Annotated in this window: 37 protein-coding genes; 13 read left to right on the top strand and 24 right to left on the bottom strand. The window is 37.6% G+C overall.

Annotated elements, in window-relative coordinates:
* From I7H67_RS18080 to I7H67_RS18060, 5 genes are all read right to left on the bottom strand, one after another.
* Window positions 1-658, bottom strand: a 658-nt coding sequence (locus I7H67_RS18080; protein WP_198308497.1) for a 3-oxoacid CoA-transferase subunit A, incomplete at its 3' end; no start/stop codon positions are given.
* Window positions 659-998: 340 nt separating this feature from the next.
* Window positions 999-1715, bottom strand: coding sequence for a 2-C-methyl-D-erythritol 4-phosphate cytidylyltransferase (gene ispD / locus I7H67_RS18075; RefSeq protein ID WP_198308496.1), 717 nt, complete (start codon window positions 1713-1715; stop codon window positions 999-1001).
* The gene (gene ftsB / locus I7H67_RS18070; protein WP_004643028.1) at window positions 1681-2070 is read right to left on the bottom strand and encodes a cell division protein FtsB; all 390 of its coding nucleotides are present in this window, start codon (window positions 2068-2070) and stop codon (window positions 1681-1683) included. Before ftsB ends, ispD begins: the two co-directional genes overlap by 35 nt.
* A 268-nt stretch (window positions 2071-2338) precedes the next feature.
* Window positions 2339-3292 carry a bifunctional helix-turn-helix transcriptional regulator/GNAT family N-acetyltransferase gene (locus I7H67_RS18065; RefSeq protein WP_198308500.1) on the bottom strand — a complete coding sequence of 318 codons (954 nt, stop codon included), beginning with the start codon at window positions 3290-3292 and terminating at the stop codon, window positions 2339-2341.
* Window positions 3293-3438: 146 nt separating this feature from the next.
* Window positions 3439-5616: a TonB-dependent siderophore receptor gene (locus tag I7H67_RS18060; RefSeq protein ID WP_413784435.1), complete on the bottom strand. Its 2178-nt coding sequence runs from the start codon at window positions 5614-5616 to the stop codon at window positions 3439-3441.
* Window positions 5617-6041: 425 nt separating this feature from the next.
* On the opposite strand from I7H67_RS18060, the gene I7H67_RS18055 reads away from it, so the two are divergent.
* The gene (locus I7H67_RS18055) at window positions 6042-6722 is read left to right on the top strand and encodes a hypothetical protein (protein ID WP_198308495.1); all 681 of its coding nucleotides are present in this window, start codon (window positions 6042-6044) and stop codon (window positions 6720-6722) included.
* Window positions 6723-6745: 23 nt separating this feature from the next.
* On the opposite strand, the gene I7H67_RS18050 is transcribed toward I7H67_RS18055, so the two are convergent.
* On the bottom strand, window positions 6746-7123 hold the full coding sequence (locus I7H67_RS18050) for a hypothetical protein (RefSeq protein ID WP_198308498.1): 378 nt from the start codon (window positions 7121-7123) through the stop codon (window positions 6746-6748).
* 336 nt (window positions 7124-7459) lie between these two features.
* Here I7H67_RS18050 and I7H67_RS18045 point away from each other — a divergent pair, with 336 nt between their 5' ends.
* A complete protein-coding gene (locus I7H67_RS18045) occupies window positions 7460-8137 on the top strand; it encodes a DUF421 domain-containing protein (protein ID WP_198308494.1) in 678 nt (225 codons plus the stop codon).
* Between the two features lie 83 nt (window positions 8138-8220).
* Here the strand turns inward: I7H67_RS18045 and eno are convergent, their stop codons facing one another.
* From eno to I7H67_RS18030, 3 genes are all read right to left on the bottom strand, one after another.
* Complete coding sequence (eno, locus tag I7H67_RS18040; protein ID WP_004792004.1) at window positions 8221-9510, bottom strand: phosphopyruvate hydratase; 1290 nt, start codon at window positions 9508-9510, stop codon at window positions 8221-8223.
* A gap of 61 nt (window positions 9511-9571) precedes the next feature.
* Window positions 9572-10429 (bottom strand): 3-deoxy-8-phosphooctulonate synthase, encoded by an 858-nt coding sequence (kdsA, locus tag I7H67_RS18035; RefSeq protein WP_003652054.1) that lies wholly within the window; start codon window positions 10427-10429, stop codon window positions 9572-9574.
* A gap of 30 nt (window positions 10430-10459) precedes the next feature.
* Entirely contained in the window at window positions 10460-12097 is a 1638-nt protein-coding gene (locus I7H67_RS18030; RefSeq protein ID WP_004792002.1) for a CTP synthase, read from the bottom strand.
* A 223-nt stretch (window positions 12098-12320) separates the two neighbouring features.
* On the opposite strand from I7H67_RS18030, the gene I7H67_RS18025 reads away from it, so the two are divergent.
* Together I7H67_RS18025 and I7H67_RS18020 are read left to right on the top strand one after the other, a co-directional pair.
* Window positions 12321-12794 carry a hypothetical protein gene (locus tag I7H67_RS18025; protein ID WP_013197658.1) on the top strand — a complete coding sequence of 158 codons (474 nt, stop codon included), beginning with the start codon at window positions 12321-12323 and terminating at the stop codon, window positions 12792-12794.
* 243 nt (window positions 12795-13037) lie between these two features.
* A complete protein-coding gene (locus tag I7H67_RS18020) occupies window positions 13038-13883 on the top strand; it encodes a metal-dependent hydrolase (protein WP_198308493.1) in 846 nt (281 codons plus the stop codon).
* 63 nt (window positions 13884-13946) lie between these two features.
* Here the strand turns inward: I7H67_RS18020 and I7H67_RS18015 are convergent, their stop codons facing one another.
* The 4 genes from I7H67_RS18015 to I7H67_RS18000 all read right to left on the bottom strand — a co-directional run bounded on the left by I7H67_RS18015 (window position 13947) and on the right by I7H67_RS18000 (window position 18318).
* Window positions 13947-15041 carry a YheT family hydrolase gene (locus I7H67_RS18015; protein WP_198308492.1) on the bottom strand — a complete coding sequence of 365 codons (1095 nt, stop codon included), beginning with the start codon at window positions 15039-15041 and terminating at the stop codon, window positions 13947-13949.
* A 19-nt stretch (window positions 15042-15060) separates the two neighbouring features.
* On the bottom strand, window positions 15061-15777 hold the full coding sequence (locus I7H67_RS18010; RefSeq protein ID WP_151821924.1) for an SGNH/GDSL hydrolase family protein: 717 nt from the start codon (window positions 15775-15777) through the stop codon (window positions 15061-15063).
* A gap of 38 nt (window positions 15778-15815) precedes the next feature.
* Complete coding sequence (locus I7H67_RS18005; protein ID WP_198308491.1) at window positions 15816-16223, bottom strand: nuclear transport factor 2 family protein; 408 nt, start codon at window positions 16221-16223, stop codon at window positions 15816-15818.
* A gap of 70 nt (window positions 16224-16293) precedes the next feature.
* A complete protein-coding gene (locus I7H67_RS18000; RefSeq protein WP_198308490.1) occupies window positions 16294-18318 on the bottom strand; it encodes an NADPH-dependent 2,4-dienoyl-CoA reductase in 2025 nt (674 codons plus the stop codon).
* A gap of 135 nt (window positions 18319-18453) precedes the next feature.
* Here I7H67_RS18000 and I7H67_RS17995 point away from each other — a divergent pair, with 135 nt between their 5' ends.
* A complete protein-coding gene (locus I7H67_RS17995; RefSeq protein ID WP_005306103.1) occupies window positions 18454-19014 on the top strand; it encodes a PadR family transcriptional regulator in 561 nt (186 codons plus the stop codon).
* 2 nt (window positions 19015-19016) lie between these two features.
* Window positions 19017-19934, top strand: coding sequence for an alpha/beta fold hydrolase (locus tag I7H67_RS17990; protein ID WP_111854097.1), 918 nt, complete (start codon window positions 19017-19019; stop codon window positions 19932-19934).
* 47 nt (window positions 19935-19981) lie between these two features.
* Here the strand turns inward: I7H67_RS17990 and I7H67_RS17985 are convergent, their stop codons facing one another.
* The 6 genes from I7H67_RS17985 to argC all read right to left on the bottom strand — a co-directional run bounded on the left by I7H67_RS17985 (window position 19982) and on the right by argC (window position 26428).
* The gene (locus tag I7H67_RS17985) at window positions 19982-21037 is read right to left on the bottom strand and encodes a 3-deoxy-7-phosphoheptulonate synthase (RefSeq protein ID WP_198308489.1); all 1056 of its coding nucleotides are present in this window, start codon (window positions 21035-21037) and stop codon (window positions 19982-19984) included.
* Between the two features lie 426 nt (window positions 21038-21463).
* Window positions 21464-21826: a YnfA family protein gene (locus I7H67_RS17980; protein WP_005306112.1), complete on the bottom strand. Its 363-nt coding sequence runs from the start codon at window positions 21824-21826 to the stop codon at window positions 21464-21466.
* Window positions 21827-21829: 3 nt separating this feature from the next.
* Entirely contained in the window at window positions 21830-24106 is a 2277-nt protein-coding gene (clpA, locus tag I7H67_RS17975; RefSeq protein ID WP_005306114.1) for an ATP-dependent Clp protease ATP-binding subunit ClpA, read from the bottom strand.
* Window positions 24107-24115: 9 nt separating this feature from the next.
* Entirely contained in the window at window positions 24116-24529 is a 414-nt protein-coding gene (gene clpS / locus I7H67_RS17970; protein WP_002121129.1) for an ATP-dependent Clp protease adapter ClpS, read from the bottom strand.
* A 9-nt stretch (window positions 24530-24538) separates the two neighbouring features.
* Complete coding sequence (locus I7H67_RS17965; RefSeq protein ID WP_128825192.1) at window positions 24539-25297, bottom strand: DUF6776 family protein; 759 nt, start codon at window positions 25295-25297, stop codon at window positions 24539-24541.
* Window positions 25298-25372: 75 nt separating this feature from the next.
* A complete protein-coding gene (gene argC / locus I7H67_RS17960; RefSeq protein WP_198308488.1) occupies window positions 25373-26428 on the bottom strand; it encodes an N-acetyl-gamma-glutamyl-phosphate reductase in 1056 nt (351 codons plus the stop codon).
* Window positions 26429-26612: 184 nt separating this feature from the next.
* Here argC and I7H67_RS17955 point away from each other — a divergent pair, with 184 nt between their 5' ends.
* Window positions 26613-28136 (top strand): hypothetical protein, encoded by a 1524-nt coding sequence (locus I7H67_RS17955; protein WP_198308487.1) that lies wholly within the window; start codon window positions 26613-26615, stop codon window positions 28134-28136.
* Here the strand turns inward: I7H67_RS17955 and I7H67_RS17950 are convergent.
* Complete coding sequence (locus I7H67_RS17950; RefSeq protein WP_198308486.1) at window positions 28133-28813, bottom strand: SprT family zinc-dependent metalloprotease; 681 nt, start codon at window positions 28811-28813, stop codon at window positions 28133-28135. The genes I7H67_RS17955 and I7H67_RS17950 overlap by 4 nt on opposite strands.
* Window positions 28813-29484, bottom strand: coding sequence for a ribose-5-phosphate isomerase RpiA (gene rpiA / locus I7H67_RS17945; protein ID WP_049836852.1), 672 nt, complete (start codon window positions 29482-29484; stop codon window positions 28813-28815). Before rpiA ends, I7H67_RS17950 begins: the two co-directional genes overlap by 1 nt.
* Window positions 29485-29585: 101 nt before the next feature.
* Between rpiA and ilvA the strand changes: the two genes are divergently transcribed.
* From ilvA to I7H67_RS17930, 3 genes are all read left to right on the top strand, one after another.
* Window positions 29586-31133 carry a threonine ammonia-lyase, biosynthetic gene (ilvA, locus tag I7H67_RS17940; RefSeq protein WP_171056849.1) on the top strand — a complete coding sequence of 516 codons (1548 nt, stop codon included), beginning with the start codon at window positions 29586-29588 and terminating at the stop codon, window positions 31131-31133.
* Window positions 31134-31278: 145 nt separating this feature from the next.
* The gene (locus tag I7H67_RS17935) at window positions 31279-31929 is read left to right on the top strand and encodes a potassium channel family protein (RefSeq protein ID WP_005306134.1); all 651 of its coding nucleotides are present in this window, start codon (window positions 31279-31281) and stop codon (window positions 31927-31929) included.
* A gap of 17 nt (window positions 31930-31946) precedes the next feature.
* Window positions 31947-33284: a TrkH family potassium uptake protein gene (locus tag I7H67_RS17930; RefSeq protein WP_192835695.1), complete on the top strand. Its 1338-nt coding sequence runs from the start codon at window positions 31947-31949 to the stop codon at window positions 33282-33284.
* Between the two features lie 42 nt (window positions 33285-33326).
* On the opposite strand, the gene I7H67_RS17925 is transcribed toward I7H67_RS17930, so the two are convergent.
* The 3 genes from I7H67_RS17925 to I7H67_RS17915 form a co-directional block, all read right to left on the bottom strand.
* Complete coding sequence (locus I7H67_RS17925; RefSeq protein ID WP_005306142.1) at window positions 33327-34478, bottom strand: phospholipase A; 1152 nt, start codon at window positions 34476-34478, stop codon at window positions 33327-33329.
* Between the two features lie 20 nt (window positions 34479-34498).
* Window positions 34499-37438 carry an insulinase family protein gene (locus I7H67_RS17920; protein WP_198308485.1) on the bottom strand — a complete coding sequence of 980 codons (2940 nt, stop codon included), beginning with the start codon at window positions 37436-37438 and terminating at the stop codon, window positions 34499-34501.
* Between the two features lie 251 nt (window positions 37439-37689).
* Window positions 37690-39795 (bottom strand): TonB-dependent receptor, encoded by a 2106-nt coding sequence (locus I7H67_RS17915; RefSeq protein WP_198308484.1) that lies wholly within the window; start codon window positions 39793-39795, stop codon window positions 37690-37692.
* 236 nt (window positions 39796-40031) lie between these two features.
* On the opposite strand from I7H67_RS17915, the gene I7H67_RS17910 reads away from it, so the two are divergent.
* Genes I7H67_RS17910 through I7H67_RS17900 form a run of 3 tightly spaced genes read left to right on the top strand, consistent with a single transcriptional unit; the run spans window position 40032 to window position 41995 of the window.
* Window positions 40032-41036, top strand: a complete 1005-nt coding sequence (locus tag I7H67_RS17910) for an adenosine kinase (RefSeq protein ID WP_198308483.1) — start codon at window positions 40032-40034, stop codon at window positions 41034-41036.
* Window positions 41037-41052: 16 nt separating this feature from the next.
* Complete coding sequence (locus I7H67_RS17905) at window positions 41053-41361, top strand: Rieske (2Fe-2S) protein (protein WP_003652095.1); 309 nt, start codon at window positions 41053-41055, stop codon at window positions 41359-41361.
* 25 nt (window positions 41362-41386) lie between these two features.
* Window positions 41387-41995, top strand: a complete 609-nt coding sequence (locus I7H67_RS17900) for an OB-fold-containig protein (RefSeq protein WP_005306154.1) — start codon at window positions 41387-41389, stop codon at window positions 41993-41995.
* The last annotated feature ends 159 nt before the right edge of the window (window positions 41996-42154 follow it).

Below are 42154 nucleotides of genomic sequence, written 5' to 3'. Positions count from 1 at the left end.
GTACTTGTACAACGTGCTGTACAAAGATACCTGGGGTGATGATGTGCTCTGGATCTAGGCCACCTAGCTCAACCACCTCAGAAACCTGAACAATGGTGACATCCGCAGCCATGGCCATAATTGGGCCAAAGTTACGTGCAGATTTACGGTAAACGAGATTGCCCCAGCGGTCGCCTTTGTAAGCTTTAATCAAGGCAAAGTCAGCTTTAATCGGATATTCAAGTACGTAATCTTTACCATCGATCTGGCGGGTTTCTTTGCCTTCAGCTAAAAGTGTTCCAAAGCCTGTAGGGGTAAACACAGCACCAAGTCCCATACCCGCTGCCTGAATACGACAAGCCAGATTACCTTGCGGAACAACTTCAAGCTCTACCTTTCCAGCACGGTAAAGTTCATCAAAAACATAAGAGTCTGACTGACGTGGGAAAGAACAGATTACTTTTTTAACCGAACCGGCTTTAAGCAGTTTAGCCAGGCCATAATCGCCATTACCGGCGTTATTACTCACAATAGTCAGGTCTTTAATACCCAGTTCAATTAGTCCGTCAATGAGTTCAGCGGGTTGTCCTGCGGTACCAAAACCACCAATCAGAATGGTCGCGCCATCTTTAATCTGCGATAGTACCTCGCTAAGAGAGGACTTACTTTTGTCAATCATTAGACAACTCCATTGTGCTCATTCAGGAAGGAATAGATAAGAGATTTAGGCACACAGAGGCAGAATGAACAGATAGATATTTCACTCAATCCCGAGTGTTTCCCTTAGATTTCCTTTTAAACATTCTTGATAATTTTTGTAATTTGATCTAGTTATCAAATCATGGTTTTGTTCGGTATAAATATTTTTTGTTCGATGATCGAACATTATCTGGTATAGTTGTACGATCTTGATAAATCCTAAAACTTATCAATGTAAAAGAATATGAGTGATTATAAATAGATATGTAGAAAACTTACTTAGATGGGCAAATTATCCAAGCAAGTTAAAAATAATAGAATTAAGACTGAGATTGCAGAATCAAACGTGCAAGTTCTAAATCATCGGGATAGGTAATTTTTATATTATCCGAACGACCCATTACGACCTGTACAGTTTCACCCATATACTCGAGTGCACTTGCCTCATCGGTAATAGTGACATCATTTTCTAAAGCATGTTCAATTGCTTTTTTTAGTTTACCGATTTTAGTAATTTGAGGCGTTTGAGCTTGCCATAATAAATCTCGGCTGACTGTTTTATCAATTTGATTGCCTGACTTAACCTGCTTTAAAGTATCACGAACAGGAATTGCTAAAATAGCACTCTCATTTGATTCAATTGCATTTGCCACAAGTGCATTTAAACAACCAATGGTTACACAAGGGCGAGCCGCATCATGCACAAGGACCCAATCATTTTCATCAGCAAAATTTAAAAGATGATTTAAAGCATTTAAAACTGAATGAACTCGCTCAGCTCCACCTATGCAAAAATGCGCCTTATCTATATTTTGAAATGCCAGAGTCTGGGCAAAGGTATCTTGTGTACCAATTGCCAAAACATAACCATTTAATGGAAGTTGGCTTATACGGCCAATCGTATGTTCTAAAACAGTCCTATTCTGAATATATTGATACTGCTTCAATTCAGTTTTAGAAAAACGACTTCCTGATCCTGCAGCTGGAATCACTGCCCACAATTTAGTCTGGGATATCTGGGGATGCAGGTGTCTCATTCGTTTCCAAATCAACTTTAGCGTTCGGGTCAATATAAATAGGTTTGTAATGCGTACTGATCGTACTCATTTGAACAAATGTCTCGTGAGGTTTAACCAAACCAAGATCAAGGCGGGCATGTTCTTCTATTGCTTCTGTACCATTTTTCAGGTCAAAAACCTCTGCTGCCAAAATACGGTTTCTTTCTTTAAGCTCTTCATTTACCTCAGCTTGTTGCTGAATTTGTTGCATGAGAGCTTGATGAGGGATATAGCCACCCTCACCTAACCAAAATTGATATTGCAGGATAGCTACTAAAACAATAACAAGTAGCAATATCAGTTTGCTTGAAGTGGATCGAAATACTTCTAACATATCATTAAGATTTTTAATTAAAAACTTTCGTTAAGAGTTTGTATTATATAGTAATTAACAAGTAGCATGCGCAATTCCTGCAAAAATTTAAGCAAAATTATTAATGGGCATATTACTTTAATTGACCATTGTGACATGTTTCATTTTGTCAAAAATGAATAGAATTTGAAAGGGAAATAATATTTATAAGTACAACTGTTTATAAATCACTCTACCCACAAAAAAATCATTCTAAGTATGAGAAATTTATGCTGAGAAAAGTTTATGGTTAATTTTCATTATTTACCCGTGTAAATTGTTGCTCTAACATGGTGTTGCCCCATTGGTCTCCTTCCCATTCATTAGTGAGTTTAAAACCAAAAATTTCATAAAGTTTTCTTGCTGCACTAAGGCCACTAAATGTCCATAATTGAACAGCAGAGAATTGCTTTTCATCACAAAAGTTTATTGCTTCTTTTAATAGTTTTTTGCCGATTCCCTGTCCTCGACAATCGTCACTTAAAATAAACCACCGAAGATGAGCCTCGTTATTCCCCAAATCTTCGCCATCAATCGCAACAGACCCCACAATTTTATTATTTTTTATTGCCAACCAAATATTATTAGAGTCTTTATAAAGACGGTTAGAGAACTCAGCTAAATTGGTAGCCACTTTTCCTTCAAAAAAAGGTCCAAAATTATAATTTTCATAATAATAAGTACCATGCATTTCTGCGATTCTGCCAATCATACCTGCGCGGTAGCCACTCACAATTTGAATAGTATTGTTATCTATAAGATCTTTATTATCTCGACAATTTACTAAAGATTCAGCATAGGCTGTCAAACCTTGAGCAATAACAAGTTGTTCAGAAGATTTTAATTTTTCAATGGCTTGAATAACTCGCATTTCTCCATAATTATTAATTTTTCTTAAAGTATCCACTCCTTTCGGAGTGAGTTTAATCACTTTTAATCTAGCATCATTCTTATCTTGCTCCTCTTTAATCTCACCCGCCTTAATGAGTTTAAGCAACATTCTACTCACACTTGATTTCTCTAGACCTAAAAGCCGTCCTAATTGTACAGCGGTTAGAGAACCTCTATTTTCAAGCTCAAGTAAAGAATGAACAGCTGACGGAGAATAATCAGTAGCAGCAAGAGTTGAACTCATAAAACCTAATTCACGAACCATGATTCGAGATGAACTACGGATTTCATCAATAATTTTTTGGTCAATCATCACTACACACTCAACATATAGTTGTACAATACAACCATATTTGTAAAAAAGAAGTCAAGATTTTCTTCTCTTTTAAAACCAGCTTAAAAAGAATAAAAGCCCTCTTTCGAGGACTTTTATAAATCGTTTTCTTATGTGAGTTTAAATCAGAAATTATAACGAACACTCAGCGTTGCATTTCGTGGTGTGCCCCAATTCATTGAGTTAGCACCAATACCTTCATAATATTTTTCATCAAAAATATTATCGATATTCAATTGAAGCTTGATATTTTTATCCACTTGATAGCCAAGCATCGCACTTGCTAAAACATATGCATCTTGCTCAATACGAGAGCTTCCACTACCCGTATAGTATTTACTCTTATAATTTAAACCAAGCCCTGCACTCCATTGATCAAGTTTGTACTTAACAAATAGATTCGAGGTTGTTCGAGAGTTTGTCGTATTAACCTTTGTGCCCTGTGCATCTTTTGCTTCAAAATTAGCAATACCAAAGTTAATACCCCAATTGTCGTTAATCTCACCATCAGCTTCAAACTCAAAACCTTTACTTTTAACCCCATCTACAGCGCGATAGGCCTGCTCTGTAGTTTGTGTACCATTACGGACAATAAATACTCCCGGTATCGATTCAGCAAAATTAGATTGTTCTATTCGGAATACTGACAATGCTGTATTTAAACGCCCTCCAAACCATTCACTCTTTAAACCAGCCTCATAACTCTTACCAGTAATCGGATCTATATATTGATCATTTATATCTTTACGTTCTTGAGGTTTAAAAATTTCTGTATAACTCGTATACACAGAATGATCTTGGGCAAAATCATAAATAGCGCCAACATATGGTGCTAATTCATTGTTAAATTCACGGTTACCTTTATCATTTTCAGACTTATATTCCCAGTTAGATAAACGTGCACCAGCAATAATTTTCAAAGGATCCAAAATCTGAAATTTTCCAGCAATATAAGCGGCAGTTTGTGTGGTTTCATTTAGCGCATTTTTACCGTTTAAAACAACAGGCTGAAGCAACTCTTGAGCCATATCATTATAATTAAGTGGTCCACCTAAATATTTCTCAATGTCTTGGTTTGTGTTAGATCCACCAAAAATATCTTTTGTCTTTTCATTTTTATTCCACGATCCACCAATAATGATTTCTTGTGGACGATTAAAAATCGTAAATGGAGCATTGATAAAAACATCAATATTGTTTTCTTCATTTGCAGCTTTTGCGCCATATACTGAGACATTATCCTTACCCTCTTCATTTTTTAATGGACTGGTATTGGTTGCCTTGTCTACTTTTCCAGCTGTATATAGCAACATAGAAGCTGTATCTTCTTTACGGAAGGTATAAGCAATATTTAAATTAACGTCATTAAATAAATTCTGCTTTAAGTTCGCAAATACTGCCGTTGTATTTACATCCCAATAAGTCCAAGGTGCACTTACTGTTAAGCTTCTAGAAAAATTGGTACGAGTCCCATCATTATAAAAAGCAGGTGTACCGCCCCAACGAATACCATCACGATGTAACTCTTGATAAGTTGCACCAAGTGACATGCTTGTTTTATCACTCAAATCATAATCAACCGCACCATAAAATACATTGCGTTCTTTCTCATAGAAATCCATAAATGATTTTTCATCAGAATGTTTTACAAACATGCGACCACGCAATGATCCATCTGCATTAAGTGGCGTGGAAACATCTGCTGAGCTACTCCAAGAGTTCCATGAGCCTAAAGATGTGCTGACATTACCAGTGAGTTCTTTTGAGTTTGCATGTTTCCGAATCATATTCAGGGCCATTGCTGGATTACCCGCACCCGTGGTTAGGCCACTTGCACCCTTTACGACTTCGATACGATCATAAATATCTAGATCAAGATCGCCTATACTTAAGTTGGTTGTGCTAGGCATTCCATCTAATAAGTAATAATCCACCTCAAAACCACGTGCATAAACTTTTTGACGCTCATCGGTACGTGAGGTTGAAACACCCGTAATATTATTCATTAAATCTTGAAAGGAATCGATTTTTCGATCATCTAAATATTCACGGGTTAAAACTTTGACTGATTGAGGAGTTTCACGAAGAGATAAATTTAATTTTGTAGAAGTATTTGTGCTTTTTGCTGTATAGCTCTCTGAACCTTCAGTAACGGCCGGATTTTCTTGTTCTGCTTGTACTTTTATCGTTGCTAAAGTAGTTGTTTCGGTTTGTTCTGCATAAACAAATGAAGGTACCGTTAAAGCCATAGAAATTGCTAAAGGATGAACTCTAAATGCTTTTCTAAAGGGCGGATTGTACATAAGAAAATTCCATAATAACCAATGTGCTGAACCATGTTTTTAGCCTTCCACTACCTTGTTCCTTGTTACACAGTAGTAAAAGTTCGGCACAAAAATTAACATGAATGATAATTGTTATCAACTTTGAGTTAATAATTATTCTTATTTATTTAATTTAAATTACCAATCCATCATTGCATTAAAGAATTGCTATCCACACATCAAAATTTGAATTTCTAATAGATTGAATACTGATTTTGTTCAATCATGGTGCTGAAACCATGAGCTTTATATTATTGATCCAAAAAAATATAAACCAATTTTCAAATTCAAATTGACTGTGGAACTGCTCATGAACATGAGAAATAAAAAACTACACAGTATTTTCTTTTATATTTTATTATTCTTCATAAATCTCATGAAAGAGAATAAAGGTATAAACTGTAGTGCACAAAATTTTAGCGTTTTCTTTAGTAAGCTTAGGTTTAAGCGCTTGTGATCACCCTACTGATGATAGCCCTTCAAAAATAATTAATATGGAGAGCAATCATAAACAATATACACCTGCTAACCCTTATATATTTGAATATAATGATATTGTTTACAGTCTAAAAGCTGGACAGCCCCAAGATACTTCCCATATAAAATTTAAAAACTTATTAAAAAAAATTCCCTCTAATGATAATAATTTAGATATTTTAAAAACTAAACGCAAGGTGCTTATTCACTTAGGTTGCCTTAAAGAAGCGTATATAGTTACCGAAAAAATTTTAAATAAAACAGATAGTTCACAACTACAAGAGATGCAATGTATTTTCTTAAGAAAAATGAAAAAAGATGCTCATGAAATAAAAGAATGTTATGAAAAAACGGCTCATAGCTATTTAAACGAAATAAATTTAATTCCAAAGGCAGCCATACGATATCAATATGCACTGTGGGGCCATTATGCAGCGATGTTTCATGCGGGTCATATAGAATATAAAGATAAACTTCAAGAAATCGTTGATTATCATCACATTGAAGATCATAAACGAACATATCAACAAATGTATGAAAATATACTGAATCCAAGTGTTTTTCAAAAACGTTTAGACACTATTCCCTACAGTCCTGATTGCCACTAAGTCATATTCGCAATTATTGCTAATTAATCATCATAGTTCAGATCATCCTCATCAACATTGATATAATCTGGTTGAGGGTCTTTATCAAATTGTACAGCACGTATTTTAACCTCACTTAAAATTTTCGCCTTCCCTACCCTATGCATACCATCCATTATTCTCCCTTGTGAGCATATTATTATTGGATAAGACAAATCTGCTTCTTGAATTAATATCATATGATCAATGATATCTTGAGTAGTGGGATGAGAATCTGGATACCAGTATGGTTCATTTAATTCTTTTATTTCTGATAGCAAAATTTCTTTTACTTTAAAATTTCTAGTTAATGCTACTAAATTATCTACATCCCAAATATAAGTATCATTTTCAACTTTTCTAAAATGATATTGCTTTCTCATCATATAAAATTCGCTTAAAATACAATAATATTAAAATATATCATATACATATTAAGACCAAACATTTTAAAAATTGACAGACTAAATTTAATCCATACAGATCAAAATTTTTATCTTATTTGATAACTTTAAAATCATTTTTTCTTAGTGTTATTTCTACGATTGAAGCTTCAACTATATGTTTATTTTAATGAATATTTTTAATAGTAGAATTTATACAAAATCACATAAAGTTCGAATTTTTAACTAACAACTACTTAAAAAGTATATTTTTTCTATTTTTAATTTGCTAAGAATTTTATAAAGACTTCATATACCTATTAAAAAGGAGAAAAAATGGATTTTTTTAATATTTTCATAGGTGACACGACTTGGACCTTTATTTTAGAAATCTTGGTTCGATGCTTTATTATGTTTATCATTATTATTAGTTTTTTAAGACTATCAGGTAAACGTGGTGTTCGCCAACTCTCCCTTTTTGAACTCGCAATTATTTTATGTTTAGGCTCGGCTGCTGGTGATCCAATGTTTACCAAGGATTTACCTATTTCTCATGCTTTTGTCGTATTTATCGTTATTCTTTTTCTCTATCGTCTTGTAACTTGGGCGATGGTGAAACATAAGAAAATTGAAGACCTATTAGAAGGAAGAGCTCTCTGTGTAGTCAAAGATGGACTTTTAGTTTACAAAGATTTCCAGAAACAATCATATTCACATGATGAGTTTTTCTCAGAAATGCGCCAACAAAATGTTGAACATTTAGGCCAAGTAAGAACAGCTTTATTGGAGTCTGACGGTATCCTGAGTTTACTTTACTATGAAGATGAAGAGGTAAAATGGGGACTCCCCCTATTCCCAGATGCTTATTGCAAAGCTGACACACTTAAAATCAATACTTTTTATTCATGCATGAAATGTGGTGAAACTAAAATTCTAAATACACTCGATCAAGAATGTTCTCGTTGCAAACACCATAGTTGGGCTAAGTCGCTAAAGACCCGTCGTCTAGGATAATAAAAAAGGTGCTATTTCCCATTAAAAGAGAGAAATAGCACCTTAAAATGTTAAAAAACTAATTTTAACTTTTTATTTAAAGATTAGTTTAAACCTTTAAATTCAGCTTTACCGCGGTAAGCAGCTTTAGTCAATTCTTCAATACGAAGTAATTGGTTGTACTTAGAAACACGGTCAGAACGGCAAAGTGAACCAGTCTTAATTTGACCAGCCGCTGTACCTACTGCTAAATCAGCAATAGTTGAATCTTCAGTTTCACCAGAACGGTGAGAAATTACAGTTGTATAACCATTTTCTTTAGCAAGGTAAATTGCATCAAGAGTTTCAGTCAAAGTACCAATTTGGTTGTATTTGATTAAGATAGAGTTACCTACTTTCTCATTAATACCACGTTGTAAAATCTTAGGGTTTGTAACGAACAGATCATCACCAACCAATTGGATTTTGTCACCAAGGATAGATGTCAAGTAAGACCAACCTTCCCAATCTGACTCATCTAAACCATCTTCAATTGAGATAATTGGATATTGGTTTACAAGGCCTGCCAAATAGTCAGAGAACTGGTTGCTTGTGAATGCTTTATTGCCTTCACCCGCAAGAACATATTGACCATTTTTGTAGAATTCTGAAGATGCACAGTCAAGCGCCAACATAATATCAGAACCAGCTTTGTAACCAGTTTGACCGATAGCTTCAAGAATAACAGTGATTGCTTCTTCGTTTGAACGTAAGTTTGGTGCAAAACCACCTTCATCACCTACAGCAGTGTTTAAACCTTTTTTGTTTAAAACTGATTTTAGTGAGTGGAAAATTTCAGCACCAGCACGTAATGCTTCAGCAAATGAAGTGAAGCCTACTGGCTCAATCATAAACTCTTGAATATCAACGTTGTTGTCTGCATGCGAACCACCATTGATGATGTTCATCATTGGTACAGGCATAGTCAAAATCGTTTGACCACGTAAGTCAGCGATATATTGGAAAAGAGGAATTTTCTTTTCATCAGCAGCAGCGCGCGCAACAGCTAGTGACACAGCCAAAGTTGCATTTGCACCCAATTTTTCTTTGTTTTCAGTACCATCAAGTTCGATCATCGTATTATCGATGTCTTTTTGTTCAAATACTGATTTGCCCACTAAAGCGTCACGGATAATCGTGTTTACGTTGTTAACCGCAGTTTTAACACCTTTACCTAAGTAACGTGATTTATCACCGTCACGTAGTTCTAAAGCTTCACGAGAACCAGTTGAAGCACCAGATGGTGCACATGCACGACCAACAACCCCAGATTCTAAAATTACGTCTGCTTCGATGGTTGGGTTACCACGAGAGTCCAAAATTTCACGTGCACGGATGTCAACGATTTGGCTCATGAACAATTCCTCTGTTGAATGAATATGAGCTGCGATTAAAGCAGCGTAAATGAGTAAAAACTCAATGGGTGTCTAACTTTTTGAATCCTTTAACCAAAGTATCCAATTCTTTTATTTGTGCCAAGAATGGCTCAAGCTGTGACATGCGTAATGCACAAGGTCCATCGCATTTTGCATGTTCTGGGTCTGGATGACCTTCCAAGAACAATCCAGCCAAGCCTGTTGCCATTCCAGCGCGTGCTAAAGTTGTAATTTGAGCACGACGTCCACCTGCCGAGTCAGCACGACCACCAGGAGTTTGCAACGCATGTGTTACATCGAAGAAAACAGGAACATTCATTTCTTTCATGATGTCAAAACCAAGCATGTCTACAACAAGGTTGTTATAGCCAAATGCTGAACCGCGCTCACAAAGAATTAGTTTATCGTTTCCTGCTTCTAAACATTTATTCAGGATATGACGCATTTCATGAGGTGCTAAAAACTGAGCTTTCTTAATGTTAATAATAGCCTGTGTTTTTGCCATCGCTTCAACAAGATCAGTTTGACGACTTAAGAAAGCCGGTAACTGAATAATATCAGCTACTTCTGCAACTGCTTCAGCTTGGTGTGGCTCATGAACATCGGTAATGATAGGAACATTAAAATGTTTTTTAATATCGCCTAACCATTCAATACCTTTTTCAAGTCCAGGACCACGGAACGAATGCAGACTAGAACGATTTGCTTTATCGAAACTCGCTTTAAATACATAAGGAATATCTAAGCGTTTGCAGATATCAACATAAGTTTCTGCAATTTCGAAAGCTAAATCTTTTGATTCAAGTACGTTCATTCCGCCAAATAATACAAATGGCAAATGATTTGCCATTTGTATATCGCCTAAACGTACAACTTCTTGTGGTTTTAATTGTGACATTTAAACTTTCCCAGTTTATTTAAAATCGCATTATTTACTTTTTTGATGCTGTGTTTTCGCAGCGTCAATAAAACTAGCAAATAATGGATGTCCATCACGTGGTGAACTTGTAAATTCAGGGTGGAATTGTACAGCAATAAACCAAGGATGTTCAGGAATTTCTACAGTTTCAACCAAATGTTGAGCCGAAGAGTAACCAGAAATCTTCATACCAGCTTGTTCAATCGCCTCAATGAAACGGTTATTCATTTCATAACGGTGACGATGACGCTCAGTAATTTCTGCTTTACCATAGACTTCACGTGTTTTAGTGCCTTCAACCAATTCAGATTTTTGTGCACCCAAACGCATAGTTCCGCCTAAATCAGACTCAACACTACGTTGTTGTAACTCGCCACGCTCATCTAACCATTCAGTAATTAAACCAATCAATGGATACTTCGTAGAACGGTTAAACTCTGTAGAAGATGCTTCTGGCATTGCTGCAACATGACGTGCATATTCGATTACAGCCAATTGCATGCCTAAACAAATACCTAAGAATGGAACTTTGTTTTCACGTGCATATTGAATAGCTTTCATTTTGCCTTCAGTACCACGCTCACCAAAGCCACCTGGGACTAAGATTGCGTCAGCTGTTTGCAAAATAGAAACGTCTTGGCTTTCAAGCTCTTCAGCATTGACATAGTCAATCTGTACTTTCACACGGTTTTTGATGCCTGCATGCAATAATGCTTCATTAACAGATTTATAAGCATCTGGTAATTCAACATATTTACCAACCATAGCTACACGTAAAGTGTATTCAGGATTGAGTAATGCTTCGACTACATTGTCCCAATCTTCTAGGTTTGCTTCTGGAAGATCATTAAATCCAAAACGCTCACAGATCAAGTCATCAACGTTTTGTTCATAGAACGTACGTGGAATTTGATAAATCGTTTTCGCATCTTTACATACCACAACGGCACGCGCTTCCACGTTAGTGAACAATGCAATTTTGCGTTTAGTATCAACATCTACATCATATTCAGTACGGCAGATTAAGATATCTGGCTGAATACCAATTGAAAGTAATTCTTTTACAGAATGCTGAGTTGGTTTCGTCTTAAGCTCTGCTGCCGATTTAATATATGGCAACAAAGTTAAATGCATAAGCATGGTACGTTTATGACCAAGCTCAACCATTAACTGACGAACTGACTCCATAAATGGAAGTGATTCGATATCACCAACCGTACCACCAATCTCAACGATTGCAACGTCGTAACCTTCACCAGCGCGAAGTACGCGTTCTTTGATATTGTCAGTAATATGTGGAATAACTTGAACCGTACCGCCTAAGTAGTCACCACGACGTTCTTTATTTAAAACATCTTGATAAACACGGCCACTAGTAAAGTTATTCAGTTTGGTCATTTTCGCACGACGTAAGAAACGTTCGTAATAACCCAAGTCTAGATCAGTTTCGGCACCATCCTCTGTGACAAAAACTTCACCATGTTGGAAAGGACTCATTGTCCCCGGATCGACATTAATGTAAGGATCCATTTTAACCATTGTGACTTTTAAGCCACGGGCTTCCAAAAGTGCAGCAACTGAAGCAGCAGAAATACCTTTACCTAGCGATGAAACCACACCACCAGTAACAAAAATAAAATGGGTCATTAAGTTTCTCGTACAATCAAGCCGAAATCGGCCTACAATGTTGGGCAATTTTACTGTACTCTGCCCCTATAAAGCAAAGTCAAACCGCACCAATTCAAAGATCATTAAACAACTGGCTATTCTATCAGCATTTTTAATAAAAAATTAGGTCAATCTCACATGATTTTTTCATTCTCTTTTGCTGTTATAATGCAAGCTCCTCAATTAAATGTTGTTTAGGACAATGGCAAATAAAAAACTTTTAATCTGTGCTGCTATTGCGGCTGGACTATTGTTAACCGCATGCGTCAAAAAAGAAACACCAGAAGAAGAGCAAGAAAAGGTTGAAACTGCTGTTTCAGAACCTAAACCTGCTGAACCTGCAAAATTTGAATCTTTAGAAAGTGTTAAAACTGAAGAAGCTCAAACTCAGGAACCAACGCAAGTTGAAGTTCATCACGAAGAAACAGCGAATACTACAACTGAAATTCGCCGTGAAACTCGTCCTGCCCATTCTGAGCAAAATTCACAAACAACTGTTTCTGAACAACCTAAAGCAGAGCCGAAGCCTAAGCCAGAACCTAAACCTGAGCCAAAAGCAGAGCCAAAGCCTGAGAAAGCTCAGTCTAAACCTGCTAAGCCAGCAGAACCATCTCAAACTGAAGATGATGCTGTTGCCGCTGCAATTGCTGCTGCTACGCCAGCGCTTAAAAACTAAGTTATCGTATGAATATGCCCAAATTAAACACTTGATTTGGGCTTTTTAAATATTATTAAAATTATCAATTCACTCATTAGTTTCACTTTTTTATTCCAATTTGTCTTTAAGGTTTCCCTAGATATCAATTCAGGACAACCTACTTCTTTTACTTCAAAAAACATTGACGCTCCCTATTCCGAGATGTAATTTTTAATCAAGTTCCTTTTTGGAACTTTAATTAAAAGAAGATTGGAGCTTAAAATGAATACCGTATCAAATCGCTTGCCTGCCTCATTTCCAGTCCGTCGTATGGACTATAATTTTGAAAATGTACCTCGCTATTGGTGTAATAATGAACCCACTTTTACACATTATTTTACGGGTTTATCTACATTGTTCCCCGAGGGTGAATCATATTTTGTTCGTTCAGTTCGAGCATTACGCGCAAAAGCAAAGTCGAATGAACTTCTAGATCGTGAAATTAGTGCTTTTATTGGTCAAGAAGCAATGCATTCTAAAGAACATCATGCTTTTCATGTGAGTGCACAACAACATGGTTTAGATCCAGAATCTTTAGAAAAAGTAACGGGTATTGTTTTAAAGAGTATTGAAAAAGTTTTTAGTAAGAAATGGAACCTACTTGTAACGGTAGGCCTTGAACACTACACCGCTGTACTTGTAGTAAGCATGATGCAGTCTGTTAATGAACTGATGACAGACTCAACGATTCGTAACTTATGGTTATGGCATAGTATTGAAGAAACTGAGCATAAAGCTGTAGCCTTTGATCTTTATGAACACTTATATGGAAGTGGGCTAAGCGCATATCTCCCACGTATCACCGTCTTTACTTTAAGTTTATTTTTAATTACTGGCTTCTCAACAATCTATCAATTCGTTCTTATGAAACGGGATCGTCAACTTCTTAATTTTAAATCTTGGCGTAAGTTTCTTGGTTTTATGACAACACAATATAAAGTTCTAACTCCGAAATTTTTTGACTATTATCGCTTTGACTTTCATCCTAACCAAACTGACGAAAAAGATCTGGTTGCCAGTACTAAAATCAAAATTGGACTAAAAAATTCAAAATTACTTTTATCCTGATCCGATAAAACAATAAAGCCCATCTATTGAATGGGCTTTATTGAACCAATTACGGCAACATAATCACTGCTTATGATCAACCATAAAATAATTCGATATTAATTTGGCTGCCCATGAAGTACTTTTCCAACCTTCGTAAAAACCACAATGACTTCCCTTTTTAGTGGTTACCACTGCAATATTACTCATTTGCTGAATAGTTTCTTTATACGGCTCTAAATTTTTAATAGAACATACTGGATCATCTTCAGCATTAAGAATCATTAATGGAATTTTGACATTTTCAAATACATAAATTGGATTAATTGCCTGACAATAACTTTGATAGTCCTGAAAACCTGCCATTTCAAAGTATTCTTTTTCAAACTCTTCGAGACTCGTCGTTGCAAGAACTTTTTCTAAAGAAGCAACCTGATTCCAAGTACTTTGATAAGGATGAATAAAATATTTGAATAACTTTTTGGTCATCATTTTGCTATAAAACGGGTGAACATTTTTAAAACCAATCTCAGTGTTGTAGCCTGGGCACATTGCAAAAGCAGCTTTAAATGGTGTGTCAGTGCCTTGCTCACCCAAATAACGAACTAACAATCCTGTGCCAGCAGAAGAACCAACTGCATACAAATCCGATTCAGGAAACAAACTTTGAATATGCGTAAGCTGCTCTTTAAGATCACTTGTTGATCCGAAAAGAGAAATCTGTGGTACAGGCATAGGTAAACCCGCATGCCCACGGCGTAAGCATAGTGCTATTCTCCATCCCGTATATTGATGAATATCTCTCACCAATTCACGCATACTTTCAGGTGTTCCTGTAATGGTGTGCATGATAACCACCGTGGGAGTATCTTTCGGAAGATTATAGCCATACCATGCAATTGCAGTTACGCCACCATCTTTCATGCTGAGTTGCTCAATACGGTCATATTCAAGCTTGATGGTTTTTTTTCTAATAATATCGAAATATAAAAGATGGACATGATTGTTAGTTAACCATGGTGTAGGACGATATTTCTGCTTAAGTTGGGGCAACTTATCCAAAACATCTTTAATTTTCCCTTGTGGGTCATAATAGATTTTTGGCTGTTCAGCACCGAGTACTGAGTCAAACAATTCCGAACCGAAAGCTTTAATTTTATTTAAAGTAGATATGCCCATATCCAATCACGACCTCTGATTATGAGTTAAATGATTGCCGCACTAATGCTGCAACCTGCTGTCCCCAAATTGCATAAATTTCTTTGCTTGGATGAAAGCCATCACTTGCCATAGGCAGATTCAAAGCTTGAAAACTTTCAATATCATATTGAATGAATCTAAATTGGTTTTGTGCTTCTACCCAGTTATATAACACTTGATTCATTTGTTCCGCGTATTTTCCAAACAACCAAGCCAATGGATTGGGTAAAGCTGGAAAATGTTGCATGGGCGGAACGCCTGAAACAATAATGAGTTTAGGCTGAAAACGTGCTTGTATATATTCAAATAATTGCTTTTGTTGTTTTATCCATGAGTTCGCCGACGTCAATTTTGTCACATCATTAACGCCAATAGATGTAACAACAACATCATAATTTTGCGGCTCTAAATACTGTAAAGCTTGAAAAACCTGCTTAGTAGTATCACCTGTTTTTGCATGAAGTTTCCAATTTATCAAATATTGATCTTGTAACTCAGAAATAATTGCGCCAGATAAAGCATCTTGTTGTGTTTCAACGCCAACTCCCGCTGCGGCAGAGTCTCCTAAAATAAGCAGAGACAATGGTCTGCCCTTACCAACCATGCCTTCTCTTTCACCACTGGCTTCTAGCAAGCGTGGTGTATTCTTACGAACCTTTGTTCCCTGCACAAAAATTACAGGTAACAATGCTAAAGTTGAAAGTTTTAACCACATTCTATTAGTCTCTATCTTACTTAGGCTATTTACTAAAATTATTGCGGTTGAAACTTGGCAATTCTTATACCCATTTGTTCAGCCAATGCTGCTAAGCCACTCATTGGACGAATCATTACTTCAAAATCAATAATTTTGCCTTGTTCATTAAAACGAATCATATCAATACCTTTTAATGATTTTCCACTGACATTGGCACTAAACTCAAGCACTACATTCTCACCATCTTCTGTATAGAACTCACGATGATATGTAAAGTTTTCGAACACTTGGATGACATTGGTAAGAATGAAGAAAACGACCTGCTTACCTTCATAAGGTTTATAGGCAACTGGTGAACGAAAAACCACGTCATCTGCCAGTAAATCATTTAGATCAGACAAGTTACCTGCCTGAACCATTTGATGCCATTTTTCTAAAGACTGTTTTGTAGTTTCAAGTGTCATTGTTATTTTATCCCGTAATTTAACCAATAAAGTTAGGGGCATTTCCGTATAAAGAAATGCCCCACAAAATTTATAGTACTGCTGCTAGTTCAGCACCTTGACGTATTGCACGTTTTGCATCTAGCTCTCCCGCTTCTTTAGCACCGCCAATTAAATGAACATTTTTTCCATCTGTTTTTAATTGGTCATACATTGCAGTGAAAGATTCTTGACCCGCACAAATCACAACATGATCAACTTCAAGCACACTTGGTTGCCCATCTATAGTGATATGTAAGCCCTGATCATCTACTTTGTTGTATTGAACCCCTGCAAGCATTTTAACTTGGCGATTTTTAAGGCCTGCACGATGAATCCATCCTGTAGTTTTACCTAAACCGGCACCGACAACAGCAGTCTTACGTTGCAGTAAATAGATTTCTCGTTCAGAAGTCTCAACTTTTGGCTGCTTTAAACCACCTACATGCTCATATTGAGTATCAATTCCCCATTCTTCATAAAACTTTTCTGGGTTTAAACTGCCACTTTCACCTTCGTGAGTGAGATATTCTGCCGTATCAAAACCAATACCACCCGCCCCAATAATGGCTACACGCTGTCCCACTGGCACACGTTCTTTTAAAACTTGTAAATAGCTGAGAACTTTAGGATGATCAATACCTTCAAATTGTAATTGACGAGGCGTTACACCAGTTGCAACCACAATTTCATCAAAATTTGCTTGGCTTAATTCTTCATAAGTTGCTTTATGATTCAAAATCAACTCAATGTTTGGTCGTAACTCAATTTGGCGAGCAAAGTAGCGTAAGGTTTCATAGAACTCTTCTTTTCCAGGAACAGTCTTTGCAATATTAAATTGGCCACCAATTTGATGACTAGCCTCAAAAATTTTAACTTGATGTCCACGGTCAGCTGCATATACAGCAAAACTTAAACCCGCAGGTCCCGCCCCAATAACAGCAATATTCTTTTGGACTTGTGCATCTTTAAAAATAAGTTCAGTTTCATAACATGCACGCGGGTTCACTAAACAAGTTGCGATTTTCATTGAGAAAATATGATCTAAACAAGCTTGGTTACAGCCAATACATGTATTAATTTCATCACTACGGCCTTCGCTTGCCTTCAATACAAACTCAGCATCAGCGAGCATTGGGCGTGCCATAGACACCATATCAGCATGACCGGATGCCAACACATGTTCAGCCATTTCTGGTGTATTAATTCGGTTAGAAGTAACTAAAGGAATAGAGACTTCACCTTTAAGTTTTTCAGTAACCCACGTAAACGCAGCACGAGGAACTTTGGTCGCAATTGTTGGGATACGAGCTTCATGCCAGCCAATCCCTGTATTAATAATAGTTGCACCTGCTTTTTCAATTTCTTTTGCAAGCTGAATCACTTCTTCAATACTTGAACCACCTTCAACTAAATCAAGCATCGATAGACGATAAATAATGATAAAGTTTTCACCTACTAATGCCCGTGTACGTTTTACAATTTCGATAGGAAAACGAATACGGTTTTCATAACTACCGCCCCATTCATCATCACGATGATTCGTACGCGCGGCAATGAACTCATTAATTAAATAACCTTCAGAACCCATGATTTCCACACCATCATAACCCGCATACTGAGCAAGTTTGGCGCAGTTTGCAAAGTCATCAATGGTCTGCTGCACTTCGGCAGAACTTAAAGCTTTTGGCTTAATTGGGTTAATCGGTGCTTGAATTGCTGAAGGAGCAACGTTGTTTGCCTGATAAGAATAACGCCCAGTATGTAAAATCTGCATTGCAATTTTACCGCCAGCTTCATGAACAGCTTGGGTAATCACTTTATGTTTTTCAGCTTCTTCAACTGTATCTAACTTCGTACCATGGCTAAATACAACACCATCATCATTCGGAGAAACACCACCAGTTACAATTAAACCCACATCACCTTTTGCACGCTCAGCATAAAACGCAGCCATGCGTTCATATCCCTGTGGTGCTTCTTCTAAACCAATATGCATAGACCCCATAAGCACACGGTTTTTTAAAGTAGTAAAGCCTAAATCAAGTGGCTTCAATAAATGCGGATAAGCTGACATATTTTCTCCTTTGGCTAGCAATAAGCTTGCTAATGCAACTTGTTGCATTAATTTATAATCAAATTTTGACTTTTATGCAACATGTTGCATAATCTCATCAGTCACACTTTACTTTTGCTTACAAACCGGATTGCTATGTCACTTCCTCATGTTTTATTAACCAGTTTGCTTGAACGACCAAGTACAGGGTTCGAACTTGCCCGCCGGTTTGACCGTTCAATCGGTTTTTTCTGGAATGCTACCCATCAGCAAATTTATCGTGAACTCAACCACATGCTAAAAAAGGGTTGGGTTTCAACGTTAGAAAATGAAATGGAAAATAGTCGAAAAAAAACCTATCAAGTTGAGCAATTGGGGCGTATTGAACTAGCTTCATGGATGACACAACAAAGTGAACCCGCGCAGCTTCGTGATGATTTAATGGTTAGATTGCGTGCTGAAGCACAATTGAGCAATAATCAGATATTACCTGAGCTGTTAAGACATCTTGGTTTACATCAAGAGAAACTAAAACTTTATCAAAGTATTTATGATAAGGATTTTAAAGATAACGATGATCTAGATAACCGTGTGTTATACATTCACAAAATGATCTTAGAACTTGGGATTACGATGGAAAGTGAATGGATCAAATGGTTGGAACAAGTCATCCCTCAATTAAAACGCTTTGCTCAAGATAGCGTAGCCGGAGAATAGTCATGCCATATTACACCATGCCCGATCGGGAAAATTTATTTGTTCGTCGTGTTGGTCGTGGTGAACCAGTTTTGGTTTTATCTGGTCTTGGCATGCAAAGTTGGCAATGGCTCCCTTTTATTTATGCAAACCGTAAAGATTATGAGTTTATCATTCCAGATTGGCGTGGTTTTGGTGGTTCAAAGAACTGTGCAATCCCTGAACAAGATGCAATTTCTAGCCACTGGCAAGATGTCGCCCATTTAATAGAACAATTAAAACTCGATAACTTTATCCTAATGGGTTATTCAATGGGTGCTACAACGGCCATGCATGGTATGAAGCATGCTCATCTAGCACAGCAATTAAAAGCCTATTTGCATATCGATCAAACACCAAAAATATCTGTGGATTCAACATGGGAATATGGCCTATTCGGCCCTCTACACCCTCAGTTCAAACAATTATTAAATGATATCTATCAATTATTATCAAAGCATAAAAATGCCAAATATCTTTATGAATTAGCGCTTCCAGATCGACAAGAACTGGTTCGTCTTTGGGTAGATTTTATTGAGTTACAAAGTAGCAATCCATTTAGCCCTTTAGTTTTTAAAACAGCACTAAAACAGCCTTTTCTACAAAAATACTTATTACCAATTCAGCGTTTAGATTATTTGTTTTGGTATGTCGAAAATTATCTTTATCACAATGAAGATTATCGTGAAGCTATTCAACAATTACAATGCCCAACAACCTTCTTTATTGGTCGCAACTCGACGCTTTATCCAGAAACTGGACAGACTCTTATTGCACATAGTGTTGAACACGCAAAAGCAATATATTTTGAGCGCTCAGGCCATACACCTTTATTAACCGAGCCGAAAAAATTTGGGCATGAAATCACTACATTCTTATCAGAACTAAAACATGCTTCTTAAAAAATAAAGGGATCTATTCGTAGATCCCTTTTTAAGTCGACAAATGATTAAGCAGAATGAGCTAACTCTTTCACTTTTAATTGCTCAGAAACACTTAACAAAAGTTGCTCGGTTTTTTCCCAACCTAAACAACCATCAGTTACTGACTGCCCATATGTCATATCACAAGAAATCTTTTGGCTACCATCAACCAAATGACTTTCAATCATGACACCCTTTACTTGGGTTTTTAAACGTTCAGCAACGATTTGCTGTAAAACTTCTGGCTGACGCAACGGATCTTTACTGCTATTGCCATGACTACAGTCAATAACTAATGTAGGAAGATTTTGTTTGTGTTTTTCTCGTATCGCCTGAATTGAAGCTAAATCGTAATTTGGCCCATGATTTGCTCCGCGCAAAATCAAGTGTGGTAATGGATTGCCAGCGCTCTGAATTACTGAAGGCAAACCTTGTTGATTCATTCCTAAAAATTGATGCTCATTTTGTGCTGACTGAATTGCATCTAATGCAATCTGAATTGAACCATCTGTACCATTCTTGAAACCAATACTGTATGGCATGTGGCTTGAGATTTCACGGTGAATCTGAGATTCACTCGTACGAGCCCCAATTGCGCCCCAAGCCAATAAATCATCAAAATAACCAGTTGCCATTGGGCTTAAAATTTCACTCGCAATGGGCAAACCCTTTTCAATAATTTGCAGGTAAAGTTCGCGAGACTTTTCTAAACCAAGTTGTAAATTTGATGAGCCATCTAAATTTGGATCGTACATGAAACCTTTCCAACCCACAGTTGTACGAGGTTTTTCAATGTATGCACGCATCACGATAAAAATCTGATTTTTTACTTTTTCTTGTAATTTTTGCAATCTTTCAGCGTATTCAAGTACTGCAACCGGATCATGAATTGAACAAGGCCCCGTAATTACCATTAACCGAGGATCGTTGCCGTTAAGAATATTTTGAATAGTTTGGCGATGTTCGGCAATTTGACGCACGAAAGAGTGTGCAAGCGGATATTTTGCTTTTAACTGGACAGGTAAACTAACTGGTGTTTCTTTTGTATTGCTTTGTGTCAATAAAGTATTTAGGGCATTCATTGGTTTTTCCTTGGGACTGCAATCTATTCAGTCCGATCATTTATTTGAGCGTTTTGGATCTATTCGTTGGTAAAGGTAAGCAAAAGTAAAACCAATAAAAGTTGCTAAAATACGAATAAGTCATGTTGTTCATTTTAAGTTCCTCAATTCAAAAAAGATAAAGCATAAAAAAACCTGATCGGGGTTGCCGATCAGGTATTAACTGTGATGGGCAACTTTCTCATGCCCGAATACGCTCAGGCAACTATCTAAATTGCCAAAAGTAATAGTAAGCGTTAGTGTTCACAGATAGATTTAACATCTTTATCTCAAATATTAAAAAAAATGTTCCTTAAATCTAAAATACGCATTGTTGAGAGCTTTGACAAGTCTTTTTTTAGAAAAAACTTCTTATTTTCACGCTTAAGATTTGATTCATTCATTGTGTTAACGAATCAGCCCTTGTGGTTGTAAAATAATTAAGCCAGCTCCACAAAGCACAATTAGACCACCCAATATATCCCATCTTGTTAATCCAACCTGATCCACAAAACGCAACCACATGAGAGCAGTAAAAATATAAATACCGCCATATGCAGCATAAATGCGCCCAGAAGCCGCTGGATGTAAAGTCAGCAGCCATACAAAGACAGCTAGACTTAAAGCTGTAGGTAGCCACAGCCAAGCAGACTTGCCTTCTCTTAAAATCAGATAAGGGAAATAACAACCAAGAATTTCAGCAATTGCTGTGATAATAAATAACCCGAATACACTTAGTATTCGGGTTATAGCAAGACTATCAATTAACATAACTTACGCTGGTTCTGCCGTATGATGATCTTCAAAAACTTCAAGTTTTAAGCCAACAGCTTTGCCATCTTCATTTTTCACTGATACAGCCACATTACCACCATGATCTGCAAGTTCGCCAAACAGAATCATTTCAGCTAGTGGTTTCTTCAAGTGTTCTTGAATGAGGCGTTGCATTGGACGTGCACCCATCAAGCGGTCATAACCATTTGTTGCCAACCAATCACGAGCACTTTGATCCACATCAAGTACAACTTGTTTGTCATCTAGTTGTGCTTGTAATTCTGTTAAGAATTTATCAACCACAGACTCAATCACAGTTGTTGGTAATGACTTGAATTGAATAACACTATCTAGACGGTTACGGAACTCTGGTGAGAAAGCACGTTTCATTGCTTCTTGGTTATCAGAACTATGATCTTGTTCAGTAAAACCAATACTCGCACGAGAAATACTTTCTGCGCCAATATTCGTAGTCAGGACAATAATAACGTTTCTAAAGTCTGACTTACGTCCGTTGTTATCCGTTAAAGCACCATGATCCATGATTTGTAGCAACAGATTAAACACATCTGGATGTGCTTTCTCAATTTCATCTAGCAATAAAACACAGTGTGGGTTCTTATGAATCGCATCAGTTAATAGCCCACCTTGGTCATAACCCACATAACCCGGAGGTGCACCAATCAAACGTGAAACTGCATGACGTTCCATATATTCAGACATATCGAAACGCACAAGCTCAACACCTAACAGCTTCGCAAGTTGCTTAGTCACTTCGGTTTTACCGACACCTGTTGGTCCAGCAAAAACAAAACTACCCACTGGCTTATCTGGTGATTTCAACCCAGCACGAGACAACTTGATCGCTGAGCCTAAAGCAGTAATTGCCTCATCTTGACCAAACACAACGCGTTTTAAATCACGCTCAAGATTTTCAAGCACTGACTTATCATCTTTAGAGACAGTTTTAGGCGGAATACGAGCAATCTTAGAAACGATATCTTCGATATTCTCTACCGTAATCAAACTATCATCGCTTTCAGCTTTCAAACGACGCTGAGCACCAGCTTCATCAATCACATCAATTGCCTTATCTGGCAAGAAACGATCATTAATGAATTTAGCAGAAAGCTCTACAGCTGATACCAAAGCCTTATCGTCATATTGTACGTGGTGGAAATCTTCAAATTTAGATTTTAAACCACGCAAAATATCAATTGTTTCAGCAATACTTGGCTCATTGACGTCAATTTTCTGGAAACGACGTGATAACGCATGATCTTTTTCAAAAACCTGACGATATTCTTGGAACGTCGTTGAACCGATACAACGTAAAGTACCATTAGCCAAAGCCGGTTTGATCAAATTCGAAGCATCCATTGTGCTGCCCATACTTGAGCCTGCGCCAATGATCATATGAATTTCATCAATGAATAAAATCGCATTTGGATTTTTCTTCAAAGCATTAAGCAATTGTTTTAAACGTTTTTCAAAGTCACCGCGATATTTGGTCCCAGCAACTAATGCTCCAATATCTAAGCTATAGACTTCAGCCTGACTTAAAGGTTTAGGCGCCTTACCATTCACAATTAACCATGCTAAACCTTCAGCAATCGAGGTTTTACCAACACCCGGATCACCAACAAGTAATGGGTTATTTTTGCGACGGCGGCACAGAATTTGTGCTGTACGCTCAATTTCTTTTTCACGGCCAATAAGTGGATCAGTTTTGCCTTTTTGCGCTTCAACATTTAAGTTCAGCGTATAAAGCTCTAATGGTCCTGCATTGCCCGCGCTAGTTTCACCCTCAATATCTTCAACTTCTTCTTCAACTTGAACTTCATCTTTACGTGTCCCATGAGACAAGTATTGAGTCAATGTCAATCGATTGATTTGATGACGTTTAAGCAAATACACAGCAAAAGAATCACGCTCTGAATACATTGCGACCAAAACATCTGCGCCTTCAACAGTACGATCGCCGCCACTTGATTGCACGTGGAAAATAGCACGTTGCAAAATGCGGTCGAAACTTTCTGTTGGATGAGGCGCTTGCTCGCTATTTTCGCCAAGCTTAGGAGTATGTTGTTCTACATATTCTTCTAATTCTTTACGTAAAGAAACTATATCAGCCCCACATGCTTTTAAAGCATTCACGGCCGAATCGTTGTCGAGTAGTGCTAATAATAAATGTTCAACTGTAAGAAACTCATGTCTCTTTTGACGAGCCATGCTAACAGCCAAACGTAATGATACTTCTAATTGACGACTGAGCATGTAACCCCCTTATGCTTTAGGCTCAATCTGGCAAAGTAATGGATGACCTTGCGATCGAGCGTAATTATTAACAAGGTTTGCTTTGGTCTCCGCGATGTCTCTTGGATATACCCCAGCAATACCTTTACCTTCATAGTGTACTGTTAGCATTACTTGAGTTGCTTGGTCAAGATTCATTGCAAAGTATTGTTGTAAAATTTCAATTACAAAGTCCATTGGCGTGTAATCATCATTCATTAATACGACTGCATACAATGGCGGACGCTTGAGTTCAGGAGGTGCTGTTTGTACAACAACCTCTCCGTCATGATCTTCGTTTTGCGAATCACTTAAGCGTGGATGGAAGTGCCAATCGACATAACCAGACTGCTGAAAAGAAGCCTTAATATCTTTTAAGTTTGTTTGACGCTTATTTGTTCGCATAGGATGTTACTATTGTGAATTTGCTTCAGCTTGAGGAATTTCTGCCACGAAAGCAGAAGATGTTTCGACAGGTTTACCGCGCTGCCAACTAAAACGTTTAATAACTGGTGTATCAGAGCCGCCTGTTAAACGTACCTCAATAAATTGAGGTGTAAAACCTTTAGGCATCGTCCAACGACCTGTTAAGCGCTCGAAGTCACTAAAGTTAAAGCTTTTAGCTTCAAGTGGTACAACTAAAACTTCTGTATCTTTAATGAGTCTTATCTCAATTGATCCTGAAGCACGGCGCTTACTTGGGCTTACCTGTACTAGATCCAACTGATATTCATAAGCATTTTCAGGCAAAGGTTTGATTGCCAAATTTTGAATGGTCAAACTTAAACCACCACGCTGCCTCAAGATATCTCGGTAGATATTACTCATACCTTCTTGCTGCGTTTTATCAGCGTTGGCCTGATTAAGAGCTTCAAACAGATCATTTGCATTTGTTACAGCAACATCACGCTCTTGTACCGCAGCGTTCAGGCTTTTATTAACCGCATCTAAAGCTGTTTTCTGCTTTTGCACCACTTCAACCAATTGCTCTGCATCTGCATCGTAACCTACAACAGTTAAACCTTGACGGTGTCCAATTGTATAGCCGAGCGCAAGACAACCACTCATTAAAATAGCCGCACCAATAAACAAAGGTTTATTAGTATTTAAAAAATTTTTCTTTTGCAACGAACTTTCTGCTGAAGTCGTCTGTCCAGAGTTTTGCATCGTCATCTCAGTGTTTAAGATCAGAGTCAAGACACACATTTAAATCGAAATTTAAATGTGTGTGAAGCAAAAAAGAGTTTTTTATGGTAATAAACCAATCCCTTGTAAGCCTTCATCTTCATCAAAGCCGAACATAAGGTTCATATTTTGTACAGCTTGACCAGATGCACCCTTCACAAGGTTATCTTGTACCGCAAGAATAATAAGTTTATTCGGCTGCGGCTTATATAAAGCAATACGAAGCTCATTCGCACCGCGCACACTACGTGTTTCAGGCGAACTGTTAGCAGGCATCACATCAACAAATTTTTCATTTGCGTAAAATTGCTCATACAATGCCTGAATATCAGTTTGTTTTCCAGTTTCTGTCAAATCGACATAAATTGTGCTGAGCATACCGCGAATCATTGGAACTAAATGAGGAACAAATAAGAGCCCTTCAAAGCCACCCTTTCGCCCAGAAATATTTTCCAATGCTTCAACAATTTCCGGATGATGACGGTGACCCGCAACCCCATAGGCCTTGAAATTATCAGCATTTTCACTATAGATCATGCCTAAGCTTGCTTTACGGCCAGCTCCTGAAACACCTGACTTCGCATCAATAATAATATTTTTTGTTTCAATCAATGCTTGCGCTGATTTCAAAAGTGGTGCCAAACCTAATTGAACGGTAGTCGGGTAACAACCAGGGTTACCAATAACTTGCGCCTGTTTAATTTTTTCGCGGTTTAATTCAGCCAAACCATATACTGATTTTTCTAGAACGTCTGGACAAGCATGCTCCATCCCATACCATTTCTCAAACTGCTCAAGATTTTGCAAACGAAAATCAGCAGCCAAATCAATAACTTTAGTACCAGCCGCAATCAATTCTTTTGCATGCTGCATCGCAACACCATGCGGTGTAGCAAAAAATACAACATCACACTTTTTTAAATCATCAATATTTAAATCAGAAAATTGAAGATCAGTATGTCCTCGTAAATTAGGGAACATATCTGCGACTGGTTTGCCCGCTTCTGTACGTGAAGTAAGAACTCGAACCTGCGCTTTAGGATGTCGTAATAAAATACGTAATAGTTCAACGCCTGTATAACCCGTTCCACCAACAATTCCGACAGAAATCACGTGCATTACCTCAATTTTTGAATCTATACTTGTGTTGTAGTATGACAGGATGTCCAAGCTTACAAAACCATTTCATGCTTGGTAATTTTAATTTTTTTAATTTTAGCGACAATTAGATAGCACTTATTCAACTGTCAGAACTAAACAAATATCAGCAAATAAATATCAGATTTAATTTTGGAGAGCTAGGATGCTTCATCAATCAAAAGAAACAAAATTACGCACTTACCTTGGTTTAAGCACATTAATTTTAAGTGCTGCTCTTGTTGGTTGCGGAGGTGGAGGCAGTAGTAGCGGTAGTTCACCAAGCACTCCAACACCTGTTGATCCTACTCCTGAGGCAACAACGGATGTTACTGTTAAATCCCCTGTAGAAATTCGTAATATCCAATTCAAAGTATATGACAACACCACCAATTCTGTTTTAGTAGATACTTCAATTGCGAGTTTAAACAGCTTTAATGTCAAAATTCCTACTGCTAAATTAAGTCGTTTATATCGCATAGAAATTACGACTCAAAATTCATCTCAAGTATTTGATCCGATTACTTCAACATACCAAAATTTCTCTGGCGTTTATCATGCGTTTATTACACCAAACAGTGTAAGTGGCAGAACCCTATTCATCAGCCCAAGCAGTGAAGCGGTTTACCAACGGGCTGTGATACGCTCGGGACAACTCCCTCAAGAAACGATTGACCCAACCCGCATTGAGCAATTGCATGTAGATTTAGCTTCTCAAGATGTTTATAGATCACTTCTTAATGCATTCAAAGATGCCGATATTCCAAGTTTAAATCCAGCCAATCCTCTTACAGTTTTAAATTTATTGCAGTATTCAACTAAAAAACCTAGTACATATGTGGATAGCTATCTTAGCTTTGGCTACTTACAATATTGGTCAACTGTTTATGGTGGAACCACCTCATACCAAGAGCTTATTAAAAGTTTGGCAACCGATTTAAAAGATGGCTTTTTAGATGGGAAAAAACTTCATGGTGATCAAACAACATTTACCCCTATTTTCGCATCTGCTCCAGATAATATTGATCCAGTCAAAAATACACTGTTAGATATCGCAGCTAATCAAAAAGCTACACGCGATAATTTTGCAACCAATTTAAGAACCGCTACTTTTAAATTAGCCGATGCCCAAAGCCAATCCACTCTAGATCAAACAGGTTATGACCTTCTGCAAAAGAAACTATATTCAGGAGTCGTACCTGTCGGAAATACGACTGACTTTTTCCGCATAGATGGTGCTGGTGATTATCGTCGTGCTGTAGGTTTTAGCGGTATTACAGCCACCTGCAACGGTTCTGCATATCCTTGCAAACAAGGTTTGACCAGCATTAATCTTTCCGACCCAAAACTACCTGCTACAGATTATTTAGTGGGTCATTACGAAGACACTGCAACAGGTTGCCAGCTTAATTTCCGTGCGAATGGACAAATCGAACTTATTAAAGGATTACAGACTTATCGTTCTGCTTTAAGTGCGGATAGTACAGATAATTTATTGCAAATAGATGCTGCAAGCTCAAGTTATTTACTCAACTCAAGTTCCGCCGAACCAAATAACTCAACGCAGCAATACAACTTTATACAACTATCAATTAAAGCAAATAAAATCGTGAGTGCTAAAGCAGGTTTAGACAGCCGAAAAGCACCAGATAACTTACAAACACCACAACTAGAATGTAGTTTTAGTTAGTTTGAGACATACCACCATGCAGGCAACGGATTTGATTTAAGTTGTCTGCGGTGTTTTTGAAAATATGGATCGTATTTTTCAACTTCAGCCCAAAAAGCTGGGCTATGGTCAAAATGTTTAGTATGAGCTAATTCATGAATAGCCACATAACGAGCAATCTCGTGTGGCATCAATACTAATCCTGCATGTAGCATAATATTATGCTGACTACTACAACTTCCCCAACGAGTTTTCGGACGGCGAATTGTACATTCTCTATAAGCCAAATGAGTGTGTTCGCTTAACTCTTTTAAAAGCTCGGGTAACTCTTGTTTTGCAAACGCAATCACTGCACTTTGTAATGCCAAATATGGCTGCGTGTCTTTAAGAAATAAACAACTGCTTTCCCAATCGAATTGAAAAACTCGATGCTGTTTTTGAACAATGACCTGAAACGGTTGGTCTTTATTAAAAAAATAAATCTCAGAAGGAATTTCAATCGATGCCGATTGAACATTTTGTTGCTTATTCCACGTCTCGGTCAACCATTGTTCAGATTGAGCCAAAAACTGCTGAATTTGTTTTTTACTACAAAACAAAGGAACCGTGAGACGGATTGAAGCAGGCTCAACACGTAAGCGCAATTTTCTTGCTCTTACGTGGCGAACGATTTTAATTTCTGGCATTTCCACAGACATTACTGTGCAGTACGCTCTTCAATACCATTATTTGTTGCAACAATTGCAATCGTTGCTGGGTTTAACGCAAAAATACCATTAGTCACAACGCCTGGAATATTGTTAATGGTTTTTTCTAAATCAAGTGCATTTAAAATATTAAGATTAAATACATCTAAAATCACATTACCGTTATCTGTTACTACACCTTCACGATAAACTGGGTCACCACCTAAACTTACCAACTTACGAGCTACAGCAGAACGAGCCATTGGAATAACTTCTACTGGAAGTGGAAAATCACGTCCGAGTTGATCAACCCATTTTGAATCATCAACAATACAAACAAATTTCTTAGCAATTGAAGCTACAATTTTTTCACGTGTTAATGCAGCACCGCCACCTTTAATCATATGCATATGACGGTCAATTTCATCTGCACCATCAACATAGGCATCTAAACCACCCACATGGTTCATATCTACAACTTCGATACCTAATTTTTTAAGGCGATCGGCAGTTGCTTGAGAACTTGCCACAGCAGCTTCTAATTGTAATTCAGGCAATAAATCAATTAGAAAATTTACGGTACTTCCAGTCCCAACCCCCAAAATGCCGCCTTTGGGCAAGTGTTTTAAAGCAGCTTTCGCAGCAGCTTGTTTCTTTTCATCTTGGGTTGCATATAGACTCATGACATCACTCAACTATTTTTTGACATTTATGCACCAATAATCGGCGCAAATGCACAAGGGTTTGCTACAATAATTTCCTATTTTAAACTGTTATAGGGAAGATGAACATGCTGTCTCGTGTGGTACGACAAATTTTACAAGCAACGGTTTATGATGTTGCAATTGAAACGCCTCTCGAAGCAGCTCCACGAATTAGTCAAAAATTAAATAATACAATTCGTTTTAAGCGGGAAGATTTACAGCCTGTTTTTTCTTTTAAATTACGTGGTGCCTATAACCGTATTAGCCAGTTACCTAAAGAACAACTCGAACGTGGGGTAATTTGTGCCTCTGCTGGTAACCATGCTCAAGGTGTAGCATTATCCGGTCAACGCTTAGGAATTCCAGCAATTATTGTTATGCCAAGCACGACTCCTGATATTAAAGTTCAAGCAGTTAAACGCTTGGGCGGTCAAGTTGTGTTACATGGTGATAGTTTTGATGTAGCAAATAAATATGCACAGCAACGTGCCGAAGTTGAAGGCCTTGTATTCATTCCACCCTATGACGATGAACTTGTTATTGCTGGTCAAGGCACAATTGCAAATGAAATCTTACGTCAATGGCGTGATGTAGAATATGTGTTTGTTGCTGTAGGTGGTGGTGGCCTAATTTCAGGTGTAGCAGCTTACCTTGGTGAAGTTGCACCCCATGTGAAAATTATTGGTGTTGAATATGAAGAGTCTGCATGTTTAAAAGCAGCTTTAGAAGCCAATGAGCGAGTAATCTTGCCGCATGTAGGCTTGTTTGCAGATGGTACAGCTGTTGCACAAATTGGCGCTTTACCATTTGATATTATTCGTTTGCGCAAATCTGATAACTCAGGCCCAATTGTTGATCCAGATATTGTGACGGTAAATACAGATGAAATCTGTGCTGCCATTAAAGATACGTTTGATGAAAACCGCAGTATTGTTGAACCATCTGGTGCAATGGCCCTTGCTGGTATCAAGAAATACATTACTGAACATAAAATCAGCAATAAAAATATGGTATCGATTGTATGCGGTGCCAATATGAACTTTGATCGCCTACGTTATATTGCTGAACGTACTGAGTTAGGTGAGCAACGCGAAGCGATCTATGCGGTGACCTTATCTGAAGAAAAAGGCGCATTCCTAGGCTTCTGCCGTGCTTTACAAGGTCGTAATATTACCGAGTTTAACTACCGAGCAAACAATACAGATGAAGCGCAAGTATTTGTTGGTATTAGCTTAAAAGGTGGTGATGCAGAGCGTCATGAAATTTTAGAACAATTAAAGCAACAAAATTATGTAGTAGATGACCTCTCTGATGATGAGGTTGCCAAACTACATATTCGTTATTTAATTGGTGGTCACGCAAATATAGATGATGAAAGATTGTTCCGTGTTGAGTTCCCGGAACGTCCAGGTGCCCTTTTAACCTTCTTAACTCGTTTAGGCCCAACCCATAATATTACGTTGTTCCATTACCGTAATCATGGCGCAGCAGAAGGACGTGTTTTAGTCGGTTTACAAGCAACCGATGCGAAGCAGAACCCTGATGGTCTAATTGAAACTCTTGAGCAGATTAGTTATCCGTATGCAGAAATTACGAATAATGTTGGCTACAAACGTTTCTTGAAATAATCTTCAATTTTGATGAATAAGCCGACAAATTTGTCGGCTTATTCATATAATTCTTTTAATATTCCCCTCATATTTACATTGCCTCTCTTTATCTCAAAGAAAATATCCTTAAAAATAAACGTCTAATCAGGAAACAAGGATCAATATGGCACAGTTTGCAGTCATTGGCTTAGGAAGTTTTGGAGCAACTGTTGCTCAAGAGCTCACAAAATTAAATCATGATGTTATTGGCATTGATACGGTAAAAAAGAATGTTGAAAATCTTGCCGACGTTTTAACTCATGCCGTCATTGCCGATGCGACTGACGAACACGTACTTGATGAACTTAATATTCAAAACTGTGATGCAGTTGTGGTCGCAATTGGTGAGGATATTGAAGCAAGTATCTTGTGTGTACTCAATTTAAAAAATTTAGGTATAGACAAGATTTGGGTAAAGGCGAAAACCAAAGCACATCACACCATTTTGTCTCACCTCAATATTAATAAAATTATTCATCCTGAAGAAGATATGGGGGTACGAGTTGCCCAAGCACTGAACTATCCAATGGTTAGTCGCTATATGTCTTTAGAAGACGATCACTACATTATAAAAATTGAAATTCCTGACAAGCTTAATGGCATTAACTTATATGGCATTATGCAGCAAGCGCCACAGGTTAAAACATTGCTCGTAAAAAGACAGCAGCAAATTTTGTTTGAAACCGAAGAAAATTTCACCTTGCAGACGCATGACATTCTTATTTTAGAAGGTCATTTACCGCAATTAAAGAAACTTTCTCATTGCTTCACATAAGAGGCGAAATCTAGAATATGTCTATATATCCCAAGCCCAATAAAACATTAAATTTAAGCCCTCCTTCACTCTTGGCACTGGGTTTTTTGGGCTTTATTATTTTTGGTACTTTATTATTAAAACTGCCATTTGCCAATACAGGTCATGTGAGCTGGATGGATGCACTCTTTACAGCCACCTCAGCAGTCACAATTACTGGTTTATCTGTTTTAAATATTCATGAGTCTTTTACCCTGTTCGGACAAACCATTATTCTATTGCTGATTCAATCGGGTGGTTTGGGTTTCATGACTTTTGCCATATTGGCTGCGTTAAGTTTGTCACCCAAAGTTGGCCTTAAACAGCAAATGATGGCACAAGATAGTTTAGGTCAAACGAGCCTATCAAAAGTTACGTTTGTTGCTAAAGGGGTTGTTACTTACACTCTTATTTTTGAGCTTATTGGTGCAATTATTCTCACTACTGCTTTTACACCGACTTACGGCTTCGCACGTGGATTGTACTATGCGATTTTTTACAGCATTTCATCATTTAACAATGCTGGTTTTTCATTATTTTCTAACAGTTTAATCAGTTTTCAAAGCAATTATATGATTTGTATAACTGTTAGCATACTTTACACCTTGGGTGGCCTTGGCTTTTTAGTTCTCATGGACATTAAGCAAAATAAAAAATGGAAAAAACTCACACCGAATAGCAAGCTGATTCTTACAACGATTACAGTGATTAACCTTATTGCCTTTATTTTAATTTGGGCTTTAGAAGCTCAAAACCCTCATACCCTAGGAATGCTCAGTGTAGGTGATCAAGCGTTAAATGCTTGGTTTCAAGCCACTGTTCCACGCTCGTCAGGGTTTAATACCATTGATACAGGCGCAATGACCAACAGCAGCTCGTTACTCATGATGTTGCTTATGTTTATTGGTGGTGGTTCACTCAGTACAGCTGGTGGAATTAAAGTTGGGACCTTTGTCATTTTAGTACTCAGTGTGATTTCATTTTTACGTCGCACAGATGAAATCCGAATATTTAATCATTCAGTCGCACACGAAACGACTTATAAAGCTTTAGCTGTAACTGCAATTACAAGCATACTCATTTTTATGGGATTCTTTATTATTTTGCTTTTAGAGCCTAAAGCAGACTTTATGAACTTGCTTTTTGAGGTTGTTTCCGCAGCTTGTACAGTGGGGCTTTCTCGTGGAATCACGCCAGAGCTGCATAATGGTAGTTTATTCATTTTAAGTCTGCTCATGTTTGCCGGACGACTCGGGCCTTTAACGCTGGCTTATCTAATTGCCACACCGAAAAAAAGTCGGCTCAAACATCCCCAAGCCAATATTCAAATTGGATAATAAAAAAGCCGCTTTTAAAGCGGCTTTTTTATAAGTAAAAACTTAGTACCAGTTCATGAGTGAAACACCCAAGCCCGCGTAGGTTGCTCGGTGGTTATAGTCAATTAAACTTTCACCGTAACCATTAAACAACTGGAAGTGTCCACGCAATTTACCACTGATTGGAAAAGCCCAATCAAATTGAACAGCACCATGAGAATCATCACCGCCTTTCAACGAATGACGCAGCATTAAAGAGAAATCATTCTGCTTCCACTTATAAAATGCTGTTAAATCACCACGACCAACATAATCTTCAATATCTGGGTTATTATCATCTTTGCTGTCTTCTTCCAGACGAATCCATGGACGAAGCATTACAGCAAAGTTACCGCGCTCTAATCCAACGTTAAAAATCACACGGTTCCAGCTACGAGATAATGGATCTGAACGACCATTTGATTGGTGGTTTAAAGTAACCCCAAGCAAACGTCCATCTAAACCAAGCAATTCATAGTTTGTTCTAAACATTAAACTTGCTTCAGGCTCATAATTCGTTTCACGGAAAGGACGAGACTCTTCAGCATTAAATGTCTGCCAACGTGAAGATTGGGTATAACCTACCCACAAATCACCATTATTACCAAAAATATTTTCCCAAGCTTTGGTCTTTAAAGAAATCTGAAATTTACTTTCTGTTGATTTCAGGTTTTGATCTTCTGTTACCGTATTATTTGGGTTCGGACTATGTGGCAACTCATTTTTGTCACTGGTCCAGAATACAGGTAGTAAATAGACGGGCTGATAAGCACGAATATTCCAAACCCCTAGTTTACTTTTTTCGGACAACTCCCAACGTTGATCAAGCAAAGAAGTAGTAGGTTCAATTTTCGGTGCTTTACCAATTATTTTGATATTACTCACTGTATCTACCACCTTCTCTTTAAAGGTTTCAGGTGGAACAGCAGGTGCATCAATTTTTTTAACAGGCTCTGGTACAGCCGCAGCTTGAATAACTGGTAAAGCTGATGGCTTAAATACAGAGTCATAACAAGCCAGACGATCGGCATTCGAAGCAAGAGCAACACATGCATCTACTGTCGCGGGGGTTACAGGTGCCAAGGTGTCAGCATATGTCACAGACGCACACAAACAGCTAAGCACGATTCCCATGCTTAGCTGTAAAGATGTGCGTTCAAATTGTCTGAACGCCATGTTCATCTCCAATTTTTATTTTAATTAACTTGTTGAATGGTAAAACCTAATTGCTGCAATTCATCACGTTTGGCAAATGGTGCAACTACAGCTTTTACAGGAGTTTGCTCAACCAAATATTGACGAGCAACACGTTGTAAATCATCTAAAGTTACATGCAACAATCTCTCACGCAAGAGGCGGCGGAAAGCTGGTGTTCTTGCATGCAATAATGCATAACATGCAGTAATCGCTTCACCCGCTGGTGAACCTGGCTTATCCATACTTGCAACTAATCCAAGAATCGCTTCTTCAAGCTGATGAGGCTGTTGTTCTGTATTTAATAACCATTGCACACTTGCTTCAAAGTCTTTAAAAGTTTCTGCTAAACGCGGGTCACGGTAACTATAGAAACGGAATGAACACGCATTCCCATCATAACTTGCTCCACCACCGTACGCACCGCCTTTCTCACGAATGGCGCTGTGTAAGAAGCCATTACGTAAATAAGCTGCCAATACCATTAACGGCGCTGCATCTGGATGCGACACATCCACCGCCTGATAGGCTGAAGCACAGAACTGAACATTTGCCTGAATTAACCATGCTTCATGATTATTGTCATTTACCTGTTCTACGTGGGTTAACTCTGTTGCGGATGCATCAACATTTAGTTTATCCCAAACATTTTGGATTTCTTCAACCAAACGTTCAGAATGATGTTCTTCACATACAAGCAAGAACTGTTTAGGTGCTTGCAATAATTTACGATGAATACGTTTTAATTCTGCAATCAAATCGTCATATGCAGCAGAGTCTTGAGTAATCTTAGTAACAAGCTCACCTAACCAGTTTAATGCACCTAAACCAGTGTTTTGATAGTCGCGTTGAGCCAATGCACTCATATTACGTGATGCGATTTGCATGGCATAGCTATGGCCTGCTCCAGATAAGCGAGATTGCCAACGTGTTTTACGTTGTTGCAATAACTCAATAATTCGCTCTTTCTCATCAAATCGAAGCTGTTCAAATGCTAATTTTAATAAATGAATTGCATCAAACTTCTGAGTTAACGATTTAGTCGTTAAGGTTAACCAAGCACTAATTTTATCTTTGTCATCAACTTTACTACGTAATGAAGCGCCCATTCCTAAACCACCACTTACAGCTGTTTGTAAGTTTTGTAGTTCAAGATAGTCATATTCACCTGCACCTACTTCACCCATTAAGATAGAAAGCAAATTGAAGTAAGGTGACTTCACAATATCATCAGGAATCTGAATGAGTACTTGTTGATAGTAAATACCGTTCGTACCAGCATGGTACAAATTCAACGGTGTATCCATACGATTACAAAGAATTTCGCGTAACTGCCCCTGCACAATATGCAAGTCAGCAGGTACATCTTCCAAACCTACTTTTGGTAATAGTTCAAGGTTGTCTGGAGTATCCTGACGTTCCTCTAGCGCCTTGGTATTAGCGATAATTTCAGCCTTATCAGCATCTGTTAACTTTTCACCAATAGCAACTAAACGTGCTTTTTCTGCTTCTTGCTCTTTTACAGACTTAGTTGGGTCTGGAACTAAAGTCATTTGCACACGATGTGGGTTGTCAAGCAAATGTGTTTGAATCAGATTTGATAACCACATTGGGTCTTTCAACTCTTCTTTAACTTGTGCAATTGCACTATCAACATCCCAAATTTGAATTGGGTCATTATGGTGAATCGCACCACTTAAGCCATTTAAAATTAAACTTAAGCCATAAGGTGTACCGTCACCATTAATTTCACGCTGATGCAACTCAATCTGATGCAAGATTGCATCGACTAAATTACTGTCAATTGGTTTTGCAGCAACATCACGCAGAATATTTAAAACACCCTCTCTAAAGCTTTGTGCATGTTCTGGGTTTGAACCTTGAACACCGCAGTAGAAAGTCATTTCAAAATTACTGTCGTCTACGCCCATTAATGGACCTGTGGATTGAGCATAACCACAAGTTTCTAGGTAATGACGCAGTGGTGAAGCTGAATTTTCTAACAAAATTCCTTCAACCAAACGCATTCCCAAACGCAATTTCACATCATTTGCTTCTGGTAATAACCAAGATAGAACATGATAAGTTTTATCTTTTAAATCATCACTATCAACACCATAGTTTTCTTTTACTTCAATTGGCGCTGCTAAACGTTTTTCGGGCTTAGAATATAGAGTTGTTCCAGCAGAAAACTTATGTAGAGCTAGTTTTTCAAATTGCTCTTGTAGTTCATATGCTGTTTGATTACCAAAGGTCATGAATACAGCATTACTTGGATGGTAATGTACCTTGTAAAAATCGACTAACTGCTCATAAGTTAAATCAGGAATATCTTTCGGGTCGCCGCCTGAGTTGTAATGATAGGTCGTTTCAGGAAATAAATGATGAGCCAACTGATGATAAAGTTGGTCAGACGGTGCACTCATCGCACCTTTCATTTCATTAAAAACAACACCTTTATAAACAGGTTGCCCATTTTCTAGTTCAATACGAATACCTTCTTGAGCAAAATCAAGCGGATTCAAATTAGCAGCAAATGCTGCATCAAGATAAACAGAAAGTAAGTTTTGGAAATCTTTTTTGTTTTGAGTAGCAAATGGATACGCAGTCCAATCTGCTGCTGTAAATGCGTTCATGAACGTATTTAAAGAACGGCGAATCATTAAAAAGAACGGATCACGTACCGGAAACTTTTCAGATCCACATAAAGCGGTATGTTCTAAAATATGTGCCGTGCCTTTAGAGTCCATAGGCTGAGTTCTAAAAGCAACAAGAAATACATTTTCATCATAGTCAGTTGCCAAGTGATAATGCACCGCACCTGTGACTTTATGCTTATATTCAGACACTAAAATATCTAATGCTTCTACATGGTGCTGACGTAGCAACTGAAACGCAGGGTGAACAGTTTGAGAAATGGTTTCAGTGACATCTACAGTCATGTGATCTCCTAACATATCGGATAAGTGAATAAGTCTCATTATAGCCTGAGTCAGCTTGAGATTGGCGAACAAAAGCCAAGTAAAATACTATGTTTTTGTTGAGTATTAGTTTTCATTGGCAAGGCTTTGATATCAAGCACATAGCCATGAGTGTTTTATCCTACCAGAACAAAAGCTTTTAATTCTATTTATATATTAACCAATAAATAAAAAAGCCCATCAAGTCGATGAGCTTTTAGAAAAACTTTTACTTAAAATCGATAACGAAGTGCAATTTGGGCATTCAGTGGATCGCCCATCATGTTTGAATCATTGGCTCCGCTATGTCCGGAAACAAAGTAATCACGATCAAACAAGTTATTTAAGTTGAAGTTCACATCGTAACGTTCACTTTGATAACCTAAGGCTGCATTTACAACAGCATACCCTGGTAAAACGTTTTTGTTATCTGGCGCACTAAAACGTGATGATTCACCACGACCACCTACAGCCGCATACCAATGATCATTAATTTGATATTTTAACCATAAGTTAACGGTGTTATTTGGCGTAAGCGCAGAACGATTGCCTGTCAGTCCAATAGCGGATTTTTCAATCTTACCATCCATATACGAATAGCCAGCTAATACTGATAATTGATCAGTTAATTGTCCTGTTAATGAAAGTTCAACACCTTTGGTTTTTTGCTCACCTGCTAATACTGCTAGTGTTGAATCTGTAGGGTCTTGATTTTGAATATTTGTTTGGCTCATTTCAAACAAAGCCAATGTCACATTCAATTGATCACTTACATCCCACTTTGCACCAACCTCAATATTTTCGGTTTTTGTTGGACTCAAATCATCACTATTTTTATATAAAACAAATGAATCAGCCAAAGGCTGGAAAGATCGATTATAAGAAGTATAGAGTGAAATATTACTTACTGGCTGATAAACCACCCCGATTCTTGGAGAATAGGTGTTATCAGTTCTATTTAATATTTGAGATTTCACTTTATTATTACGATCTTGCGATAAATTATCGTAACGTAAACCAACTAAAACTTTCAGCTGATCTGTAACTGTCATTAAATCTTGTAAATAGATACCATAGTTTTCAAATGTATTACTATTATTAGTTTCCGCAGCTACACTTGTATCTAATGGAGCCCAATTTTCAAGCTCTGGGTTAAATATATTTGTAATTTGACGAGCTTTGCTCCACACGAGTTCATCTTTGTGCTGCTTACTGTACTCAGCACCAATCAAAGTGTTATGTTTTAAAAATCCTGTATTAAATAAACTACTTAATTCTTGCTGAACATAGACGCCATCTTCGTTGCGTAAACGTTTATTTTGAATCAATTGAATTTGATCAGAGGGCAATTTATTTTTTGCAGAATCTTGATGTGAATCGACACTGTATTGACGGTCTAATGAATAGTTATAGTGACGAACTGCACCATGATATTTTAGATTATCGTTAAACTCATGATCTAAGCTTATGGTTTGGCTTGAAATTTCAGTATCAACATCACCAACCTCTTTACCGTTTAATGCACCATAAAAAGTTTTAGGGTTTGTTTTAACTGGTTTACCTGTAATTGGATCTGTCGGAAAACCTTGATCTGCTAAACGGTCATCATGCAAATAGTCAGCCTGAATTAAAAGCTTCGTCTTGTCTGAAATATCCCATTGTAAAGATGGAGCAACCGCTTGGCGTTTTAAAAAAGCCTGATCACGATAACCATCTGAATCTTCAACTGCTCCAGTTAAACGAACCTTAACATTCTCTGCTACTTTTTCATTCACATCGACTTCTGCACGACGTTGCCCTGTTGTGCCGCCAATAAGACTGACTTCGCGCAAAGATTCGTCCATTGGTTTTTTATTAATTTTATTAACTAATCCACCCGCAGAACCACGTCCATATAATACAGAAGCAGGCCCTTTTAATACTTCAATACGTTCAACATTCGACATGTCGCGAAAATACAATGCATCGTCACGAATACCATCTACATAGTTATCTGTGATTGCAGAGAAACCACGAATCATGACCTGATCACGTTGCCCATCGCCCACACTAAAGCTTAGACCAGCAACGTTTTGCAAGGCACCTTGCATAGAGGTCACAGTCTGCTCTCTTAAAACTTGTTTAGGCACCACATTTACGATTTGAGGAACATCTTTTAATTGCATAAGTCCTTTAGTTGCAGTTGATGCTTGTCCTACTTCTTGTTTTAAGCTTTGTTCCTTTTCAGCTTTTACTGAAATTGTTGGAAGGTTGGTTACAGCCTGTTGCTCTGCCTCGACGGCATATACATGGCTCGTCATAACCCCAACTGATGAAATAAATAAAATTGAACGCTTCATGTAAGTTCGCTACGAAAAATTTCATGCGAAGTTTCAATGAAGTACACTGTATTTGTAAATATTAGCAAGAATCATTATTAATTGATAATATTTATTAAAAGTAGCATTTCAATAGCTTAGTCAAACAATAATTTTCCATTAATCGCTGAATTAAATGAATTTTATTCAACAAACTACAGCAAATCCAAGCAATGGTGTAAACTTAGCAACCTGATTTTTTATTTGTGACAACACATATGGCAACTGTAGATCTTTTTGCAATTGGTAATGCATTAATCGACCAAGAATTTAAAGTGTCTGATGATTTTCTGAATCAACAAAGCTTGCAAAAAGGCACAATGCAGTTGTCCGATGGTGACACTCAATCTGCTCTTTATGCAGAGTTAAGACAGCACCAAGACTACAAAGGTCAAGCGAGTGGCGGTTCGGCAGCAAATACGACCGTGGCCTTTAGTGCATTAGGCGGAACTGCTTTTTATGGTTGCCGTGTTGGTAACGATGATTTAGGTTCAATTTATCTGCAAGGTCTAAATGAAGCTGGCATTAAGACTACCCCAAAATCGATCAGTGAAGGTGTGACAGGTACTTGTATGGTACTTATTAGCCCTGACTCTGAACGCACAATGCACACCTATTTAGGTATCACGGCTGAACTCTCTCAAGATCAAATCGATTTTGAACCATTAAAAACAGCAAAATGGCTTTATATTGAAGGTTATCTTTCTACAAGTGAAACAGCGCGTAAAGCTGTAAAACAAGCGAGAGAAATTGCAAAAGCAAATGGTGTTAAAATTGCCCTATCTCTTTCAGATCCTGCGATGGTGCAATACGCTCGCGAAGGCTTGGAAGAACTTATGGATGATGGCGTAGATTTACTATTTTGTAATGAACAAGAAGCCTTAATGTATACCAATACAACATCTGTAGAAGATGCTCTTGCTCAATTACGTTTTAAAAATCATACAGTAGTCATTACACAAAGTGCTAAAGGTGCTTTAGTTTCTAACCCTACCCAACATTTCCATGTGGCAGGCCGTCATGTAGAAGCCGTTGATACAAATGGTGCAGGCGATGCATTTGCAGGCGCATTCCTTTATGCCCTCAACTATCATCAAGATTTAAATGCTGCTGCACAGTTAGCTGTCTTAATCTCGAGTGAAGTTGTTTCTCAATTTGGTCCACGTTTAGCAATTAATGATTATGCTAAACTTCTTGAAAATTTTCAGAAGGAATGTGCTTGAAATGGAAAGGATCTGTATGACGGAAGAAGTTCCTGAGCGTGAAGCTAGAGCTTTTGACACTTTACAAGGAACGACTATTTTCGTTACGCAACGTGACGGCGCATTCTATGCTTATCAGAATTTATGCCCTCATTTGCAAACTGAGCTTGAGTATTTAGAAAATCAATTTCTTGACCAAGATCAAGAATACATCCAATGCTCTACTCATGGTGCTTTATTTACCGTGGAAACAGGTGAATGTATTTCTGGACCATGTTTAGGCGATTTTTTAAATAAAGTTGAGCTTAAAGTACATTCAGATGGCGGTATCTATATCGTAGACTGAAGCTATAAACATTAGAGTTTCTGCCATGGCTGATTTCTTTTTCAATTATTATCTTATGCCATTTCACTTAAGTGTAGTGGCTTTGATATTGCTCAGCGTGGTAGAAACCATTGGTATGTATATTGGACTCCGTCCAAGTCAATTACTCAAAAAAATTGCACCCGATTGGCTTTCTAATTCGCCGCTACTTAATGTTAAATTTTCTAAAGCTCTAATTTTCGTTTTTTTACTCATCAATTTCAGTTATGCAGGCTATTTTTTACAACTCTCTTTCTTCGCAATACAACATTATTTTATTTCCCCATTTTATTTAATCGTCCCTGCACTTGTGATCGCAATCTTTTTTACTGTGTTCATGATTCACTGCCTTGACCAAGTGATTAAGCCTAAGCTCACTCATACCAACTATAACCTTTTAGGGCGATTAGCAACTATTTCCAGTGGTAATGCCAGACCTGGATTTTCTGCCCAAGCCCGCGTGCGTGATGAATTTGGTCAGCTACACTACGTTCAAGTAGAACCAGAGTACGGCGAACTCGAATTATACTCTCAAGTTATTCTTGTTAGAGTGCATAAAAGCCATTATGTAGCTAAGAAAATTTCTGTATCCAACGATCTTTTTGCACCCGATTAACTCTTAATTATTCTTGTAGTTTCCTATCACTTTTTGCAGGCTTCATTACGCCTGCATTTTATTATTTTCCTTTTTAATTAATTATTATTCCGAGCACCTTAGTTGGAAATAAAGTTAATAAATATTATATATAACCATTTTAGTTGGTATTAAATAAAA

Origin of the sequence: Acinetobacter sp. ACIN00229 (assembly GCF_016106645.1) — a bacterium.
In the GTDB taxonomy this organism is placed as follows: domain Bacteria; phylum Pseudomonadota; class Gammaproteobacteria; order Pseudomonadales; family Moraxellaceae; genus Acinetobacter; species Acinetobacter oleivorans.
This window is presented reverse-complemented; position numbering and strand designations above follow the sequence as displayed.

Bases quoted from the DNA above. Each gene is read 5' to 3' on its own strand.
- ispD (WP_198308496.1), bottom strand. From the start codon at position 1,715: ATGAGACACCTGCATCCCCAGATATCCCAGACTAAATTGTGGGCAGTG.
- ftsB (WP_004643028.1), bottom strand. From the start codon at position 2,070: ATGTTAGAAGTATTTCGATCCACTTCAAGCAAACTGATATTGCTACTT.
- I7H67_RS18065 (WP_198308500.1), bottom strand. From the start codon at position 3,292: ATGATTGACCAAAAAATTATTGATGAAATCCGTAGTTCATCTCGAATC.
- I7H67_RS18060 (WP_413784435.1), bottom strand. From the start codon at position 5,616: ATGTACAATCCGCCCTTTAGAAAAGCATTTAGAGTTCATCCTTTAGCA.
- I7H67_RS18050 (WP_198308498.1), bottom strand. From the start codon at position 7,123: ATGAGAAAGCAATATCATTTTAGAAAAGTTGAAAATGATACTTATATT.
- I7H67_RS18045 (WP_198308494.1), top strand. From the start codon at position 7,460: ATGGATTTTTTTAATATTTTCATAGGTGACACGACTTGGACCTTTATT.
- eno (WP_004792004.1), bottom strand. From the start codon at position 9,510: ATGAGCCAAATCGTTGACATCCGTGCACGTGAAATTTTGGACTCTCGT.
- kdsA (WP_003652054.1), bottom strand. From the start codon at position 10,429: ATGTCACAATTAAAACCACAAGAAGTTGTACGTTTAGGCGATATACAA.
- I7H67_RS18030 (WP_004792002.1), bottom strand. From the start codon at position 12,097: ATGACCCATTTTATTTTTGTTACTGGTGGTGTGGTTTCATCGCTAGGT.
- I7H67_RS18025 (WP_013197658.1), top strand. From the start codon at position 12,321: ATGGCAAATAAAAAACTTTTAATCTGTGCTGCTATTGCGGCTGGACTA.
- I7H67_RS18020 (WP_198308493.1), top strand. From the start codon at position 13,038: ATGAATACCGTATCAAATCGCTTGCCTGCCTCATTTCCAGTCCGTCGT.
- I7H67_RS18015 (WP_198308492.1), bottom strand. From the start codon at position 15,041: ATGGGCATATCTACTTTAAATAAAATTAAAGCTTTCGGTTCGGAATTG.
- I7H67_RS18010 (WP_151821924.1), bottom strand. From the start codon at position 15,777: ATGTGGTTAAAACTTTCAACTTTAGCATTGTTACCTGTAATTTTTGTG.
- I7H67_RS18005 (WP_198308491.1), bottom strand. From the start codon at position 16,223: ATGACACTTGAAACTACAAAACAGTCTTTAGAAAAATGGCATCAAATG.
- I7H67_RS18000 (WP_198308490.1), bottom strand. From the start codon at position 18,318: ATGTCAGCTTATCCGCATTTATTGAAGCCACTTGATTTAGGCTTTACT.
- I7H67_RS17995 (WP_005306103.1), top strand. From the start codon at position 18,454: ATGTCACTTCCTCATGTTTTATTAACCAGTTTGCTTGAACGACCAAGT.
- I7H67_RS17990 (WP_111854097.1), top strand. From the start codon at position 19,017: ATGCCATATTACACCATGCCCGATCGGGAAAATTTATTTGTTCGTCGT.
- I7H67_RS17985 (WP_198308489.1), bottom strand. From the start codon at position 21,037: ATGAATGCCCTAAATACTTTATTGACACAAAGCAATACAAAAGAAACA.
- I7H67_RS17980 (WP_005306112.1), bottom strand. From the start codon at position 21,826: ATGTTAATTGATAGTCTTGCTATAACCCGAATACTAAGTGTATTCGGG.
- clpA (WP_005306114.1), bottom strand. From the start codon at position 24,106: ATGCTCAGTCGTCAATTAGAAGTATCATTACGTTTGGCTGTTAGCATG.
- clpS (WP_002121129.1), bottom strand. From the start codon at position 24,529: ATGCGAACAAATAAGCGTCAAACAAACTTAAAAGATATTAAGGCTTCT.
- I7H67_RS17965 (WP_128825192.1), bottom strand. From the start codon at position 25,297: ATGACGATGCAAAACTCTGGACAGACGACTTCAGCAGAAAGTTCGTTG.
- argC (WP_198308488.1), bottom strand. From the start codon at position 26,428: ATGCACGTGATTTCTGTCGGAATTGTTGGTGGAACGGGTTATACAGGC.
- I7H67_RS17955 (WP_198308487.1), top strand. From the start codon at position 26,613: ATGCTTCATCAATCAAAAGAAACAAAATTACGCACTTACCTTGGTTTA.
- I7H67_RS17950 (WP_198308486.1), bottom strand. From the start codon at position 28,813: ATGTCTGTGGAAATGCCAGAAATTAAAATCGTTCGCCACGTAAGAGCA.
- rpiA (WP_049836852.1), bottom strand. From the start codon at position 29,484: ATGAGTCTATATGCAACCCAAGATGAAAAGAAACAAGCTGCTGCGAAA.
- ilvA (WP_171056849.1), top strand. From the start codon at position 29,586: ATGAACATGCTGTCTCGTGTGGTACGACAAATTTTACAAGCAACGGTT.
- I7H67_RS17935 (WP_005306134.1), top strand. From the start codon at position 31,279: ATGGCACAGTTTGCAGTCATTGGCTTAGGAAGTTTTGGAGCAACTGTT.
- I7H67_RS17930 (WP_192835695.1), top strand. From the start codon at position 31,947: ATGTCTATATATCCCAAGCCCAATAAAACATTAAATTTAAGCCCTCCT.
- I7H67_RS17925 (WP_005306142.1), bottom strand. From the start codon at position 34,478: ATGGCGTTCAGACAATTTGAACGCACATCTTTACAGCTAAGCATGGGA.
- I7H67_RS17920 (WP_198308485.1), bottom strand. From the start codon at position 37,438: ATGACTGTAGATGTCACTGAAACCATTTCTCAAACTGTTCACCCTGCG.
- I7H67_RS17915 (WP_198308484.1), bottom strand. From the start codon at position 39,795: ATGAAGCGTTCAATTTTATTTATTTCATCAGTTGGGGTTATGACGAGC.
- I7H67_RS17910 (WP_198308483.1), top strand. From the start codon at position 40,032: ATGGCAACTGTAGATCTTTTTGCAATTGGTAATGCATTAATCGACCAA.
- I7H67_RS17905 (WP_003652095.1), top strand. From the start codon at position 41,053: ATGACGGAAGAAGTTCCTGAGCGTGAAGCTAGAGCTTTTGACACTTTA.
- I7H67_RS17900 (WP_005306154.1), top strand. From the start codon at position 41,387: ATGGCTGATTTCTTTTTCAATTATTATCTTATGCCATTTCACTTAAGT.